General features: G+C 31.4%; 43 protein-coding genes (1 of these 43 cut by a window edge). 26 read left to right on the top strand and 17 right to left on the bottom strand.

The window, feature by feature from the left end; genetic code table 11:
• Window positions 1–88: 88 nt before the first annotated feature.
• From WA340_RS02530 to recG, 3 genes are all read right to left on the bottom strand, one after another.
• Entirely contained in the window at window positions 89–610 is a 522-nt protein-coding gene (locus tag WA340_RS02530) for a hypothetical protein (RefSeq protein WP_336127152.1), read from the bottom strand.
• 281 nt (window positions 611–891) lie between these two features.
• The gene (locus WA340_RS02525; RefSeq protein ID WP_336127151.1) at window positions 892–1,422 is read right to left on the bottom strand and encodes a CIA30 family protein; all 531 of its coding nucleotides are present in this window, start codon (window positions 1,420–1,422) and stop codon (window positions 892–894) included.
• A gap of 54 nt (window positions 1,423–1,476) precedes the next feature.
• Window positions 1,477–3,615 (bottom strand): ATP-dependent DNA helicase RecG, encoded by a 2,139-nt coding sequence (gene recG, locus WA340_RS02520; RefSeq protein WP_336127150.1) that lies wholly within the window; start codon window positions 3,613–3,615, stop codon window positions 1,477–1,479.
• Between the two features lie 356 nt (window positions 3,616–3,971).
• Here recG and WA340_RS02515 point away from each other — a divergent pair, with 356 nt between their 5' ends.
• The gene (locus WA340_RS02515; protein WP_336127149.1) at window positions 3,972–6,020 is read left to right on the top strand and encodes a M1 family metallopeptidase; all 2,049 of its coding nucleotides are present in this window, start codon (window positions 3,972–3,974) and stop codon (window positions 6,018–6,020) included.
• 24 nt (window positions 6,021–6,044) lie between these two features.
• The gene (locus tag WA340_RS02510) at window positions 6,045–6,977 is read left to right on the top strand and encodes a patatin-like phospholipase family protein (protein WP_223076496.1); all 933 of its coding nucleotides are present in this window, start codon (window positions 6,045–6,047) and stop codon (window positions 6,975–6,977) included.
• A gap of 3 nt (window positions 6,978–6,980) precedes the next feature.
• Here the strand turns inward: WA340_RS02510 and WA340_RS02505 are convergent, their stop codons facing one another.
• Window positions 6,981–7,499, bottom strand: a complete 519-nt coding sequence (locus WA340_RS02505) for a DUF7935 family protein (RefSeq protein ID WP_027879748.1) — start codon at window positions 7,497–7,499, stop codon at window positions 6,981–6,983.
• Window positions 7,500–7,748: 249 nt separating this feature from the next.
• Here WA340_RS02505 and WA340_RS02500 point away from each other — a divergent pair, with 249 nt between their 5' ends.
• The 9 genes from WA340_RS02500 (at window position 7,749) to WA340_RS02460 (ending at window position 14,261) form a co-directional block, all read left to right on the top strand.
• Window positions 7,749–8,189 carry a hypothetical protein gene (locus tag WA340_RS02500; RefSeq protein WP_336127148.1) on the top strand — a complete coding sequence of 147 codons (441 nt, stop codon included), beginning with the start codon at window positions 7,749–7,751 and terminating at the stop codon, window positions 8,187–8,189.
• Window positions 8,190–8,198: 9 nt separating this feature from the next.
• Window positions 8,199–8,864: a hypothetical protein gene (locus WA340_RS02495; RefSeq protein ID WP_336127147.1), complete on the top strand. Its 666-nt coding sequence runs from the start codon at window positions 8,199–8,201 to the stop codon at window positions 8,862–8,864.
• A gap of 1 nt (window position 8,865) precedes the next feature.
• On the top strand, window positions 8,866–9,312 hold the full coding sequence (locus WA340_RS02490) for a hypothetical protein (RefSeq protein ID WP_336127146.1): 447 nt from the start codon (window positions 8,866–8,868) through the stop codon (window positions 9,310–9,312).
• Window positions 9,313–9,323: 11 nt separating this feature from the next.
• Complete coding sequence (locus WA340_RS02485) at window positions 9,324–9,641, top strand: hypothetical protein (protein WP_336127145.1); 318 nt, start codon at window positions 9,324–9,326, stop codon at window positions 9,639–9,641.
• A 4-nt stretch (window positions 9,642–9,645) separates the two neighbouring features.
• Window positions 9,646–9,951 (top strand): hypothetical protein, encoded by a 306-nt coding sequence (locus WA340_RS02480; RefSeq protein ID WP_336127144.1) that lies wholly within the window; start codon window positions 9,646–9,648, stop codon window positions 9,949–9,951.
• 63 nt (window positions 9,952–10,014) lie between these two features.
• Complete coding sequence (locus WA340_RS02475) at window positions 10,015–10,197, top strand: hypothetical protein (protein ID WP_336127143.1); 183 nt, start codon at window positions 10,015–10,017, stop codon at window positions 10,195–10,197.
• Window positions 10,198–10,208: 11 nt separating this feature from the next.
• Window positions 10,209–10,643, top strand: a complete 435-nt coding sequence (locus tag WA340_RS02470; RefSeq protein WP_336127142.1) for a putative metal-binding motif-containing protein — start codon at window positions 10,209–10,211, stop codon at window positions 10,641–10,643.
• Window positions 10,644–10,683: 40 nt separating this feature from the next.
• Window positions 10,684–13,524 (top strand): sensor histidine kinase, encoded by a 2,841-nt coding sequence (locus WA340_RS02465; protein WP_336127141.1) that lies wholly within the window; start codon window positions 10,684–10,686, stop codon window positions 13,522–13,524.
• Entirely contained in the window at window positions 13,524–14,261 is a 738-nt protein-coding gene (locus WA340_RS02460) for a LytR/AlgR family response regulator transcription factor (RefSeq protein WP_336127140.1), read from the top strand. The genes WA340_RS02465 and WA340_RS02460 overlap by 1 nt, the downstream gene beginning before the upstream one ends.
• 38 nt (window positions 14,262–14,299) lie before the next feature.
• On the opposite strand, the gene WA340_RS02455 is transcribed toward WA340_RS02460, so the two are convergent.
• Window positions 14,300–15,853, bottom strand: a complete 1,554-nt coding sequence (locus WA340_RS02455; protein WP_336127139.1) for an FMN-binding glutamate synthase family protein — start codon at window positions 15,851–15,853, stop codon at window positions 14,300–14,302.
• A 113-nt stretch (window positions 15,854–15,966) separates the two neighbouring features.
• On the opposite strand from WA340_RS02455, the gene WA340_RS02450 reads away from it, so the two are divergent.
• From WA340_RS02450 to WA340_RS02435, 4 genes are all read left to right on the top strand, one after another.
• On the top strand, window positions 15,967–17,517 hold the full coding sequence (locus WA340_RS02450; protein ID WP_336127138.1) for a hypothetical protein: 1,551 nt from the start codon (window positions 15,967–15,969) through the stop codon (window positions 17,515–17,517).
• A 75-nt stretch (window positions 17,518–17,592) separates the two neighbouring features.
• Complete coding sequence (locus tag WA340_RS02445) at window positions 17,593–19,932, top strand: ATP-dependent helicase (RefSeq protein WP_336127137.1); 2,340 nt, start codon at window positions 17,593–17,595, stop codon at window positions 19,930–19,932.
• An 88-nt stretch (window positions 19,933–20,020) separates the two neighbouring features.
• Window positions 20,021–20,641, top strand: coding sequence for an L-threonylcarbamoyladenylate synthase (locus tag WA340_RS02440; RefSeq protein WP_304145391.1), 621 nt, complete (start codon window positions 20,021–20,023; stop codon window positions 20,639–20,641).
• Between the two features lie 144 nt (window positions 20,642–20,785).
• Window positions 20,786–21,130: a VOC family protein gene (locus tag WA340_RS02435; RefSeq protein WP_336127136.1), complete on the top strand. Its 345-nt coding sequence runs from the start codon at window positions 20,786–20,788 to the stop codon at window positions 21,128–21,130.
• Window positions 21,131–21,189: 59 nt separating this feature from the next.
• On the opposite strand, the gene WA340_RS02430 is transcribed toward WA340_RS02435, so the two are convergent.
• The 3 genes from WA340_RS02430 to WA340_RS02420 form a co-directional block, all read right to left on the bottom strand.
• Complete coding sequence (locus WA340_RS02430) at window positions 21,190–22,053, bottom strand: OmpA/MotB family protein (RefSeq protein ID WP_027879754.1); 864 nt, start codon at window positions 22,051–22,053, stop codon at window positions 21,190–21,192.
• 95 nt (window positions 22,054–22,148) lie between these two features.
• A complete protein-coding gene (locus WA340_RS02425; RefSeq protein WP_336127154.1) occupies window positions 22,149–23,138 on the bottom strand; it encodes a glycosyltransferase family 2 protein in 990 nt (329 codons plus the stop codon).
• A gap of 97 nt (window positions 23,139–23,235) precedes the next feature.
• Window positions 23,236–23,682 carry a type I restriction enzyme HsdR N-terminal domain-containing protein gene (locus WA340_RS02420; protein ID WP_336070516.1) on the bottom strand — a complete coding sequence of 149 codons (447 nt, stop codon included), beginning with the start codon at window positions 23,680–23,682 and terminating at the stop codon, window positions 23,236–23,238.
• Window positions 23,683–23,778: 96 nt separating this feature from the next.
• On the opposite strand from WA340_RS02420, the gene holA reads away from it, so the two are divergent.
• The 4 genes from holA (at window position 23,779) to WA340_RS02400 (ending at window position 26,422) form a co-directional block, all read left to right on the top strand.
• Window positions 23,779–24,783: a DNA polymerase III subunit delta gene (gene holA, locus WA340_RS02415; RefSeq protein WP_336127135.1), complete on the top strand. Its 1,005-nt coding sequence runs from the start codon at window positions 23,779–23,781 to the stop codon at window positions 24,781–24,783.
• Between the two features lie 115 nt (window positions 24,784–24,898).
• Complete coding sequence (locus WA340_RS02410; RefSeq protein ID WP_336127134.1) at window positions 24,899–25,204, top strand: GIY-YIG nuclease family protein; 306 nt, start codon at window positions 24,899–24,901, stop codon at window positions 25,202–25,204.
• 129 nt (window positions 25,205–25,333) lie between these two features.
• Complete coding sequence (locus WA340_RS02405) at window positions 25,334–25,699, top strand: cupin domain-containing protein (RefSeq protein ID WP_336127133.1); 366 nt, start codon at window positions 25,334–25,336, stop codon at window positions 25,697–25,699.
• 162 nt (window positions 25,700–25,861) lie between these two features.
• Entirely contained in the window at window positions 25,862–26,422 is a 561-nt protein-coding gene (locus tag WA340_RS02400; protein ID WP_336127132.1) for a type 1 glutamine amidotransferase domain-containing protein, read from the top strand.
• Between the two features lie 51 nt (window positions 26,423–26,473).
• Here WA340_RS02400 and WA340_RS02395 read toward each other — a convergent pair whose 3' ends face one another.
• Window positions 26,474–26,836 (bottom strand): winged helix-turn-helix transcriptional regulator, encoded by a 363-nt coding sequence (locus tag WA340_RS02395; protein ID WP_336127131.1) that lies wholly within the window; start codon window positions 26,834–26,836, stop codon window positions 26,474–26,476.
• 118 nt (window positions 26,837–26,954) lie between these two features.
• Between WA340_RS02395 and WA340_RS02390 the strand changes: the two genes are divergently transcribed.
• Window positions 26,955–27,821 (top strand): SDR family oxidoreductase, encoded by an 867-nt coding sequence (locus WA340_RS02390; RefSeq protein WP_336127130.1) that lies wholly within the window; start codon window positions 26,955–26,957, stop codon window positions 27,819–27,821.
• A gap of 2 nt (window positions 27,822–27,823) precedes the next feature.
• The gene (gene ygiD / locus WA340_RS02385; protein ID WP_336127129.1) at window positions 27,824–28,711 is read left to right on the top strand and encodes a 4,5-DOPA dioxygenase extradiol; all 888 of its coding nucleotides are present in this window, start codon (window positions 27,824–27,826) and stop codon (window positions 28,709–28,711) included.
• A 3-nt stretch (window positions 28,712–28,714) separates the two neighbouring features.
• Here ygiD and WA340_RS02380 read toward each other — a convergent pair whose 3' ends face one another.
• Window positions 28,715–29,188 (bottom strand): hypothetical protein, encoded by a 474-nt coding sequence (locus WA340_RS02380; protein ID WP_336127128.1) that lies wholly within the window; start codon window positions 29,186–29,188, stop codon window positions 28,715–28,717.
• A complete protein-coding gene (locus tag WA340_RS02375; protein WP_336127127.1) occupies window positions 29,189–29,455 on the bottom strand; it encodes a DUF202 domain-containing protein in 267 nt (88 codons plus the stop codon). It abuts the gene before it with no gap.
• A 147-nt stretch (window positions 29,456–29,602) separates the two neighbouring features.
• On the opposite strand from WA340_RS02375, the gene WA340_RS02370 reads away from it, so the two are divergent.
• Complete coding sequence (locus tag WA340_RS02370) at window positions 29,603–30,433, top strand: alpha/beta fold hydrolase (RefSeq protein ID WP_336127126.1); 831 nt, start codon at window positions 29,603–29,605, stop codon at window positions 30,431–30,433.
• A 71-nt stretch (window positions 30,434–30,504) separates the two neighbouring features.
• Here WA340_RS02370 and WA340_RS02365 read toward each other — a convergent pair whose 3' ends face one another.
• The 5 genes from WA340_RS02365 to glmM all read right to left on the bottom strand — a co-directional run bounded on the left by WA340_RS02365 (window position 30,505) and on the right by glmM (window position 39,860).
• Entirely contained in the window at window positions 30,505–32,916 is a 2,412-nt protein-coding gene (locus WA340_RS02365) for an alpha-ketoacid dehydrogenase subunit alpha/beta (protein ID WP_336127125.1), read from the bottom strand.
• Between the two features lie 185 nt (window positions 32,917–33,101).
• On the bottom strand, window positions 33,102–35,867 hold the full coding sequence (locus tag WA340_RS02360) for a metalloprotease (protein ID WP_336127124.1): 2,766 nt from the start codon (window positions 35,865–35,867) through the stop codon (window positions 33,102–33,104).
• A gap of 231 nt (window positions 35,868–36,098) precedes the next feature.
• The gene (locus tag WA340_RS02355; RefSeq protein ID WP_336127123.1) at window positions 36,099–36,935 is read right to left on the bottom strand and encodes a hypothetical protein; all 837 of its coding nucleotides are present in this window, start codon (window positions 36,933–36,935) and stop codon (window positions 36,099–36,101) included.
• Window positions 36,936–36,944: 9 nt separating this feature from the next.
• Window positions 36,945–38,444, bottom strand: coding sequence for an aminotransferase class V-fold PLP-dependent enzyme (locus WA340_RS02350; RefSeq protein ID WP_336127122.1), 1,500 nt, complete (start codon window positions 38,442–38,444; stop codon window positions 36,945–36,947).
• A 27-nt stretch (window positions 38,445–38,471) separates the two neighbouring features.
• Window positions 38,472–39,860, bottom strand: a complete 1,389-nt coding sequence (gene glmM, locus WA340_RS02345) for a phosphoglucosamine mutase (protein ID WP_336127121.1) — start codon at window positions 39,858–39,860, stop codon at window positions 38,472–38,474.
• A 59-nt stretch (window positions 39,861–39,919) separates the two neighbouring features.
• Between glmM and WA340_RS02340 the strand changes: the two genes are divergently transcribed.
• Genes WA340_RS02340 through WA340_RS02330 form a run of 3 tightly spaced genes read left to right on the top strand, consistent with a single transcriptional unit; the run spans window position 39,920 to window position 42,943 of the window.
• Window positions 39,920–40,519 (top strand): acyl carrier protein phosphodiesterase, encoded by a 600-nt coding sequence (locus WA340_RS02340; RefSeq protein ID WP_336127120.1) that lies wholly within the window; start codon window positions 39,920–39,922, stop codon window positions 40,517–40,519.
• Complete coding sequence (ggt, locus tag WA340_RS02335; protein ID WP_336127118.1) at window positions 40,516–42,204, top strand: gamma-glutamyltransferase; 1,689 nt, start codon at window positions 40,516–40,518, stop codon at window positions 42,202–42,204. The genes WA340_RS02340 and ggt overlap by 4 nt, the downstream gene beginning before the upstream one ends.
• 10 nt (window positions 42,205–42,214) lie before the next feature.
• Window positions 42,215–42,943 (top strand): hypothetical protein, encoded by a 729-nt coding sequence (locus WA340_RS02330; protein WP_336127117.1) that lies wholly within the window; start codon window positions 42,215–42,217, stop codon window positions 42,941–42,943.
• Between the two features lie 157 nt (window positions 42,944–43,100).
• Here WA340_RS02330 and WA340_RS02325 read toward each other — a convergent pair whose 3' ends face one another.
• Complete coding sequence (locus WA340_RS02325; protein WP_027879772.1) at window positions 43,101–43,625, bottom strand: hypothetical protein; 525 nt, start codon at window positions 43,623–43,625, stop codon at window positions 43,101–43,103.
• A gap of 152 nt (window positions 43,626–43,777) precedes the next feature.
• Between WA340_RS02325 and uvrA the strand changes: the two genes are divergently transcribed.
• A protein-coding gene (gene uvrA, locus WA340_RS02320; protein WP_336127115.1) for an excinuclease ABC subunit UvrA crosses the window boundary here: on the top strand, window positions 43,778–44,235 show its beginning. 2,377 nt of this gene lie beyond the right edge of the window; 458 of the gene's 2,835 nt are visible here — the first part of the coding sequence; it begins with the start codon at window positions 43,778–43,780; its stop codon lies off the right edge, out of view.

The following is a 44,235-nucleotide window of genomic DNA, read 5'->3' as shown; positions in this document are numbered from 1 at the left end:
GCCTTACAATGGTGAACATAGAAGTACTCTAGCAATAAATAATTAATATTTTACTTGTTTATTGCCTCAGTTCTTTGTTGTGCGTTCGTTATTTTTCAAAAGGTAATTTCTGTTTAAATTCGGGATTTCGTTGTTCCCAATTCGTTTTCTCTATTTGATAATGTTTTTTAAATTCCGATATCATTATTTCATATTCCGATTTTGGGAATTCAAATCCGTTTATTTTTTCAAACCATTCAATTTTTGAGCCAATTTTTTCAGCGTTATATTCCGTAGTTTTATCAATTCCTAATCTTTTCCATTTTATTGTTTTTCCGCAATTTTGTATTTCCGCTAAAATTAGTGTGCAGGAAAAGTCATTATCATCTGGACACATTAATATTGGGCAAATTGTTGTTTCTCCGTATTTAGGTAAAATTCTATTCCAAACAACTTTTCGTTCCTGTTCTATTTCCATCCAAAAAAGTAGAGTAGGATAAAGTCCTTTGTACATATTGTTTGGATATAGTTCTTCGAGTTTTTCGTCAAGCCAAAATCCGTCAATTTTTAGATTCGAAAAATCATCTGTTCCGTAATCACTTTTATCTATTTCGGCTTTTATCGTATTCATTGGTTTTAATGACGCACAACACTTTGATAAATCGAGTTTTCAATTCGTTTTATCTATTGTAAAGTGAAGATACATTTTCTGTTTAAAACATGAAAAATCATTCGATATAAAACCAATTAATCCATATAAAATACCGTTAGGTTTTGTAAAGAGTTAAAAAGCGTCCTTTAGTCCTGTCGAACTAACGAGAGACATCACACAATTAACACAGAGCAGAGTATGCAAATCCGACACTACAAATCAAGATACGATTTTTCCTATAACGTAAACAATAAAATAGTTTACTCCAGCCAAATCTTATCTAATACTAACTTAAAAGACTGTGGTTTTTTATTAGCAATTAAAAAAGTAAGCTGTTCAATACTATTGCTGTTAAAATTTGGTATATCTAAAGATCTACCTCTATAAGTTGGTTGCAAACTAGCTAGTTGTAATTTAATGATTTGCCAATCTCCGTTGGTTTTAAACTCTTTTTTGTAAGAATAATAGTCGTTTTGGTCTTTTTTTAATCTAAATTGATAGTTGTTACCATCGCCTTTAAGCTTGATACAAACTGTTTTGTAGTTGGTAATATCTAATGTATCAAAAGTATATTGCACAGAGCTAAAACCACCATTATTTTCTAAAGATACGTCGCCGCTAAATACTGCATAACCATCTTTATTTAATTGAAAGTTTCCGTTAGATTTTCCACCCATAACAACATCATCTACAACTTGCCAATCATCTAAATTACTGGTGTTATTAAACTGAAAAATTGTAATTGAAGTCATAAAAGCAAAAAGGATTAAGGTTAAGATTAGAGTTTTCATAGTTTTTTACTCTAAAAATACGGATTTTATAGCAGTTTGTTAAATGAATTGGTGTTAGGATATGTAATTCCAGATGTTTTTAAACTTAGCCATTTGACGATAGGTGTTTAAAATAACCGCATTTTCTGGATGTGATAAGCTTGGATCTTTGCTTAGTAGTTGTTTAGCCCAATAACGTGCGTGTTGTAAAATGTAGCTGTCTTTTACTACATCTGCAATACGCAAGTTAAGTACACCGCTTTGTTGTGTACCCATAATATCTCCTGGACCACGAAGTTTTAAGTCTACTTCGGCAATTTCAAAACCATCGTTGGTTTGACACATGGTTTGGATGCGTGTTTTACTGTTTTCTGATAGTTTGTGGCTTGTCATTAGGATACAATAACTTTGTGCTGCGCCACGACCAACACGACCACGTAATTGGTGTAATTGCGATAAGCCAAAACGCTCGGCACTTTCAATAATCATTACAGAAGCGTTTGGCACATTTACACCAACTTCTATCACCGTTGTAGCGACCATAATTTGAGTTTCGCCTTTAGCAAAACGTTGCATTTCAAAATCCTTATCGGCAGGTTTCATCTGTCCATGAACAATCGAAATTTGATACTTAGGCGCAGGGAAATCTCTAGCGATACTTTCGTATCCATCCATTAAATCTTTATAGTCCATTTGAGCGCTTTCTTGTATCAAAGGATAGACGATATAAACTTGTCTTCCTTTAGCTATTTCATCACGTATAAATCGAAACACTTTAAGTCGATTATTATCGTATCGATGAACGGTTTTTATGGCTTGTCTTCCAGGTGGTAATTCGTCGATAATCGAGATGTCTAAATCGCCATAAATTGACATGGCTAAAGTACGCGGAATTGGTGTTGCTGTCATCACCAAAATATGCGGTGGAATAGGAGCAGATTGTTCGCCATTTTCTAAAATTATGGACGGACCTTTTTTCCATAATTTAGAACGTTGCTTAACTCCAAATCGATGTTGTTCGTCAATAATGGCGAGTCCTAAATTTTTAAATTTCACCTTGTCTTCAAGCAAAGCATGTGTGCCAATTAAGAGGTCTAATTCGCCATTTTCTAGTAAATTATGAATTTCTTTTCGTTCTGAAGTTTTACTTGAACCTGTAAGTAGTTTAATTCTGATTTTCAAATCTTTACACAGCTCAACTAATCCGTTGTAGTGCTGGACTGACAAAATTTCAGTTGGCGCCATTAAGCAGGCTTGGTAACCGTTGTCAATCGCCATTAATACTGACATTAGCGCAACAATGGTCTTTCCAGAACCAACATCGCCTTGTAATAAGCGATTCATTTGCGCATGACTACCTAAATCTGAACGAATTTCTTTCAAAACACGTTTTTGTGCATTGGTTAATTCGAACGGTAAATGGTGTTTGTAAAAGTTGTTAAAGTGGTCTCCAACTTTATCAAAAGGCAATCCTTTTATCTTCTTTTTATTGATTAAATTTTTTAAAATTAATTGCAATTGAATGTAAAATAATTCTTCAAATTTTAACCTAAATTTTGCTTTAGAAAGTGCTTCTTGATTTTGCGGAAAATGGATGTTGAATAAAGCTTCAGATTTAGAAATTAATTGGTTTTCTTTTAGCAAATTTTTAGACAAAGTTTCGGCAAATTTCCCCTTCGTTTCTAAGAACAAATTTTGCATGATTTTTGTCATCACACGATTGCTAATTCCTTTGTTAGAAAGTTTCTCTGTAGAAGGATAAATGGCTTGCATATTACTACGCAAATTTGCTTGATGCTCGGACAATAATTCGATGTCCGGATGAGGCATGCTAAACTTGTTTGCAAACAAATTTGTTTTACCAAAAATGACGTATGGTGTATTTAGTTTTAAACTTTTTCTAATCCATTTTTGACCTCTAAACCAAACTAGTTCCATAGTGCCAGTTTCATCTTTAAAAGTAGCAACTAATCGTTTGCCTCTTTTTTGAGCAACTTCTTCAAACTTGATAATTTTACCAACAATTTGAACTTCGCTAGCATTAGGTTGTAACTGGTTAATTTTATAGTACTGCGTGCGGTCTAAATACCGATTAGGAAACAGATTGATTAGATCTTGATATGTATGAATACCTAACTCTTTACGTAGTAAATCTGCACGATTTGGTCCTACGCCTTTTAAATAATCTATAGGAGTTTGTAAGTTGGTACTCATAAGCAACGAAATTACATTTTTTTGAGTTAAAGTGAAAGAGTTTAGTGTCACTTCGAGTGTTTTGTGAAGCATGAGTAAAATGTATCGAGAAGTTGTCATGTCGAACCAAAGAGAGACATCACACAATTAGCTCGACGCAGAGTAAGAAAATTAGAAACTCCAAAAGAACTTCAAAGTAGGTGAGATTTCTCCTACCGTCGAAATGACAAGTCTAAGTCATGTCGAACCAAAGAGAGACATCACACAAGTAGCTATGAGTGTAGTTGAAAAATATTAAAACCGATATGATTCGATTTCTCCTTTCGTCGAGATGACAAAAAATTGTATTTTGGTCTAGTCCTTGATAAATACAAACTATGAGATATTACCTATTACTTCTTTTTACATTTTTTAGTTGTCTTGTTTCTGCACAGCAAACGGATGTTGTTGATTTTAAAAGAGCTGAAGTAAATATTACTGTACAGACAGAGGATAAATCAATTTTTGGTTTGGTTACTTACTATTTTAATGTTTTAAAAGCAATAGATTCTTTTTATGTAGATGCAAAAAACATCGAGTTTGAAGATGTGTCTGTTAATGGTAGTAAAGTTGAGTTTAATTTAAAATCAAATCATTTAATTATTAAGAAAAAACTTGATGTTTCGGTAGATAATGAGCTTTTGTTAAGTTATAAGTCAAAGCCTAAAAAAGCTATGTATTTTGTCGAAAAAGAAGAATATACACAAGTTTGGACACAAGGTCAAGGTAAATACACTAGCAATTGGTTGCCAAGTATTGATGATATGAATGATAAAATTGAGTTTGATTTAAACATCACTTATGATAAAGATTATACCGTTGTTGCTAATGGAAAACTAACAGAAAAACAAATCAACGAATCAACAATTACTTGGCATTACGACATGCAACAAACAATGTCAAGTTACCTTGTTGCTTTAGCTATTGGTAAATACGATAAAAAAGAAATCACTTCAAAAAGCGGTATTCCTATCCAATTATATTATTATCCAGAAGATTCTGCAAAAGTAGAGCCAACGTACCGTTACACGAAACAGATGTTTGATTTTTTAGAGGAAGAAATTGGCGTGCCATATCCTTGGCAAAACTACAAACAAGTACCTGTAAAAGACTTTTTGTATTCGGGTATGGAAAATACTAGTTGTACGATTTTTTCAGACGATTTTATGATTGATGAGGTTGGTTTTGTAGATAAAAACTACGTTAATGTTAATGCGCATGAGTTAGCTCACCAATGGTTTGGCGATTTGGTTACCGAAACTTCAGGGACGCACCATTGGTTGCAAGAAGGTTTTTCTACGTATTACGCGCTTTTAGCAGAACGCGATATTTTTGGTGACGATTATTACTATTGGCAATTATACCAATATTTAAAAGAATTAGAAGCACAAGAACAAGCCGAACAAAGTACAGCGTTACTAGATCCAAAATCTAGCAGCACAACGTTTTATAAAAAAGGTGCTTGGGTTTTGCATGTTTTAAGAGAAAAAGTAGGTGATAAGGCGTTTAAAATAGCTGTAAAACGTTATTTAAACAAACATGCTTACGGTAATGTAGAAACTAATGATTTTATAAGTGAAGTTGAAAAAGCTTCCAAAATGGAATTGTCTAATTTTGTACAAGTTTGGTTAAAAAGTAAAGCATTACCCATTAACGAGATGAAAGCGGCTTTACAATCTAACCAAACGTCTGAATTTTTAATAACTATTGAAGAGTATCCGTATTTAAAATACAGAACAGACGATGATGATAATTATGTGCCATCAAGTTTGGTAACACAATTACCAGAAGGATTTTATCCAATGCAAGTTGCAGTATTAAAAGAAACGTTGTCTAAACCAGACTATCCAACTTACAACGATTTGGTAAAAGAAGCGTTTGCGTCTAAAAATCTTCACTTAAGACAAGCATTAGCATTAAACATGTCTGAAATTCCGGAAGACTTTCAGCAAGATTATGAAACGTTGTTAAATGATCAATCGTACGTCACCATTGAAGCTGCTTTGTATAACCTTTGGGCAAATTTTCCGCGAAAGCGAAATAAATATTTAGAGCAAACTCAATCTATTTATGGGTTTAACGATTACAATGTGCGTACGTTGTGGTTAACATTGGCTTTAGCAACACCAGAATTTCAAACAGATAAAAAGCAAGATTTTTTTGAGGAATTGGTAAGTTATACCAATCAAAAGCAACCGTTTAGTTTACGCCAAAATGCATTTGGTTATTTGTCTAGTATTGGTGTGTTTAATGAGGACGCTTTAAAACACTTAATTGAAGCTTCAAAACATCATAATTGGCGATTTAAAAGTTTTGCTAAATCGTTATTAGAAAAATTATCTGAAGACGATAGATATCAATCAATAATTAGTAATTTGCAAAAATAATAGTAACCCAATACAAGATTAAATTTGAAAGCTTTAGTAATTTCTGGTGGCGGAAGTAAAGGTGCGTTTGCAGGTGGCGTAGCGCAATATTTGATAGAGCAAGAAGGTAGAGATTATGATATGTATTTGGGCACATCTACCGGTAGTTTGTTAATTCCGCATTTGGCAGCGCATGATATTGGAAAGCTGTATGATATTTATACGCATGTTAATCAGCATTCTATTTTTAATATTAACCCTTTTGTTGTTAAGAAAAAAGGCGATAGAGAATATGTGTCTATTAATTACTTTAATACTGTTTTGCAGTTTATTAAACGTAAGCGAACCTTTGGAGAAAGTAAAAATTTAAGAAAGAATATTAAAGAGAATTTTACTAAAGAAGAATATGATCGTATTCGTGCAACCAAAGAAGATGTGATTGTTACGGTAACTAATTTATCTAAAAATAGAGCAGAGTACAAGTCTATTAAAGACTTTAGTTATGAAGAGTTTTGTGATTGGATTTGGATTTCGTGCAATTTAGTGCCTTTTATGTCTTTAGCAACTAAAGATGGTTTTGAGTATGCTGATGGTGGATTGGCTTGTGTTGTACCTATCAGAGAAGCTATTTTAAGAGGAGCAACCGAAGTAGATGCGATTATTTTAGAAAGTGAAAACCTTGAGTATAACAAGGTTTTAGGTAAAAATCCGTTTTCTTTAATGATTAACTTATTTGGACATTTGTCTGATCAAGTAGAAAAAGGCGATATCGCAATAGGACGCTTAGCAGCAAAACATAGAAATGTAAAGCTTAATCTATATTTTACACCAACAAAACTTACCGAAAACTCGTTAATCTTTAATAAACAATTGATGGAAACCTGGTGGCAACAAGGGTATCATTACGCTGAGTCTAAACACGCCATAGGACAACCAATGGATCAAAGTGAAAAGTTTAAGGACGAAATAGAGTCTTAACTCTTACCAGATTTCAGATACTTCTTTTTTAATATAGTGTAAACCTGCATTGCTTGGTGCTGGTTTGTCTAGCATTTCGTTTAAAATAGCTTCACGAAGTTTATCTGCATTATCAATTTTTTCGCTCATAGCGACTTTTCTAATTAATTGCACTGTCGCGCTTTTAGATGCATTAATCACACTCCAACAATTATCACTAAAGTAGATTTGTTGTGCTAGGTTGTGCTCAAACTCTTGCTCAATATTTTTTATTAATAAAGTTTCGTAGTCTTCCTTATTGTTACCAACAGGTGCAACACGAAGTAATAATTTATTAGGAGAGATACGTTCTAAGAACAGCGTTAACCTTTCGTAAGCTTGTAATCGTATCGGTAAAGATTGTTTATTAAGCTCTTTAGCTACTTCGTATTTTCTACGCTCAAATTCATTGTTAAAGTATTCTCTAAAAAATAAGTAAGCAACAATACCAGTAATTAAAGCAGGTATACAATACAATAGTAGGGTTAAGACTTGATCTTCCATGGTTGTTTTTTTGTTTATACAACAAACTTAATGTGTTTTAAATTATTGTACAAGTAAACCGATAATTGAATGAAAACCAACTTTGGTTGAACGAGAATCCTTACAAATAGATTGGTAGTACTTTTCTAATGTCTACCTCTTTATTTTTGGATTGCTATTAATCTTTTAAAATAAATCGTCAAGTTTCCTGATAGAGTTATTCTTGGCGATTTGTTATTAGATCATAATTTAACCTCAAAATTTTTAAAAATGAAAACCTTATTTAAACAAGCATTAGTCGTATTAGTACTTATAACATTATTTAATTGCGATAATGATGATGGTAATGCACCAAATGAAAACGTTTGTAATTATCAAGGTCTTACTGCCGAAATTAATAGTACGCAAACTTTAATTCCAGAATCCGATTTACAAACAGATTATTTTCCAAATAATGATGGACTAGGTATGCCAGCTGTAGAAGTTTGGAGCACAGCAAGTCCAGGTGATACTTTTATAGTAACAAGAGCTGTAACAGATGGTGCTGTAGATGCAAATCCTGAAATTAGAATAGGTACTGTAGATTATACAGGTACTGTAACATGCCAAAGAGGAAATAGTGCTGTTGGTGATGAAATGAGATTTGATATCGTTTTATCTAATGGTAGTGAGGCTGAGTTATGTGTAATTATAGATACTGTAACTCCTTAAACTATTTGTATGAAATCTATAAAGTTTTTATTTGCAGTATTGTTAGTTATCACAATGTTTAATTGTGATAACAACGACGATGCACAAACAGATCCTGTAACTCCAACAGATGGATTTACACATAACAATGTATTTTACAATACACCAAATGCTTATTTTGAAATAGATGAAGATGATGACGATCCTAATATTGGTGGTGATGGTTATCCAGACAACTATAGTTTTTTCTTCTCTAATGGACGTATGTTTGATAATGACCCAGCAAATGTCAATGGTTTAAATGATGATTTTTTATTCTCTTTAAATACTACTAACTGGGTGTTTTTAAATGTAGAAGTTGTAGATAATCCAAGTTTGTCTAATGCAGGTTCTTCTGCAGGAAACACTTATGTGGTTTCTAGTATAAACGACTCTGTAATAATAGAAAACGGTCAAATAAATGGTTTAAATCCTGCTTATTTTATTAACGGTGTGGAGTATGGAACAGGAGACGAAAATGTAGGCGTTTTTAATACTCCAGGTACGCAAGGTCCAAGTATAACAATTAATACAATAGATTTAGACGCTAATAATCCTTCTGCCAGTACAATAGATGTCGATTACACTTTTATGAATCAAAATGGAGAAGTCATTACAGGACATTACGAAGGAACCTTTGGAGTAATTCTAGATTAATATGAAAATATTTAGAAATATAATAGTTGCTTTAGTTCTTTTTACATCTTGTAATAATGACGACGATGTAAATAACGATGCAACTAACGAAACCCAGTGTAACTATCAAGGTTTTTCGTATTTAGATAACAATAATAACGATCAAACTTTAATTCCAGAGCCAGAATTAAACACACAATATTTTCCAAATGCAAGTAATGGACCATATGGAGCGCCAGGAATAGAAATTGCTTCATATACAGGTTCAACTACGCTGTTTTTTACTACTAATGTAATAGCATTAAACGATACAGGAACTGGATTAATTACCATTGATAATGGTACTGAGCAAACAGTTACTGTTACTTGTCAACGTGCTGGAACAGCAGTTGGTGACGAGGTGAGATTAGACGTTGTTTATGGAAGCGTAGAGGTCGAATTTTGTGTAATAATTGATGAGGTTTTATAAAATAGATAATTATGAAAATACAAATTAAACACTTAGTACTTTGTTTAGGTTTATTAGTTTTTAATTGTAAAGATGAAAATAAATCTCAAGCATTAGAAAAAACTACTAAAACCGAAACTTCAAAGCCATTAAGTAAAGCAGAGAAAACAGAAATAGTAAGATATTATTTAATAAATGGCAGAAAGCTTGAAGAAAAAAATTTTCACGAAATCATCTTTTTAAATGATGCTGTAGATGGTGTAAAAGTCATTCACTACGAAGGTAAAGACGCTTTTTTTGGTTTTAAATTCTCTGAAGCATTACAATTTTATAATGCTAATAAAAAATAAAATTATGAAATCAATATTAAAAATTAGCTTACTATTTAGCATAATATTTTTGGTAGCTTGTAGTAATGATGATGATGGGTCAACAACTACAGGAAATACAAACGAATATTTTAAATACACAATAGATGGTGTAGAACGAATATTTGATTATGAGGTAGAAGGACATTTAGAAACAGATACTTCTACAATAATAGATAGATTTGAGATAAATGCATCAGGACAACAACCAAGTGGCGATTTAAGAAGAATTGCTGCTAGTTTTTCTTTTGATAGTAATGGTGTTTTTATACCAGCTTCTACTTATAATTAGGGATTAGCTTTAGATAGTACTCCAACAGAAAAATTCTATTTTGCAGAAAGTACATCTACCAATTTGTTTGTTTTATCTGGTGATTTTGCAACGCACCCAATAGTTGCTTCAGTTACTTCGGCAAACCCATCAAATATAGGAGATTATTTAGAATTTACTTTTTCAGGAACTTTTGATGATAATGGTACAACCAGAACTATTTCAGGTGAATGTAGAGTACAACGAGATGCAGATCAAAATTATTAAAAATATAGATTATGAAAACAATACTAAAATTAAGCCTACTATTTACTTTAGTATTAATAGTAGCATGTGGTAACGATGACGATGCGTCATGTGTTGAACAAACATGGTATCAAGATGCAGATGCAGATGGTTTTGGTAATCCAGCTGTAACACAAAATGCTTGTACACAACCAACAGGTTTTGTTTCTAATAATACAGATTGTGATGATAGTGATTCCGGTATAAATCCAGGAGCACAAGACGTTTTTGATGGAATTGATAACGATTGTGATGGAGATGTTGATGAATGTACAGCAGATTCAGATTGTGATGATGGTGACCCAAATACCTATGATTATTGTAATAATGGATATTGTACATCTGTACCTTATTGTGCTAATGATAATGACTGTCCAACAGGAACAACTTGTGTAGATTTAGGTGGTGGACTAAAAGTTTGTCAATAATAATTCATTTACATTTGTGTAACCAATAAATACATCTATTTTGAAACCAAAACAATTCCATATCATATTCTTCTTGATCTTGATATGGAATTGTTCATTTTCACAAAACTATACCAATTACACCATTGCAGATGGATTGCCAAGTAACCATGTGTATAAGCTAACTCAAGATTATAAAGGGTTTATTTGGTTTGCTACAGATAAAGGTTTGGTAAAATATAATGGTTCTACCTTTAAAAATTTTACCACAAAAGATGGTTTAGCAACTAACGATATTTGGAATATTTTGCCTACCAAAGACGATAAACTTTGGTTCTTGTCTAAAACATCAAGTTTAGGTTATGTTAAAAATGATAGCGTTTATAATTTTAAAAGTGATAAAAAAAACGAAATTTTCTATCCAATTTTCACTAGTCATTTAGCAAATGAAGTTATTCTAACAAGTCCTTCAAAGTCACACAGATTAATCGATAATCAATGGAAAACAGTACTAGAAAATAAATTTAGAAGCGATAATTTTTTCCTTTACGTTAAGCATTCTAACATTAAAAACATAGAGCTGATTTATCCATTAGATTTTATTAAAATTCACACAAAATCTGATGAATCAAAAGAATTTAGATTCAAAAATAGGTTGTCTAGCATCCATAAGCGTGGTCAAATAACAGATAGTTTGTTTTATTGGGTAGACAACAAATCATATCACATTCTAAACTTAAATACTCGGCAATTACATAGTAAAACCTTTAAGCAGCAGTTAGATTTAGAAACTGTAAAACATGCTAGAATTAATTTGATTAACAGTCAATTACAAATATCTGCTACTGGTTTTGTTGGTGTGTTAGATAATAATTTCAACATTAAAAATACTTTTGTTTTTCCAGAAGAAGTAGAAGCACATTTTGGGTTAATTGACGCTTCAGGATCGGTTTGGGTAACGTCTTTTAACAATGGTATGTACTATTTTACTAAAAACAAGCAAGAGGTTATTTATCAATTAGAAAATGATAAAATACTAGATATCAAAAAAGTAAATACTAAACTTCTTGTAAATGTATTTAATAAAGGATTTTATGAATATAATAGTAAAACCAAAACACTAAAACCAGTTGTTTTAGAAAACGATTTCTTTTTTGACGCAAATTACATTGAAGATACTAAAACCGAATATTACCTATCTAATCAAGCTATTTATAGTATAGAACAAAACAATATTTCTAAAAAACAATATGTAAAAGATTTAGACGAAGATTCAGATATATTTAGGCAATTTGTATATTTTAAAAATACTATATATGCTATTTTTTCAACTGGAATAGCCAAATTAAACTCAAATACATATCAAGTTGAAGAAGAGTATTACCAAAACGGAATTACACAGTTATTGGTGTTAAATAATAGGTTACTTATAGCAACAAACAATGGATTAAAAGAACTAAAAAATAATATAATTGAAGCGATAGATTTTGAAAATCAATTTTATGACATTTCCATTTTAAGTTTAGTTAAAGTATCTAAAAATCAATTTTTAATCAATACTGATGGATTTGGAAGTTATATCACGGATTTAAAAACCATTATACCATTACCAAAATCTGAATTTTTAATAGCTAATAATGCATTTGTAAAAGAAAACTCGCTTTGGTTAGCTACCGATTCTGGTGTTTTGCAATACGTTAAAAAAGATGAAAACTTTCAATATTTAAAAACGTTTGATGTTTCAAGTGGATTGCCAACCAGCCAAGTAAACACAGTCTTTGTAGAAGATAATGTTTTAATTGCAGGTACCAATTCTGGTATAATTACAATGCCATTAATGGCCGAAGTTACTAACAAATGTATCGATTTGTATGTTGATGCAGTCTATTTTAACGATACGAAAATTTCAAACAATGCATCATTTCAATTTCAAGACAATAACAGTCTTAATGTAAATGTTGAAACTATAGATTTTTCAAATGATAAAGACAAAACATCGTATCACTATAAATTAAAACCAGTACAAGATTATTGGAATATTTCTAATACATCGCTCTTAAATTTCAATAATTTAAAACCAGATAATTACACGCTTTATGTAAAAAAGAATGGTAAAGAAAAAACATTTCAATTTACCATTCAACCCTTGTGGTGGCAAACCTTGTGGTTTAAAACTTTACTTGGTTGTTTAATCACTACCTTGTTGGTATCTACAGTTTGGAAGGTAAGTCAGCAAATACAAAAGAAAAAAGACCAAAAACTTATTCAAGAGAAGCAATTGTCAGAAATTCAATTAAAAGCTTTGCGTAGTCAAATGAATCCGCATTTTGTATTCAATTCATTATCAGCAATTCAGTATTACATCAACGAAAACAATTATGAAGCTTCGGAGCAGTATTTGGTGAAATTTTCTAAACTAATTAGGCAATTTTTTGAACTTTCAAAAGAAAATGAAATCACCTTAAAAGATGAAATTCAGCTACTAAAAAGCTATTTAGAAATTGAAAAGCTGAGGTTTAGAGAAAAGCTAGATTTTCAAATCAAAGTAGATGAAAACCTTAATGTAAAGGAAACTAAAATACCAACCATGTTACTGCAACCAATAGTTGAAAATGCAGTAAATCATGGTGTTTTTAATAAAGTTGAAAACGGAAAAGTTACCATAAAATTCAATGTTGTTAATACGCAAACCATTGAAGTAAAAATTATAGATGATGGAGTAGGTTTTGCAAACACAAAATCTAAACAGAAAAAACATAATTCTTCAAACGTTATAGCAGATAGATTAAAATTTTTAAATCAGACAGGAATTTGGAATATTACTTTTGAAAATAAAGAACTAAATTCTGAAGCAGAGGATAAAGGAAATCAAGCTATATTTATAATAACGAATTTAAGGTAATGAGTCAGTTAAAAGCCATATTAGTAGACGACGAGATTTCTAATCTAAAAGGATTAGAAAAAAAGCTTAAAACGTTATTTCCAGAAATAGAAATTTCTGGTATGTTTCAATCGCCAGAAGATGCTGTAAGTGCTATAAATACAACTCAATTAGATATTTTGTTTTTAGATATACAAATGCCAAGGATTGATGGTTTTGAGTTGTTATCACGATTAAAACATATCAATTTTCAGATCATTTTTGTGACTGCGTATAGCGAATATGCAATAGAGGCTTTTAAACAATCTGCTGTAGATTATATTTTAAAACCAATTGATAATGACGATTTAAAAATTGCGGTACAAAAAGCTTTGTCAAATATTGTTTCAGAAAAAGAAAAGCAGTCTAACTCTAGACTATTGGATTTATTGTCTGAGACTGTTAAAAAAAATAAAGTTGTTGTACCAACCTCAAAAGGTATATCCTTTATTCCAGAAGAAGAAGTTATGCACTTAGAAGGTTACGAAGGCTATACAAGAATTCATTTAATAGATGGTACAACGCTAATGAGTTCTTACAACTTAGGTAAGTTTGAAAAAACTTTAGGAGCAATTTTTTTTAAGTGTCATAAATCGCATATTATCAATTTAGAACACGTTAGACACTTTGAAAATGAAGGTTACATTGTTTTAGATACAGATTACAGAGTGCCAATATCTAAAACTAACAAAAAAGCTTTTTTAAAGATGTTTAGCTAGTTTTAATTTTTAACTAAAATAGGTTTAATGAAAAAACACTACGCCTTTCCACCTAAATGAGGACAATCTTTTAAACTCTGCATACCACTAAAAGGAACTTCAACTTTATGGTATTTATAGGTGCTGTCAAGTTCTTTACTTAAGTTATGGTCGTCTACATTAACTTCAACATCATTCATTTTAAACTGGCAAGGATGTTCGTAACCTGCAGCATGAGTAATTTCTAAAAATTCTTTTTTAAACGTGTTAAAATATTGTGCTAAACGTTCGCTTTTTAAAGGTACATCAATACCACGTTGTAGCCATTTGTTTTGTGTTGCAACACCTGCAGGACAACGGTTAGTATGACAAACTTGTGCTTGTATACAGCCAATGCTCATCATAGCTTCACGTGCTACATTAATACAGTCTGCTCCCATTGCAAACGCCATAGCTGCTTTAGCAGGAAACCCTAATTTACCACTACCAATAAAGACGATACGCTCTGTTAACCCTTTGTCCTTAAATAATTTATATAAATCACCAAAAGCATAAACCCATGGTAAAGACACGTGATCTGCAAAACTTGGTGGTGCAGCACCAGTACCACCTTCGCCACCATCAACTGTAATAAAATCTGGACCTTTACTGTTGGCTTTCATATAATCTGCAAGTTCTTCCCATTGTCCAAGTTTACCAATAGCAGCTTTTATACCAACAGGTAATCCTGTTTCTTGTGCAATTGCTTCTACAAATTCGACTAACTCAGGTATTGTATTAAAAGCAGAGTGATTAGGTGGTGATAATACATCTTTACCCATTGGTACGTGTCTAATTTCAGATATTTCTTTAGTGATTTTGCTGCCAGGTAAAACACCACCTTTTCCTGGTTTTGCACCCTGTGATAGTTTTACTTCTATAGCTCTTATAAACGGATTATCTTGGACTAGTTTTTTAAGTTTTTCCATAGAAAAATTACCATCATCATCTCTAACGCCAAAATATCCTGTGCCAAAATGAAATATAACATCACCACCATGTTTATGATATGGTGATAAACCACCTTCACCTGTATTATGATATGCGCCAGCTATTTTTACACCTTTATTTAAAGATTCTATTGCTTTTGCAGATAAAGAGCCAAAACTCATTGCAGATACGTTAATTACAGATGCTGGTCGGTATGGTCGTTTACGATTGTTGTATTGACCCATAACCTTTGCACATGGTAAAAAATGGTTGTCTTTTTTATTTGGATGATTGTCTTCTAATTTATAAGGAAGCATTGCATTATTTATAAAAATGTGCTGATGTGCGTAAATATCTCTATCAGTACCAAAACCTTCGTAGTTATTTTCGCCTTTTGAAGAGGCATAAACCCAACCGCGTTCAATACGGTTAAAAGGAAGCTCTTCTCGGTTATTAGCAACAAGATATTGCCTTAATTCTGGGCCAATACTTTCTAACATATATCTAATGTGTCCAACAATAGGAAAGTTGTGACTTATGGTATGTTTACGTTGTATAATATCGCGTACAGCGATTAAAGCAAGCGCTATAATAATCCACATCCACCAAGAGATGTTAGAAAGAAAACTTAATAGTGTATCCATGAATTTGTAAGTTGTTTTTTCAAAAATAGTAAAATTACAATGCTAACATTTCTGTTAAGTTAATATAATTATAAAATTGAAAGGTTACATATTCTAAATATTATCTTTAGTATATGGCCACAAAAACCAAAAAAACCGGATTAATAGTAATTTTATCAATAATCGTATTGATTGTTGGTTATTTTATTGCTAAAAACAGTATTCTTAATAAAATTGAAAACTCTCTGTCTAATCTACCAGAACACATTAAATTGCAATATAAATCGATAGATTTAGACTTATTAAATGGCGATTTTAAGATTAAAGAAGTTTTACTTACGATAAAAGGAAAAACTACCGAAAAAATAAACACGCAGTTAGAATTTAAAACATTATCTATTAAAGATTTTAGTTATTGGAATTATTGGAAAAACAATACAATTGATATTGAAAATATAAACGTAAAATCTTCAAAAATCACTCACTTTTATAACAAACAAGTATCTTCTGAAGATTTTAATACTCAAATAAAAAGTCAGGTAAAATTTCCTATACATATTGAATCTTTTTCTGTAGAAAATGCCAATGTTGAAATTTTTGATTCTAATACAGAAGATGTACTTTTTAAATCAGAACAGTTAAATCTGTCTACCTCAAAAATTAGGTTTAACAAAGAAACTTTAAAGACTAAAATACCTTTAAAGTTTGAAAGTTTTAACTTTTCGGCTAATCAAACATTTTATGTCTTAAACAATTTTGAAAACTTGGCTGTAAACAAAATTGAAATCCATAAAAATAACGCAACGTTTACCGATTTAAAAATCAAAACAAAATATGAAAAGCAAGAACTTTCTAAACACTTAAAAGTAGAACGTGATTACTATGATTTAAATGTTGAAGAGATTGTAGTCAATGACTTTGCAACAAACTTTAAAAATGACAGTATTTTTAGTTTTACAACAGAGAATGTAATTATAAAGCAGCCAAATTTCAACATTTATAGAGATAAGTTAGTAGCAGATGATTTGTCTGTAAAACCTATGTACAGTAAACAATTAAGAGATTTAAATTTCGATTTAAAAGTAAAAAATGTACAAATTAAAAATGCTTTTATCACTTATGAAGAAAAGGTGAAACAAGATAAGCCTGCTGGTCAAATAAAATTTACCAATCTAAACGCAAACATTAGTCATTTAGGCAATGCTTTTACTAATTTGGGTACTACAAAAATTGATGTTACCTCTACATTTATGGATAATTCCAATTTAAAAGTTAGTTGGGATTTTGACGTTAATAACCAATTAGATCAATTTGTTTTTAAAGCAGATATAGGAGTTTTAAATGCAAGTCAACTAAACCAATTTATGGAGCCAAATTTAAATATAAGATTAGATGGTCAACTACAGAAAACTTACTTTACAATAAATGGAAATTCTGATGTTTCAAATATTGATTTAAAAACTAAATATGAAAATTTTGATATAATTGTTTTAAAAGAAAATGGCGAAGAAAAAAATAAGTTTTTGTCAGGTTTAATAAATCTATTTGTATCAAATAACAGTAATGATCAATCAGATAATTTTAGAAAAGCAACAGCTAAAAATATACAACGTGTTAAACATAAATCGGTTTTTAATTTTATATGGGTTAATATAAGAGCAGGACTTAAAGAAGCTATGCTGTAATTGTTTATAATTATTGATAAAAACCTTTAGTAAAACCAAGTGGTATGGTTATTTTTACAACAAAAATTTTTACCCTTGGAAAAGTATCTTTCTCAACTTAACGACGCGCAATTAGAACCAACAATTCAAGTAGATGGACCAATGATTATTATTGCTGGTGCAGGTTCTGGTAAAACAAGAGTATTAACGTATCGTATAGCTTACTTAATGCATAAAGGTGTAGACTCCTTTAGTATTTTAGCATTAACATTTACCAATAAAGCTGCACGTGAAATGAAAGAGCGTATTGCTCAAATTGTTGGCGAAAGTGAAGCTAAAAATCTTTGGATGGGTACATTTCACTCGGTTTTTGCACGTATTTTAAGAGTAGAAGGACATCATTTAGGTTTCCCAAGCAATTTCACCATTTATGATACGCAAGATTCTCAAAAACTTTTAGGATCGATAATCAAAGAGATGAATTTAGATAAAGATCTGTATAAAACTAAACAAGTTTACAGCAGAATTTCATCTTACAAAAACAGTTTAATCACTGTAAAAGCATACTTTAATAATCCAGAATTGATGGAAGCAGATGCTATGGCAAGGCGACCACAAATGGGAAATATTTATAAAGCATATGTAGATCGTTGTTTTAAAGCTGGCGCAATGGATTTTGACGATTTACTATTGCGCACCAACGAGCTTTTAACACGTTTCCCAACCGTTTTAGCAAAATATCAGGACAAGTTTAGATATATTTTGGTAGACGAGTATCAGGATACAAACCATAGTCAGTATTTAATCGTTCGTGCATTGGCAGATCGTTTTCAAAATATATGTGTAGTTGGTGATGATGCGCAGAGTATTTATGCCTTTCGTGGTGCAAATATTAATAACATTCTTAATTTCCAGCGCGATTATGATAATGTAAAATTGTACCGATTAGAACAAAATTATCGTTCTACAAAAAATATTGTTGGCGCTGCAAATTCAGTCATTGACCATAACCAAACTAAGTTAGATAAAGTGGTTTGGACAGCTAATGAAGAAGGACCAAAAGTAAAAGTGCATCGAAGTTTAACCGATGGTGACGAAGGTCGTTATGTAGCAAGTACCATTTGGGAAACCAAAATGAATCAACAACTTAACAATAGCGATTTTGCCATCTTATACCGTACCAATGCACAGTCTAGAGCAATGGAAGACGCGTTACGTAAACGAAATATTCCGTACAGAATTTATGGCGGATTAAGTTTTTATCAACGTAAAGAAATTAAAGACGTGTTGTCTTATTTACGCTTGATTTTAAACCCTTCAGATGAAGAAGCTTTAAAACGAATTATCAATTATCCAGGAAGAGGTATTGGTCAAACTACAATAGATCGTTTAGTGGTTGCAGCCAACGGTTTAGGTAAAACCATCTGGGAAATTTTAAAGGAAATTGACACAGTTCAGGTAAATATAAATAAAGGTACCAAAAATAAATTACGCGACTTTGTAACCTTAATTGAAAGTTACCAAGTGATGAATCAAACAGCTACCGCTTTTGAACTTGCAGAACACGTTGTAAAATCTAGTGGTCTAATGCGCGAGTTTAACAAAGACGGAACTCCAGAAGGTGTAACAAGACTAGAAAACGTTGAAGAATTGCTTAACGGTATTAAAGATTTTGTTGAAGGACAGCAAGAATTAGCAGATGCCAAAGGTGATTTAGCCGAGTTTTTAGAAGATGTTGCATTAGCTACAGATTTAGATAACGAAAAAGGAGATGATGATGTGGTAGCATTAATGACCATTCACCTTGCAAAAGGACTAGAATTTAATAATGTATTTGTAGTAGGTTTAGAAGAAGATTTATTCCCAAGTGCTATGAGCATGAATACGCGTAGCGAGCTGGAAGAGGAACGAAGACTGTTTTACGTAGCTTTAACCAGAGCCGAAAAACAAGCCTATTTAACGTATGCTTTATCACGTTACCGTTGGGGAAAATTAGTAGATTCAGAACCAAGTAGGTTTATAGAAGAAATAGACGATCAGTTTATAGAAAATATTACGCCAAAAGAAGAAAGACGTATCAATCCAATGTTATCTGCAGACATCTTTGGAGATGTAGAACCAAATAAGGTTAGGTTTAAAAAGCCAATTCAACCTAAGTTTAAAAAGAAAGAAAAGAAAGCGCCGGAAAAGTTTACACCATCAACACCTAAAAACCTTAAAAAAGTAGATGCTTTAGGTAAAAACGATGTGCCAAGTACCAACTTATTTGATGGTAATTTAGCTGTTGGTAATATTGTAAGTCATATGCGATTTGGAAAAGGAGAAGTCTTAAAAATAGAAGGAAAAGGAACCGATACCAAAGCAGAAATTAAATTTGAAGTTGCAGGCGTTAAAAAGCTGTTGTTACGTTTTGCAAAATTAGATGTAATAGGGTAAATTAGTAGGCAGTAGGCAGTAGGCAGTAGGCAGTAGGCAATTTTTAAACTTTAAATTAAGAACTATCTAACTTTAAACTAAAGTATAAATGGCAGATTTTATTAGAATATACGAAGAAAACCCAAACCCGAAAGCGATTAAGCAAGTAGTAGAGGTATTAAAAAAAGGAGGTTTAATAATATATCCAACAGATACTGTTTATGGTTTAGGATGTGATATCACAAATACAAAAGCACTAGAAAAAATCGCACGTATAAAAGGCGTAAAATTGGATAAAGCAAACTTCTCATTTATTTGTCACGACTTAAGTAATCTATCAGATTATGTTAAGCAAATAGATACTAAAACCTTTAAAATTTTAAAACGTGCTTTACCAGGACCATACACATTTATTTTACCAGGTTCTAAAACCTTACCAGCTGCATTTAAAAAGAAAAAAGAAGTTGGTATACGTGTGCCTAATAACAATATTGCTTTAGAAATTGTAAAACTTTTAGGTAACCCTATTGTCTCAACATCTATTAGAGATGAAGACGAAATCATAGAATACACAACAGATCCAGAATTAATTCTAGAAAAATGGGACAATCTTGTAGATTTAGTTATTGATGGTGGTTACGGAGATAATCAAGCATCTACAGTTGTAGATTTATCTAAAGAAGAACCTTTAATTGTTAGAGAAGGTAAAGGTAGTTTAGAGATTTTTTAGTTCTTTAATAAGAAAAGCTTTGCGACGCTATCTGTATTATAAATGTCACTTCGAGTGATTTACGAAATGTGAGTAAATTGTATCGAGAAGTAATTTCAATATATTTTATCTTCAGTAGAAGTAGATAATAAACTAAAACAGAAAATGCAACCAACAAACAATCATATTAATTACGTCGAGTTTAAATCTACAGATTTAGAAGCTACAAAAACCTTTTATAGCAATGCTTTTGGTTGGCAATTTACAGATTATGGCGATAGTTATGTTGCTTTTGAATCTAGCGGACTAGATGGTGGTTTTGAAAAAACAAATCAACCAATTGTAAATGGTGCATTAGTGGTTTTGTATCATAACGATTTAGAAAGTATTAAATCAAAACTAATTCAATTAGGCGCGACAATTTCTGTAGATATATTTTCTTTTCCTGGCGGAAAGCGCTTTCAATTTTTAGATCCTTCGGGTAATGAGCTAGCTATTTGGAGTGAATGATAATTCCATAAAAAAAGCCCAACTTAAAGTTGAGCTTTTTCATATTTATTTCCTCTGAATTAGTTACCTTCTTCTTCAGATAATGTCTTCATTTCTTCTTCAATCATTTTGTAAAACTGATCGATTTTTGGTAAGATGTAAATCTTTGTTCTTCTGTTAGTCGCTCTGTTTTCAGCAGTATCATTTGGTACTAAAGGTAAATGGTCACCACGTCCAGCAGCAATTAATTGTTCTGGCTTAACACCTAACTCTTGTAAAGCTCTTACGATAGAGGTACTACGTTTTACACTTAAGTCCCAGTTATCTAACAATACGCCTTTTCTGTATGGTACATTGTCTGTATGACCTTCTACCATAGCTTCAAAGTTTGGCTTACCATTAATTACTGTTGCTACTTTACCTAAGATTTCTTTTGCACGATCGGTAATGTTGTAGCTTCCGCTTTTAAATAATAATTTATCAGATAAAGAAATAAATACTACGCTTTTTTCTACATTTATTTCAATGTCTTCGTCATTAAGACCAACTTCTTTCTTTAAACTTGTTACTAAAGCTAGTGTAACACTATCTTTTTTAGTTAACGCGTCTTGTAATCTTGAGATTTTTAAATCTTTTTCTTTTAAACTTTCTAAAGATTTTTCTAAGTTTTCTGCACCTTTTGTTGTTAAAACAGTCATGTCTTTAGTGCTTTGTATTAAAGCTTCGTTATTAGCTTTCATATCGGCTAAACGGTCTTGTAACTCTTTAACTCTTGCTAACTCTGCAGCTTTATCTGCTAAACAAGAGTTTAGTTTAACTGTAGCAGTGTTTAATAAATCTTGTGTTTCTTTATGTTTTGCTTCTAATGCAGCGTATTCTTTTTTAGATACACATGAGCTTAGTAACAGTAGTGCACTTGCACTAAATAATATTAGTTTCTTCATAATTTATGGATTGAATAAAATTAAATTTATACACACCAAAAGTATAAATATTTAAAATGTTAAAATTAGGTTTAACAAAACTTTTGCTAAAAGATTTAAAGTTTTGAAAAAGTAGATCTCTTTTTAATGAAATATTGATAAACTATAGATTTTATAGAGAAATATCCTGCTTGTTGGGTTAAGTTTTTACGTTGCCTTAAAAGTGTTTTTAATTTGCCATAAAATGAAAAATGAGCTTTTAAAACGGCTAAGAAATGATTAAACTTTAGTTGTAATAAGAATCTTAATCCGGCAATACCATCCAAAATTAATCTAACTAAGATTATCAAAAACAAATTTCCTTTGGCGTTTTTGGTTAAGGTAAATAAACTATTTCTAAAATTTAGATACGTTTTTTTAGGATTTGCTGCGCTTAACGTTGCACCGCCAACATGATACACAGTGCTTTCTGAAACATATTTTGTTTTGTAGTTTAAATTAAATGCACGCCAACATAGATCAATTTCTTCTTGATGGGCAAAAAAGCTTTCATCAAAACCATTTAATTGTTTAAAAACTTCTTTTCTTATAAAAAAGCAGGCGCCAGATGCCCAAAAAATGTTTTTGTTTTGATATTGATTAGTGTCAACTTCTATAGTGTCAAAAATACGACCTCTACAAAAAGGATAACCATACTTGTCAATAAAACCACCAGCAGCGCCAGCATATTCAAATTTAGATTTGTCTTTATAATCTAAAATTTTTGGCTGAATGATTGCTGTTTCAGTTTCAGTGTTAAAAGTGTCAAGTATTGGGTCAAGCCAATTTGGTGTGACTTCAATGTCGCTGTTAAGAAGACAGAAAATATCTTCATCTACAAACTGTAATGCATCATTGTAACCTTTAGCGTATCCACCATTAATTTTGTTTTCTATGATTTTTACATTAGGAAACAGATCTTTTACAAAAGCAACAGAACTATCAGTAGATGCATTATCTGCTACATAAATTGTGGCGTCTTTAGAATAATCAATAACAGAAGGCAAAAACTGCTCTAGAAGCTTTTTTCCGTTCCAATTTAATATGACAACTGCTATTTTCAATATTGGTTATTTGTTTAGGTGTTTATTTGTTTTTGTCATTCAGAACGAAGTGAAGAATCTCATTTAATGATGCTTCGACAAGCTCTGCATGACAACGTTATTAACTATTATATTCCGGAATATCCCTTAAAAATTGATAATGTTCAGCTTCAAAATCCATTTTGCAATAATAATGATTTATACCATTGGTAACCATTAAATAGTCGGCATTTAGCGTTAGGTTATAACGCGCAATTTGATCAAAAGTATCTTGGCTTATTTTAATCTTAGGCGCTTTACATTCAACAATCAGCTTAATGCTTCCGTCGGTGTTAAAAACAACAATGTCGTAACGCTTTTTTAAGTCGTTTACTTTCAGCTCCTTTTCAACGTTAATTAAAGATATTGGATAATTTTTGACTTCAATTAAATAATGAACGCAATGCTGTCTTACCCATTCTTCGGGTTGCAAAACGATAAATTTTTTACGTATTACATCAAAGATAGATACTTTATTTTCGCTATTTTTGAAACGAAACGAAAACTTTGGAAAATTGAGGTCTAGCATTAACGCTGTTTAATTTATTTCAAAGTTAAGGTACAATAATAAAAAAGCAAATTCCATGTCATTTTTTTGGAATTTTAAACTTGCAATTTTAAGCTTGTGGATGACGTCAAACAACTGGTAACCGACATTAAAAACGGAAATATCAAACCCATCTATCTGTTAATGGGTGAAGAGCCTTATTACATTGATAAAATTTCAGAATTTATTGAAGAAACCATTCTTACAGAAGAAGAACGAGGTTTTAATCAAATGGTTTTATATGGTCGTGATGTTGCGGTAGAAGATATTGTTAGCAATGCTAAGCGTTTTCCAATGATGGCAGAACGCCAAGTGGTTATTGTAAAAGAAGCGCAAGATTTATCGCGTACGTTTGATAAGTTGGATGATTATGCAAAAAAACCTCAACCATCAACCGTTTTGGTGCTTTGTTATAAATACAAAACAGTAGATAAACGTAAAGCAGTCTATAAGGCGATTAATAAGACAGGAGTTGTTTTTGAGAGTAAAAAATTATACGACAACCAAGTACCAGATTGGATTAAACGTGTCTTATCACCTAAAGGCTACACGATTACACCAAAAGCATCTCAGCTGTTAGTTGAATTTTTGGGTACAGATTTAGGAAAAATTAATAATGAACTTGAAAAACTTCAAATAGTTTTACCAAAAAACACTCAAATTACTCCAGAGCATATTGAGGAAAATATTGGTATAAGTAAAGATTACAACAATTTTGAGCTTAGAAAAGCAATAGGCGCAAAGGATAGTGTAAAAGCTTTTAAAATTGTGCAATATTTTGCAGATAACCCAAAGGATAATCCAATGGTGGTTACGGTTGCTTTGCTCTTTAATTTCTTTTCTCAGTTATTACAATTACACGGAATGAAAGATAGAAATCCGCGTAGTGTGTCAAGTGCATTACGTGTTAATCCATATTTTGTAAACGAATATTTGGATGCTGCAAGAAACTTCCCAATGCGAAAAGTAAGTCAAGTGGTTGCTCTACTTAGAGAGTTTGATGTAAAAAGCAAAGGTGTAAATAGTAATGCGGTACCACAAGGTGATTTACTAAAAGAACTATTAGTTAAGATTTTAAATTAATATCTTTAAAAATACTGTAAAGGTCTTCGACAAGCTCAGACTGACATTGGATAATTGGTTTTTTAAGCGAAAATGATTTGTCACGCTGAGCCTGTCGAAGCTCAAATATTAAAAAATGAAATTCTATTATGTTTACATATTGCTTTGTTCTGATAACTCTTATTATACAGGAATAACTAATGATATAGAGAAAAGAGTTTCTGAACATCAATCTAAAAGGAGTAGAGATAGTTATACAGCAAGTAGATTACCTGTTAAATTAGTTTGGAATTTAAAATGTGACAATCCTATTGACGCAATTAAAGTTGAAAAACAAATAAAAGGCTGGTCAAGAAGAAAAAAAGAAGCTTTGATTAATGAAAACTGGCAAGATTTAGTACAATTATCTAAAAATTACACACAATTTGGGAAACCTAAATAAAAATCTTAGTGTAATAAAAAAGTCTTCGACAAGCTCAGACTGACAAAAGGAGGTTTTTTATTATATAGAAAAGATTTGTCACACTGAGCTTGTCGAAGTGCATTATCATTAAAAAAAGTGATTATTAAAATGAAACTTATTTACTTCTCTACATTATTTGTTTTACTAATTTCTTGCAAAACAACTCAAACACTTCCAGATCCTTTACAAGCAGGTTGGAACGGTAAAAAAGTATGCGAATTGTTGCAAGATACTAAAGAGCAACGCATATTAAAGTGTACCTTTCCACCAGGTGTTGGGCATCAAAAACATTATCACAATCCACATTTTGGTTATACCTTAAAAGGAGGCACTTTTAAAATTACAGATACTTCGGGGACAAAAACTATTAAAGTACCTACAGGAACAACTTGGAGTAAAACCAAAGTAACACAGCACGAGGTATTAAATGTAGGAGATAGTACTTCTGTCTATTTAATTATAGAGCCTAAGTAATAAAGTATTTAACATTTAACTCTGTTTTTAACACAATAAACATATTCTTTAACATTAAGTATTAAAGTCCGGTTAAACCAATTTTGATTTTCTTGTTTAGTATTCATTTTTAGTAATTTAGATACCGAAAAAGAATTATTAATCACAAAAAAACAATCAAAAATGGAAAATTTAGATAGAAAGAAAGTTGCGATTTTAGCAACCAATGGATTTGAAGAAAGCGAGTTGAAAGAACCAATGAATGCTTTAAAAGAAGCTGGTGCAGATGTACATATTGTATCAGAAAATTTAGGAAAAATTAAAGGATGGCAAGATGGAAATTGGAGTAATGAATATGAAGTAGATAAAACCATTGATGAAGCATCTCAAGAAAATTATGATGCGCTAATGTTACCAGGAGGAGTAATTAATCCAGATATTTTAAGACGTAACGAAGATGCTATACGATTTGTAAAATCATTTTTTGCAAATAAAAAACCAGTAGGAGCTATTTGTCATGCACCATGGTTATTAGCAGAAGCAGATGTTTTACAAGGAAGAAAAATTACATCTTTTAATTCCATAAAAAGAGATTTAGTAAATGCAGGAGCAAAGTGGGAAGACAGTGAAGTAGTTGTAGACGAAGGATTAGTGACAAGTCGTAACCCAAACGATTTACCAGCATTTAACAGTAAATTAATTGAAGAAGTTTACGAAGGTAAGCATCAAATGCAAACTGCATAATACTCATAAATCTTTTAATAAGAAAAGCGAACTTAGAAAGTTCGCTTTTTTTTATACGTTAGATAAAGTTTCTGTTCTGTGGGCAATACCCCAATCTACCATAGCGTCTAAAACTTTTAAAATATCTTCGCCAGATTTTGTTAAAGAATACTCGATTAAAATAGGAGTAGAGTCGTACACAGTACGTTTAACAACACCGTTCATTTCTAGATCTTTTAATTCTTTAGATAACATTCTTGGTGTTATTTTTTCAATGTTTTCTTGTATGTCTTTAAATCTTGATTTTCCGTAAAGTAAAGTAGCTATTATGGGTAATTTCCATTTTCCGCTTAATACATTTAAAGTATCATTAATCGCTAAAACAAATTGTCTTGGACAAGCTTTAACTGTTGATATGTCTTTTACTCCGCTCATTTTTAGTTATTTAAAATTCAACTATACTTAAGTATACTAATATTTTATTAGTATTAAGTATACTTTGTATAGCAAAAGTATTAATTTTGTTTCAAATAATAATTAAAAACACAAAAAAATGATATTAGTTACAGGAGCAACCGGAGAATATGGTACACACGCAATAAACTTTTTATTAGAAAAAGGTGTAGAGCCTTCAAATATTTCAGCTTTAGTTAGGTCTGAAGAAAAAGCTCATATTTTAAAAGAAAAAGGCGTAAATATTAATATAGGAGATTATAATGATTATAGTAGTTTAGTCGAAGCTTTTAAAGGCGTTGATAAATTATTGTTTGTATCTGGTAGCGAAATTGGTACTAGAGAAGCACAACATAAAAATGTTGTTAATGCTGCAAAAGAAGCAGGAGTAGATTTTATTGCTTACACTTCTTTTATAAGAAATGTAGATGCTAAAGATTCTGCAATTGGTTTTTTACAAGACACACATCAAAAAACAGAACAATGGATAAAAGATAGCGGTATAGACTACACTATTTTACAAAACGGTTTATACTTAGATATTTTACCAATGTTTTTAGGAGAAAATGTTTTAAATGATGGTATTTTATTACCTGCAGAAGATGGTAAATCAAACTCAGTATTAAGAGCCGAGTTAGCAGAAGCTGCAGCACACGTATTAACTACAAGCGGACATGAAAATCAAACTTATCCGTTAGTGAATAATGAAGCTTTAACGTATCAAGATGTTGCAAATCAATTATCAAATATTAAAGGTGAAACTGTAAATTATACATCACCAAAACCAGATACTTATCAAACTATTTTAAAAGAAAATAATGTGTCAGATGAGTATATAGGTATGTTAACATCTTTTTCTGTAGCACAAGCTAAAGGAGAATTACAATTAGAAAATAATACTTTAGAGCAATTTTTAGGAAGAAAACCTAAAACCGTAAAACAATATTTAATAGAGGTTTATAGTTAACTATGAATCGTAAAGATTTTATAATAAATTTAGGCTTAACAAGCGCAGCAATACCTATGGTAACCTCTTTAAATTCTTTAGAAAAATTATCTAGTACGTTTAAATCCACAAAAAGAATGCCTGTCTTTTTTTTAGGACACGGTTCGCCTATGAACGGAATTGAAGACAATCAATTTGTTCAAGGGTTTAAAAAACAAGGTGAATTATTAGAAAAACCAAACGCAATTGTTGTTATATCGGCACATTGGGAAACAAAAGGAACAAAAGTAACAGCAATGGAGTTTCCAAAGACTATTCATGACTTTGGAGGTTTTCCTAAAGCGCTTTATGAAGTACAATATCCCGCACCAGGACATCCAGAATTAGCTAAGGAGATTTCTACCATAGTACAACCTGAAGATACAGTACATTTAGACCATCAATGGGGATTAGATCATGGTGCTTGGACAGTAGTAAAACATATGTTTCCAAAAGCAGATGTGCCTGTTATACAGTTAAGCTTAGATTACACACTAAACGGACAACAGCATTTTGATTTAGCACAACAGTTAAACCGATTAAGAGATAAAGGTGTTTTAATTGTTGGAAGCGGTAATATGGTGCATAACTTAAGACGATTAGACTGGTCAAAAATTAATGATAATTATGGTTATGATTGGGCAATAGAAGCTAATACAAAAATGAAAGAATGGATTTTAAGTAGTAACCATAAACAGTTAATAGATTATAAAAATCAAACACAAGCATTTAATCTAGCCATACCAACACCAGAACATTATTTACCATTAATTTATGTAATGGCTATGGCAGACAATAAAGATGAAAAACTACTATTTAACGATCAGTATTTAGGAGGATCTTTATCTATGACCAGTGTAAAAATTGGTTAGATTTTATTCTAAGTCTTCTAACTTTAAATTATAATCATACTGCAAATCTTCGTGTAGATTTTTTACTTTCTTTTTAATTGCTATAATATTTCTGTCGTAAAGATTGGTTAAAGTCGTGTTTTTAGATATTGAAGGCGTCATAGCTTTTAATTTCTTACAGAAATATATAAGAAGCTCGACTTCAGTTTCTTTGTTAAGCGAGTAACGGATGTACTTTTTTGTATTACGTAATATTTTTCTAATGCTTTTCTTTATGTAAAAAAAGCTACTGGTGTTAATTTGGTCAAACTGTTCATCAATTTCAGCTTTTATAGTTTCAATATAACCAGCTTCGTAATCGGCTTCAAAAAGTAAGTAGGTAAGTAGTTCTTTATTTTCTTTTTTAAATCTAGATAAACGTAAACAAAGCTCGGCAAGTTCATCGTTAGATTTATGTTTTAATTCTTTACGTATGTTCGCAACGGTAGCAGATTTCATCTATAATTTATAGTGTTTTCTAATGGTGTTTTTAACCCTAAAAAGTCTAAAAATACCAATTAATAATATAATAGGAGCAATGCCGATTAAAACAACTCCAAAGGTTTTTAAGTCTTCAAAAAGTTCAATTTTTAAAATAGTTATACCGGTACCTAAAATGACTAAAAAGGTTCTAAAATAAGCTAAAAAAGTTCTTTCGTTTGCTAATTTAGTACGTTCTATAGCAAGCCAATCTCTTGTGGTTAGATCGTTTTTAGTAATGCTCATTGTTAAATATAATTTAGGTTAAAGGTATTAAATAATTATTACTCTTTTTCTTAAGCTTTAACATATTAAAAGAATAGTTTATCACTAGTTTAACATCAAAAAGTCTTTAAAAACTTAACTTTAAGTAAACCAATTAAAATTTTAATTATGCCTTTTATTACAAATAAAAATACAGAAGAAATTGTAGATGTTTTTTATGAAGACTATGGCGAAGGACAACCAGTTATTTTAATTCATGGTTGGCCACTAAGCAGAAAATCTTGGGAACATCAAGTTTGGAAAATTGTTGAAGCAGGTTACCGTTGTATATCTTATGATAGACGTGGATTTGGTATTAGCTCTTTCCCATGGAATGGTTACGACTATTCATCTTTAGCTAGCGATTTAAATGAAATTATCAAACAATTAGAATTAGAAGACGCGATTATTGTTGGTTTTTCTATGGGTGGAGGAGAAGTAGTTAGGTACTGTACCGATTACGGAACTGATAAAATTGCAAAAGCTGCATTAATCAGTAGTATAATTCCTTTAGTAAAACAAAAAGATGATAACCCTTCTGGTGTCCCAGAAAAGGATTTATTAGGAATCAAAGACGCTTTAGAAAATGACCGTGTAGGTTTTTTAAAAGAATTCTCTAAAGGATTTTATAATTATGAAGAAAATAAAGATAAAATTAGTCAAGCACAATTAGACTATGACTTTATAGTAGCGTCTCATGCATCGCCACGTGGTACAATTGAAGCAGCCAAAGCATGGATGCATACTGACTTTAGAGACGAATTAAAAAATGTAGATGTACCAACATTAATCATTCATGGAGATGCAGATAATACTGTACCGATAGAAACTTCTGCAAAACAAGCAGCAAAAGGAATTGTAAATAATACTTTTCATATCATCAAAGATGCTCCTCATGGATTAAATATAACGCACAAAGAAGAATTGAATAATCTTTTAATTAAATTTTTAGAAGAATAAACTTACTATATTCTAAAACAAAAAGCGCATCCTATAAAGATGCGCTTTTTTTAATTAAAACTTAAAATTACCTACCTTAATTTAGGAAAATTAGTAGGATTAGACTCATGCATTACATCATAAATAGCTTCAAAAACATCTTCAACAGATGGTTTTGAAAAATAATCGCCATCTGTACCATAAGCTGGTCTATGAGGTTTTGCTGTTAATGTTTTTGGTACGCTATCTAAGTATTTAAAAGCGCCTTGTTTATTTATAATTTGATCTAAAATGTATGCAGATGCTCCGCCTGGCATATCTTCATCAATAACCATTAGGCGATTTGTTTTTGCTACACTTTTTACGATATCTTGATTTAAGTCAAAAGGCAATAAAGATTGTACATCAATAATTTCTACATCAATACCAACTTCTAGCAACTCTTTAGCTGCTTGCTCAACAATTCTAAGTGTAGAGCCATAAGAAACTAGTGTAATATCGGTTCCTTCTTTAACAGTTTCTACAACACCTAAAGGTGTTTTAAATTCACCTATATTATTTGGCATAGGTTCTTTTAAACGATATCCGTTTAGACATTCTACAATTATTGCTGGTTCATCACTTTCTAATAACGTGTTATAAAAACCAGCTGCTTTAGTCATATTTCTTGGTACTAAAACATGTACACCTCTAACAAGGTTTAAAATACCACCCATTTGTGATCCAGAATGCCAAATACCTTCTAATCTGTGTCCACGAGTACGTACAATTAAAGGTGCTTTTTGTGTAGACTTTGTTCTGTATCTTACTGTAGCTAAATCGTCACTAATAATTTGTAACGCATACATTATGTAGTCTAGATATTGAATTTCTGCAATAGGACGTAAACCGCGCATAGCCATACCAATACCTTGCCCTACAATTGTTGCTTCTCTAATACCAGCGTCTGCTACACGTAATTCGCCATATTTTTCTTGTAAACCTTCTAAACCTTGGTTTACATCACCAATATTACCAGAATCTTCACCAAAAATTAATGTTTCAGGATATTTATTAAAAATAGCATCAAAATTATCACGTATTACTACACGACCATCTACTTGCTCTGGATTATCATCGTAAGTTGGTTTTACTTCTTTTACATGAATAGCAGCTGTTTCTGTTTCATTTAAAAGATCAGAGCTATATTTTGGTTGAATTTTGGCAAAGTAATTCTCTATCCAATTTAGTAATTGGTTCTTAGCTTTGCTTTCTTCAGATATTACATAACGTAAAGCTTTTCTAGCTGAAGAAATGACGTCTTTACGGTTAGGTTCTTTTATATCTTTAAGCTCGTTAGTAAGTTTTTCAATAAGAACTTTATTAGAACTAGTTGTTGCTAATTGTGTTAATAATGAAATGACTTCTGTTTTTTCTTCAAGAATTGGTTTTAAGTAGCTTGTCCAAGCTGCTTTTTTACCATCTCTTACTTGCTTTTTTATATTCTTTTCAAGGGTTTCAAGCTCATCTTCTGTTGCAATGTTATGCGCAATCATCCATTCACGCATTTTTACGTTGCAATCATGTTCTCTTTCCCAAGACAAACGGTCTTGAGATTTGTAACGTTCATGAGAGCCTGAAGTCGAGTGACCTTGAGGTTGAGTTAATTCTAGTACATGGATAAGGACAGGAACGTGCTCTTCTCTTGCAATTTTTCCTGCCATTTCATAAGTTTCGATTAGGTTAACGTAATCCCAACCTTTTACGCGTAAAATTTCATAACCTTCATTGTCTTTATCGCGTTGAAATCCTTTTAAAATTTCAGATATATTTTCTTTTGTAGTTTGATGTTTTGCATGAACAGAAATTCCATATTCATCATCCCAAACACTAATTACCATTGGTACTTGTAAAACTCCTGCAGCATTAATGGTTTCAAAAAATAAACCTTCACTTGTACTTGCGTTACCAATGGTTCCCCAAGCAACTTCATTACCTTTATTAGAAAATTTTGCAGCATCTATACCGTCTACATTTCTGTATATTTTAGAAGCTTGTGCTAATCCTAATAATCTTGGCATTTGTCCTGCAGTAGGAGAGATATCTGAACTTGAATTTTTTTGTTTGGTTAGATCTTTCCAGTTTCCGTTTTCATCTAAGCTATGTGTGGTAAAATGTCCACCCATTTGTCTACCAGCACTCATAGGCTCTTCTTTAAGATCTGTATTGGCATACAAACCAGCAAAAAATTGTTCTATGTTTAGCTCTCCGATAGCCATCATAAATGTTTGGTCACGATAGTATCCAGATCTAAAATCACCATTTTTAAAAGCTTTAGCTAATGCTAGTTGAGGTACTTCTTTACCGTCACCAAAAATCCCGAATTTTGCTTTACCAGTCAACACTTCTCTACGACCAAGTAAGCTACATTCTCTACTGGTTACAGCTACTTTATAATCGTTAAGGACTTCTGTTTTAAAGTCTTCAAAAGAAAGGTCTTTTTTTGTGTTAGTTTTTGCTTGCATAATATAGGAATAAGTTACTTGCAAAAATAGGTATTAAATCTGATTTTTGCAATGTGTGATTATCTTAAAATAATACGAAAAATTAAATTAAATAAACAAAATTTTGTTAATTTCTTATTATTTAAAAGAAATATCAATTTTGGTTAAGAATTTTTTAATAAACAAAAACTCTAAATAAGAGTTTTTTAATACCATCTTCTTGTAAATAAACCTAATAAAGTTTGAGGCGAAAGTGTGACGATAAAACGTATTTTTTGGTCGTAGTTTGGTTGACCAATTTCCCAACCTAAATTAGAATAAACAGGAAGGTATATTTCAAAATAATCTTCTACAAGGTTTAGTCGTATACCAGAATCGTAAACAAATTTAGGACTTAAGTTTTGGCTTTTTATAACTCCAACATCTCCATAAGCCATTATATAACGCCATATTGTAGCACTTGTGTTTACAGTTGTAATCCATTGATTGGCATAAGGTTGCTCTAATTTTGATTTAAATCCACCTTCTGCAATGATTAACTGCTGGCTTAATAAGCCTTGTTCTTCACTACGTCCTAAATAATCATAATCAAATAGGTAATCTGTAGGTCTGTCTAAAGCAAAACTAAAAAAGTCAGAATCTTGATAAGTTTGATTATACAAGAAAATACCAGAGAAAACCCTTAAATTAAATTGATTGTTTTTTTCGGTAAGTGTTCTAAATTCTAACGTAGTAGATGCTTTACCAAAATCTTTAGAGAGTTGTAAGTCTATGTTGAAGTATTTTGTTTCTTTTAAATTTCTATCGTTAACATTATATCTAGCATTAAAAACACCATATTTTGGCTCTCCATCGGTTTCAAATTCGCCTGTTGGATCAACTTCTCGGTCAATATTAACATATCTAAAATTTAGATATTCTCTTTTATTATCTCTTAAGTTTTTATGGTCTCTAAATATAAAATCTATATAAGGAGTAAAGCTTGTATATGATAAATTTGGTGCATAATTGTAGTAATTACCAGATATACCATAACGTGTTCTAAAATTATTAGAGTTTTCTGGTCTTGCAGAATACGATACAGATGCACTACCGACTAATTGTTTACTTTTTATACCAAACTTTGGGCTTATTTTGTAATTAAGTCTTTTGCTTAATAATGTTTTGTTATAAAGTTTTAATCCAGGTGAAAGACCATCATAAAAATTATACTCAAACTCTGGCATAAAAAAGACTTGGCTATAATTTGGGTCTTCTATATCTTTAAATAGTCTAAACTGTAATGGTTTATTGGTTAAGAAAAAACCATCAAGTTTTTTAAAATTATTACGTTGATTAAATTCTGGCGCAACATTATCATAGTTTAAAGCTAATTGATCAGCTTCAGTTTTTTCTACTTTTATTTTTTTTGTGCCTTTAAAACCTTCAATCCATTGTTTAGAAATTACCGTATCATTTTTTAGTTTAAACAAGGCAATTGGCATTGTGTTGTCACGAATGTTTTTTATTGTAATTTCTAAAGAGTCTTCAGTTTTTTTAACTCTTTTTATACGATAATCTATTTTTTTACTTGTAGAGACATAATCTTCAAAAAACCAATCTAAATTTTTGTTAGTCTTATTTCTAATAAAATTCTCGAAATCTAAAGCAGAAATTGGTTTCATTTTTCTAGTTTTCACAAACTCAGAAATACTATTTTCAATGGTTTTATTTCCTATATAGTCATCTAAATAATTAAGTCCAACAGCTGCTTTGTATTTATTAGATATATTTTTATTAAACTTAAGTAAGCTGTCTTTAGGCATATCTAGTGGTTGATCTAGATTGGTACGTGCCATGTGCATGTATAAAAATGGATACTGGTCATTAAACTCTAAATCTGATGCATGAAAAGCACGTACGCCCCAAATATTAGCTAGCTTACCAAGTATTTTTTGATTTGGATAGTTTTCTTCTACATATTTCATTAAATAGTAAATCTGAATGCCATCCAAAATCCATTGATCTTTTCTTGGGTTGATTAGCAATGTGTTTTCTAAGTAGCTTCTTAGTGCTGTTTTTAAGATTTTTAGTTCGTACTGAAATGTATCGTCAAACGGTCTTATAAAATCTGGTAATAAGTTAAGACCGTAAATTGGATCTTTTTTATAATCTATCCAGGTTAATAACATTTTTTCGTGAGGATACTCACCCAAGTTTTTATTAATAAATTGAGTTACTCTATCTGTAACAATAGCAACTTCAGCAGGATCTAAATCTTCAGTATCAATATTAGATTTGATGTTAAAAAAGTCTGTTTCTACAGTTTTGTAATCATTGTTTTTAACTAAAGAAAACTTGGTCGTTAAAACATCTTTTCCTTGCAAAACAGTAGTAACATTGTCTCCTCTTGTTGTATTTTTTAAGGTGTTTAATTCAGATATAGGAGTAAATGATTTCGGGTAGGTTATTGTTAGATTAACATCAGATTTTGGTAAGTATAAATCGTCTAAATCTTTATTGCTGTAATAATGCCATTTACCATCAAAAATAGCAGGAGTAATATACCAAAAGCGTAAATTATATTGACCATTATCTGTTACACCATAGCACGTAAATTTATTGTTTGGTATTTGCACAATGTAGTTTAAAGTTAAATTATAACTGCTTTTAGGTTGTAACGGCTCTTTTAAAGCAACTTTAATGACATCTATATGTTTCTTATCTAAACGGTCAAAAAATAAGGCATTATTATCCTGATTTATACTTGTTATGGCAGTGTAACCTCTATCTTCGTTTTTAGCAAAGTGAAAAACGGTTTTAAACTCGTCTGCAAAACGTTCGGCTAAAGGAGATGTTTTGGAAGAGTAACTATGACTCCAATCGTTAAGATAAATAGTATCTAAAACCTTGTTAGAATTATTATAATAAGTAATGTTTTGAGTGATTGCAATACTGTGATTGTTTGTGTCAAACACAGCATTAATGTCCATTTTATTTTGGCTTAGCGCCGAAATGGAAAACAGGCAAATTATGATGAGAGTGTATTTAAATTTCAATTTTCTTTTTAATAGCTTTTAAAAGTTATAGCAATACTTTTTTCTTGAAAATAATGTTTTCAAATTTAAAAATGTACAGCGAACAACAATTTTTTTTAAAAATTATAACGAAAGAAAATCAATATTGTTTTAATTGATTGAAAATGTTTGTTTTAGAGATTTTCTCTAGTCCTTGTATATAGAATACGAAATTAATACACTATTGGTTTCATCATTTAATGATAATTGACCATTATGATCTAAAACAAATTGCCAACCAAAAGGTTCTTTTTCAACTCTGTAATATTTAATGTTGTTAGAAGTCTTTACAAGCTTTAATTTTTGAATTTTTTTATGTTTTCTATAATACAAATTATTATCGTTCATTTTTACAAATTCAAAATAACCATCTTCTTTCTTAGTTTTAAAAGATTGAAGTTGCCATTTGCCTATAACTTCAGTTTCTTTAAGCTTTTGAAGTTTAAGTTGGTATATAAAAGCTTCATATAAGTCTTTACTTATGGTGTTACTATTTATCTTATTTAGTTTTTCTAGTAATGATTGATGTTTATTGCTTTCGCCATAAACAGAGTAGTTATAAAATGTTAATGAAATCCCTTCTAACTGATAAGCTGGATATTGAATTAACTTTTGATTACCTCTTGCATTAGCGCAAGTTTTTATAATTGGCCAATAGGCAATCTGTGAAGGTCCAAAACAATTATGAATGTGGTGCATTTCTACAACACTATTATTAGGAAGATAGTGTTCTAAGCCATGAATTTCAATCATTAACGCAGACTTCATCATGTGCGTAATGGTTAAAGAATCGTGTTGTTTGGTTATGTAATTATCTTTATAAAGTGCGTTCTGATCTTGGTCTAAAAGATCTTTCCAATAGTCTTCTATCTCCTGATCTGTTTTTAGTGCGGATATTTCTTCCTTATATTCTGATAAAAGTGTTTTTTTAGCACAAGAAGTAAATAATACTAAAGCCGAAAATAACAGATAAATAGACTTCATTTTAAAGTATTATAATTCAAACCAATCTGAAACTTTAGTTGTTTGCTTTGGTATGTATGTTTTATGAATAAACTCGTTATTTGCTTTGTTGTATTCATAGTCTTTAGCCCATTCTTTGTGGTTTTTGGCTAAAGCTTCTATGCTTTCGCATACATAATCTACTTCAGTACAAGTGGTTGTTGGGTGAATAGACATACGTATCCAACCTGGTTTTTGAGATAAGTCACCAGCTGTAATTTCACAAGTTAAAGAATGAGATTTTTCTTTGTCTACGTGTAATAAGTAATGACCGTAAGTACCAGCACAACTGCATCCACCACGTGTTTGTATTCCAAATTTGTCATTTAATAATTTTACACCTAAATTGAAGTGTAAATCTTCAATATAGAATGAAAACACGCCTAATCTATCTTCATGCTCTGCAGCTAAAACATGTAAATTTTCAATGTTTTTTAAACTTTTAAAGATATGATGTGACATTTCGTGTTCTCTATCTAAAATATTTTTTACACCCATTTGGTCTTTTAGCTTTATAGCTAAAGCCGTTTTAATAGTTTGTAAAAAACCTGGTGTACCGCCATCTTCACGGTCTTCGATACTATCAATATATTTGTGTTCTCCCCAAGGATTTGTCCAGCTTACGGTACCGCCACCAGGACAATCGGGAATCATATTTTTGTATAGTTTTTTATTGAAAACCAAAACACCAGACGTACCTGGTCCGCCTAAAAATTTATGAGGAGAGAAAAATACAGCGTCTAAATAAGCGTCTTCATCTTCTGGATGCATATTAATATCTACATAAGGTGCAGCACACGCAAAATCTACAAAACAAACACCACCATGTTGATGCATTGTTTTAGCAATTTGGTGATAAGGTGTTTTTAAACCAGTAACGTTAGATGCGGCAGTTACAGAAGCGATTTTTAATGGACAGTCTTTGTATTGTTCAAGTAAAATTTCAAGGTTTTTCATGCAGAATAAACCGTCTTTTCCTGCAGGAATAACTTCAACTTTTGCCATAGTTTCTAACCATGAAGTTTGGTTAGAGTGATGTTCCATATGTGTAACAAACACAACAGGTCTTATCTCGTTTGGTATTTTAGTGTATTTGCTTAAATTTTCAGGGACTTTTAGTCCTAAAATACGTTGAAACTTATTGACAACGCTTGTCATACCATTTCCAGCAACAATTAAAACATCATCTTTATTACTGTTTACATGTCCCTTAATGATTTGTCTTGCTTTATGATAAGCATTAGTCATTGCGGTACCAGATACAGTGGTTTCCGTATGTGTATTAGCTACAAAAGGTCCAAAATTGTTGATTATCTTTTCTTCGATTGGTCTGTACAATCTACCAGAAGCTGTCCAATCTGTATAAACCATTTTTTGTTTTCCGTAAGGTGATTCAAATTCTTGGTCTATTCCTATAATATGTTTTCTAAACTGAGAGAAATAAGTTTCTAGTTTAGAAGTTTCGGTTCTTTTAGCGTTTGTTGTGTACATAACCTGAAAATTTTAAGCTATAATATACTAAATATTAGCAATTTCTTTAATTTCTGAAATGATTTTTTCTGCCAAAGTATCTGCTGCTTCTTGAGATTTAGCTTCGGTATATATTCTAATAATGGGTTCTGTGTTACTTTTTCTTAGATGAGCCCAACTTTCAGCAAAGTCAATTTTTACACCATCAATAGTAGTTAAATTTTCATTACTGTATTTATCTTCCATTGCTTTTAAAATAGCATCAACATCTAAAGTAGGCGTTAATTCTATCTTTTTCTTACTCATAAAGTAGCTAGTGTAAGTTTTTCTAAGTTCGCTAACACTCATTTTTTTATCAGCTAAAAGACTTAAAAATAAAGCTACTCCAACCAAAGCATCACGACCGTAATGAGAAGCAGGATAAATAATTCCGCCATTACCTTCGCCACCAATAACGGCGTTGTTTTTCTTCATTAATTCAACCACATTTACTTCTCCAACAGCAGAAGCTTCATAAGTTCCACCATGCTTTTTAGTAACATCTCTTAAAGCTCTAGTCGAGCTCATGTTACTAACCGTATTACCAGGTGTTTGGCTTAAAACCCAATCGGCACAAGCTACAAGCGTATACTCTTCGCCAAACATATTTCCGTTTTCATCCATAAACGCTAAACGATCTACGTCTGGATCTACAACAATACCAAAGTCTGCATTATGTTTTTTTACAGCATCACTTAAATCGCCTAAATGTTCCTTTAAAGGTTCTGGGTTATGCGGAAAATGACCTGTTGGATCACAATATAATTTAACGGTTTCTACACCTAAATGTTCTAAAAGTAAAGGAATAGCAATACCGCCAGTACTATTTACACCATCAACAACAACCTTAAAATTAGCGTCTTCTATTGCTTTTTTATTCACTAAATCTAAAGCCAACACTTCCTCAACATGTAAATCAAAGTAAGCGTCGTTTTTAGTAATTTCACCTAAATCATCAACTTCTGCAAACGTCATGTTATCAGACTCGGCAATTTCTAATATTTTTTGGCCTTCTTTACCATTTAAAAATTCACCTTTCGCGTTAAGCAACTTTAGAGCATTCCATTGTTTTGGGTTATGACTTGCAGTTAAAATAATGCCGCCATCTGCGTGTTCCATTGGTACAGCAAGTTCTACTGTTGGTGTTGTTGATAACCCTAAATCAACCACATTAATACCTAAACCTACAAGTGTATTCATTACTAAATTTTGAATCATATCGCCCGACAAACGCGCATCGCGACCAACTACAACTTTATAATCTTTTTTATCGCGTTGTTGTTTTAGCCACGTACCGTAAGCCGAAGCAAATTTTACTGCATCAATTGGTGTTAAGTTGTCTCCAACGTTACCGCCAATGGTTCCTCTAATTCCTGATATAGATTTTATAAGTGTCATTATGTTCGTTATCTTTGTTTTGTTGATTTTAAAAGTGTAAAAATACATATATTTATTGAATGAACTACTTAGCGCATATCTACCTTTCTGGAAACAACAAAATGGTCACAATTGGTAACTTTATTGCTGATGGAATACGTGGAAAAAAGTATAAAACATACCCGATAGAAGTTCAAAAAGGTATATTATTACACCGTCAAATCGATACCTTTACAGATGCGCATCCAACCGTTAGGCAAAGCACCAAAAAGCTTCATAAAAATTACGGTCATTATTCTGGTATTATTGTAGATATTTTATACGATCATTTTTTAGCTAAAAACTGGTCAAAATATTCTGATGTGCCATTAGAAGATTATGCCGAAAATTTTTATCAAATCTTAACTGATAATATCGACATTTTGCCACAACGCATCTTAAAAATGATGCCACATTTAATTTCAGGAAATTGGTTGTTAAGTTATGCGACAAAAGAAGGCATAGCAAAAGTATTAGACGGAATGAATAAGCGCACCAAAAACCGATCACAAATGAATTTAGCTACAAAAGAACTTGATTTATTTTATGACGAATTTGAAGCTGAATTTACCTCTTTTTTTGAGGAGCTTATCGCATTTTCAGAAGAAAAGCTAATCCAAATCAACCAAGAATTATCATGAAATACAGGTTACTTTTAATAATTGTTTTTCTTTCATTTTTCAATTGTAAAGAAGACAAAAAACTAACAAAAGAAGGTGTAATTGCAGATAAAGCCATGATAGTTTCAGCAAGAGCTGAAGCTTCAAAAATAGGAGTGGAGATTCTTAAAAAAGGCGGAAACGCTTTTGATGCTATGGTAGCAACAGATTTAGCTTTAGCGGTATGTTACCCTTATGCTGGAAATATTGGTGGTGGCGGATTTATGGTTTACCGACTAGAAAATGGTGAAATTGGTGCGTTAGATTATCGCGAAAAAGCGCCACTTGCAGCTACAAAACAAATGTATTTGGATAGCTTGGGTAATGTCGTCCCTAATTTAAGTACAAAAGGCGGATTGGCTGTTGGCGTGCCTGGTACTGTTGCTGGTTTATTTGCAGTACACGACAAGTTTGGAAGTTTGCCTATTCAGACCATTATGCAACCTGTGATAGATTTGGCTAATCGTGGTTTTGTTGTCACTAAAAAGCAACAAGCTGTTTTAGATGAAAAACGAAAAGATTTTCTTGAAGTTAATAAAGATACCATTCTGTTTGCTAAACAATGGAAAGCTGGTGATACGATTAAAAACAAACAAATGGCAAAAACATTGGTTAAAATTATGATAGATGGTCGTGATGCCTTTTATAAAGGTGAAATTGCAGATTCTATAGCAAATTTTATCCAAAGGAATGGTGGAATAATCACCAAAGAAGATCTTGCAAAGTATGAAGCCAAATGGCGAGATCCAATTACATTTACTTATGATGATTTAAAGATCATTTCAATGTCGCCGCCATCAAGTGGTGGAATTTGTTTAGCTCAAATAATGAAACAAATTGAACCTTATAATTTAGATGAATTTGGACATAATTCTCTTAAAGCCATTCAAGTAATTACAGAAGCCGAAAGACGTGCGTATGCCGATAGAAGTTTTTATTTAGGAGATCCTGATTTTGTAAACATTCCGCAAACCCAATTAATAAGCGAAAGTTACGCGTCTAATAGGATGAAAGATTTTAGTTTTGAGTCGGCAACGCCTTCAACAAAGATAAAACATGGCGATGTTCAGGTTATTGAAAGTGATGAAACTACACATTATTCAATTGTCGATCAATTCGGTAATGCAGTTGCGGTAACCACAACATTAAACTCTGGTTATGGTTCTAAATTGTATTCAGAAGAATTAGGTTTCTTTTTTAATAACGAAATGGATGATTTTTCTAGTAAACCAGGCGAGCCAAACGTATACGGATTAATTGGAGCAGAAGCAAACAGTATTTTACCAGAAAAACGTATGCTAAGTTCTATGACGCCAACTATTGTAGAAAGAGACGGAAAACTATATATGGTTGTTGGTACGCCTGGCGGATCTACCATTATCACTAGCGTGATGCAAGCTATAATTAATGTGCATGAATTTGACATGAGTATGCAAGAAGCAGTAGAAGCGCCTAGATTTCATCATCAATGGTTGCCTGACGAAATTAGAGCAGAACCAAACGCTTTTAATGAAAAATTAACCAATAAATTACAAGAAAAAGGATATATTATAAATATAAATCGTACACCTGTAATTGGTAAAGTAGATGCTATTTTAGTAAAAGAAAACGGGCAATTAGAAGGTGGCGCAGATCCAAGAGGAGACGATACCGCAGTTGGATTTTAAATGAATAATTATGGCAATAAAAGCAAAGAAAATATTTAAAATAATTTTAGGAGTAATTATCTTTTTTACACTACCATCATTACTGTTTTTTGGATTTGTATACTTTAAATATGCAGAAGATTTACCTCAAATAAACCCAACAGAAAAAGCGGATATTTTAGCTAATAAAATGTTAGAAGCTTTAGATTACGAGGCTTATAAAAATACCGATTATATAGAGTTTACTTTTAAACAAAGACACAAATACCAATGGAACAAATTAGAAAATACTTGTAATGTATTTTGGAGTCATTTTAAAGTAGAACTAGATTTAAATGACAAAAGCAACTCCAAAGTATTTGTACAAGATCAAGCGTATAATGGCGTAGAAAAAGAGAAATACGTACAAAAAGCAATAGATTATTTTAATAATGATACGTTTTGGTTAGTAGCGCCATATAAAGTTTTTGATGCTGGAACAAAACGAAGTATTGCCAAAAACGAAGACGGAGAAGAAGGTTTGTTAGTTACTTACACAAAAGGCGGAAGTACACCAGGTGATTCTTATTTATGGCATTTAGACGAGAATTATAAACCTAAAAGCTTTCAAATGTGGGTAGATATTTTGCCAATTGGCGGTTTAGAAGCAACGTGGAGCGATTGGAAAACTACCGAAACAGATGCAAAATTACCAACCTTTCATAAATTTATGTTTTTAGGTTTAGAGTTGGATGATATTAAAACTTCGAGGTCAGAATAAAAACACGAATTATCACTAATATGTTTGGCAAATAATTAATAAGAAAACAAAGTTTAACTACATAATTTTAGTTTTGCTAACTGCTAACTGCTAACTGCTAACTGCTAACTGCTAACTGCTAACTGCTAACTGCTAACTGCTAACTGCTAACTGCTAACTATTTCTTTTTCTGCCCAACAAACTGTTGTTCTTTCAGTTTAAATAAGACGTTAAATGTGGTTAAACTACCATAAATACGTGTAATATATTGCTGTAAATCTATTTTTTCTTGTTCTTCAAGATTACTAGAATTTATTTTTTGTTCCATCACACGCAAACGATCACGAACCATTGTAATCTTATGAAAAAAGTCTTCAATTTTTATCTCCTTACTTTTTAAATTGTCGTCAGCTGGTTTTAATTCCATTGTGCCGCCTTTCCATTTGTCGCCAATATGCACAACTTCAGAGACATCACTGTATTTTTTTAAGATACTTACCAAGCTACTTTCAATATCAAAAAAGCTAACTGTATCTACCTCGTTTTCGGCAGCTTCAATAGTTTCAAAATCATCGTCTAATGGTATAGTTTCTAATCCGTTTTCAATAAATGTTACCCAATATTGTTGACTGTCAACATTGGTAACAACGCCTTTTCCGTATGATGTATGATTAATTCTTGATCCTATTCCTAAAAGCTTCATTTGTATCTATTTTTAAATTTCCGTGACAACGAAAGTATAAAAAAACATAAAGACTTCATTAAGAAAATGATAACTAATTGCACTTCAAAAAGATTGATAAAAACCGTATCTTTGCAACTTTGCCAATTCACAGATATTTGCTAAAAATTGCTATGACAAATTTTGAAGAAAACATTGAAGTTAAAGGCGCAAGAGCACATAACTTAAAAAATATAGACGTTACCATTCCGCGAGAAAAACTAGTTGTGATTACTGGTTTGTCAGGAAGCGGAAAATCGTCTTTAGCGTTTGATACCATTTATGCCGAAGGACAACGTCGTTACATCGAAACATTTTCGGCGTACGCTAGACAATTTTTAGGCGGATTAGAACGACCAGATGTAGATAAAATTGATGGTTTGTCGCCTGTAATTGCTATAGAACAAAAAACAACCAGCAAATCACCACGATCTACCGTTGGTACCATTACCGAGATTTATGACTTTTTAAGATTATTATTCGCAAGAGGTAGTGACGCTTACAGTTACAATACAGGCGAAAAAATGGTGAGTTACAGTGATGAGCAAATTAAAAAATTAATTACCGAAAGTTACAAAGGTAAGCGCATCAA

Origin of the sequence: Mesoflavibacter sp. CH_XMU1422-2, assembly GCF_037029245.1 — a bacterium.
Lineage (GTDB): Bacteria > Bacteroidota > Bacteroidia > Flavobacteriales > Flavobacteriaceae > Mesoflavibacter > Mesoflavibacter zeaxanthinifaciens.
Note: the sequence above shows the minus strand (reverse complement) of the source record. Positions and strands in the feature narration are given on the sequence as shown.

Coding starts and splice junctions, on each gene's coding strand:
- WA340_RS02530 (WP_336127152.1), bottom strand. CDS start 610: ATGAATACGATAAAAGCCGAAATAGATAAAAGTGATTACGGAACAGAT.
- WA340_RS02525 (WP_336127151.1), bottom strand. CDS start 1,422: ATGAAAACTCTAATCTTAACCTTAATCCTTTTTGCTTTTATGACTTCA.
- recG (WP_336127150.1), bottom strand. CDS start 3,615: ATGAGTACCAACTTACAAACTCCTATAGATTATTTAAAAGGCGTAGGA.
- WA340_RS02515 (WP_336127149.1), top strand. CDS start 3,972: ATGAGATATTACCTATTACTTCTTTTTACATTTTTTAGTTGTCTTGTT.
- WA340_RS02505 (WP_027879748.1), bottom strand. CDS start 7,499: ATGGAAGATCAAGTCTTAACCCTACTATTGTATTGTATACCTGCTTTA.
- WA340_RS02500 (WP_336127148.1), top strand. CDS start 7,749: ATGAAAACCTTATTTAAACAAGCATTAGTCGTATTAGTACTTATAACA.
- WA340_RS02495 (WP_336127147.1), top strand. CDS start 8,199: ATGAAATCTATAAAGTTTTTATTTGCAGTATTGTTAGTTATCACAATG.
- WA340_RS02490 (WP_336127146.1), top strand. CDS start 8,866: ATGAAAATATTTAGAAATATAATAGTTGCTTTAGTTCTTTTTACATCT.
- WA340_RS02485 (WP_336127145.1), top strand. CDS start 9,324: ATGAAAATACAAATTAAACACTTAGTACTTTGTTTAGGTTTATTAGTT.
- WA340_RS02480 (WP_336127144.1), top strand. CDS start 9,646: ATGAAATCAATATTAAAAATTAGCTTACTATTTAGCATAATATTTTTG.
- WA340_RS02470 (WP_336127142.1), top strand. CDS start 10,209: ATGAAAACAATACTAAAATTAAGCCTACTATTTACTTTAGTATTAATA.
- WA340_RS02460 (WP_336127140.1), top strand. CDS start 13,524: ATGAGTCAGTTAAAAGCCATATTAGTAGACGACGAGATTTCTAATCTA.
- WA340_RS02455 (WP_336127139.1), bottom strand. CDS start 15,853: ATGGATACACTATTAAGTTTTCTTTCTAACATCTCTTGGTGGATGTGG.
- WA340_RS02450 (WP_336127138.1), top strand. CDS start 15,967: ATGGCCACAAAAACCAAAAAAACCGGATTAATAGTAATTTTATCAATA.
- WA340_RS02440 (WP_304145391.1), top strand. CDS start 20,021: ATGGCAGATTTTATTAGAATATACGAAGAAAACCCAAACCCGAAAGCG.
- WA340_RS02435 (WP_336127136.1), top strand. CDS start 20,786: ATGCAACCAACAAACAATCATATTAATTACGTCGAGTTTAAATCTACA.
- WA340_RS02430 (WP_027879754.1), bottom strand. CDS start 22,053: ATGAAGAAACTAATATTATTTAGTGCAAGTGCACTACTGTTACTAAGC.
- WA340_RS02420 (WP_336070516.1), bottom strand. CDS start 23,682: ATGCTAGACCTCAATTTTCCAAAGTTTTCGTTTCGTTTCAAAAATAGC.
- WA340_RS02410 (WP_336127134.1), top strand. CDS start 24,899: ATGAAATTCTATTATGTTTACATATTGCTTTGTTCTGATAACTCTTAT.
- WA340_RS02405 (WP_336127133.1), top strand. CDS start 25,334: ATGAAACTTATTTACTTCTCTACATTATTTGTTTTACTAATTTCTTGC.
- WA340_RS02400 (WP_336127132.1), top strand. CDS start 25,862: ATGGAAAATTTAGATAGAAAGAAAGTTGCGATTTTAGCAACCAATGGA.
- WA340_RS02395 (WP_336127131.1), bottom strand. CDS start 26,836: ATGAGCGGAGTAAAAGACATATCAACAGTTAAAGCTTGTCCAAGACAA.
- WA340_RS02390 (WP_336127130.1), top strand. CDS start 26,955: ATGATATTAGTTACAGGAGCAACCGGAGAATATGGTACACACGCAATA.
- ygiD (WP_336127129.1), top strand. CDS start 27,824: ATGAATCGTAAAGATTTTATAATAAATTTAGGCTTAACAAGCGCAGCA.
- WA340_RS02380 (WP_336127128.1), bottom strand. CDS start 29,188: ATGAAATCTGCTACCGTTGCGAACATACGTAAAGAATTAAAACATAAA.
- WA340_RS02375 (WP_336127127.1), bottom strand. CDS start 29,455: ATGAGCATTACTAAAAACGATCTAACCACAAGAGATTGGCTTGCTATA.
- WA340_RS02370 (WP_336127126.1), top strand. CDS start 29,603: ATGCCTTTTATTACAAATAAAAATACAGAAGAAATTGTAGATGTTTTT.
- WA340_RS02365 (WP_336127125.1), bottom strand. CDS start 32,916: ATGCAAGCAAAAACTAACACAAAAAAAGACCTTTCTTTTGAAGACTTT.
- WA340_RS02360 (WP_336127124.1), bottom strand. CDS start 35,867: ATGGACATTAATGCTGTGTTTGACACAAACAATCACAGTATTGCAATC.
- WA340_RS02355 (WP_336127123.1), bottom strand. CDS start 36,935: ATGAAGTCTATTTATCTGTTATTTTCGGCTTTAGTATTATTTACTTCT.
- WA340_RS02350 (WP_336127122.1), bottom strand. CDS start 38,444: ATGTACACAACAAACGCTAAAAGAACCGAAACTTCTAAACTAGAAACT.
- glmM (WP_336127121.1), bottom strand. CDS start 39,860: ATGACACTTATAAAATCTATATCAGGAATTAGAGGAACCATTGGCGGT.
- WA340_RS02340 (WP_336127120.1), top strand. CDS start 39,920: ATGAACTACTTAGCGCATATCTACCTTTCTGGAAACAACAAAATGGTC.
- ggt (WP_336127118.1), top strand. CDS start 40,516: ATGAAATACAGGTTACTTTTAATAATTGTTTTTCTTTCATTTTTCAAT.
- WA340_RS02330 (WP_336127117.1), top strand. CDS start 42,215: ATGGCAATAAAAGCAAAGAAAATATTTAAAATAATTTTAGGAGTAATT.
- WA340_RS02325 (WP_027879772.1), bottom strand. CDS start 43,625: ATGAAGCTTTTAGGAATAGGATCAAGAATTAATCATACATCATACGGA.